The organism is Pediococcus parvulus, from assembly GCF_007990205.1.
In the GTDB taxonomy this organism is placed as follows: Bacteria; Bacillota; Bacilli; order Lactobacillales; family Lactobacillaceae; genus Pediococcus; species Pediococcus parvulus.
The window spans coordinates 1-40,856 of record NZ_BJWE01000014.1; the positions used below are offsets into that span (position 1 = coordinate 1).

41 protein-coding genes and 1 pseudogene are annotated in these 40,856 nt (G+C 38.7%); 39 read left to right on the top strand and 3 right to left on the bottom strand.

The genetic code is table 11. From position 1 onward, the window contains the following. The 7 genes and pseudogenes from PPA04_RS09645 to manA all read left to right on the top strand — a co-directional run. On the top strand, positions 1-342 hold a 342-nt coding region (locus tag PPA04_RS09645; RefSeq protein ID WP_222591702.1), incomplete at its 5' end, for a hypothetical protein. Positions 343-406: 64 nt separating this feature from the next. Continuing rightward, positions 407-997: pseudogene (locus tag PPA04_RS04345) on the top strand (ATP-binding cassette domain-containing protein); the annotation flags it as partial. A gap of 209 nt (positions 998-1,206) precedes the next feature. Then, positions 1,207-1,869: a TetR/AcrR family transcriptional regulator gene (locus PPA04_RS04350; RefSeq protein ID WP_057783756.1), complete on the top strand. Its 663-nt coding sequence runs from the start codon at positions 1,207-1,209 to the stop codon at positions 1,867-1,869. Continuing rightward, positions 1,870-3,612 (top strand): ABC transporter ATP-binding protein, encoded by a 1,743-nt coding sequence (locus PPA04_RS04355; protein ID WP_057783758.1) that lies wholly within the window; start codon positions 1,870-1,872, stop codon positions 3,610-3,612. Next, positions 3,605-5,488 (top strand): ABC transporter ATP-binding protein, encoded by a 1,884-nt coding sequence (locus PPA04_RS04360; RefSeq protein ID WP_057783760.1) that lies wholly within the window; start codon positions 3,605-3,607, stop codon positions 5,486-5,488. Before PPA04_RS04355 ends, PPA04_RS04360 begins: the two co-directional genes overlap by 8 nt. Positions 5,489-5,597: 109 nt before the next feature. After that, complete coding sequence (locus tag PPA04_RS04365; RefSeq protein WP_057783762.1) at positions 5,598-6,632, top strand: serine hydrolase domain-containing protein; 1,035 nt, start codon at positions 5,598-5,600, stop codon at positions 6,630-6,632. Between the two features lie 126 nt (positions 6,633-6,758). Then, the gene (gene manA, locus PPA04_RS04370; RefSeq protein WP_057783764.1) at positions 6,759-7,730 is read left to right on the top strand and encodes a mannose-6-phosphate isomerase, class I; all 972 of its coding nucleotides are present in this window, start codon (positions 6,759-6,761) and stop codon (positions 7,728-7,730) included. Between the two features lie 60 nt (positions 7,731-7,790). Here manA and PPA04_RS04375 read toward each other — a convergent pair whose 3' ends face one another. Both PPA04_RS04375 and PPA04_RS04380 read right to left on the bottom strand, forming a co-directional pair. Beyond that, on the bottom strand, positions 7,791-8,495 hold the full coding sequence (locus PPA04_RS04375; RefSeq protein WP_057783766.1) for a type 1 glutamine amidotransferase: 705 nt from the start codon (positions 8,493-8,495) through the stop codon (positions 7,791-7,793). Further along, positions 8,496-9,842 carry a Mur ligase family protein gene (locus PPA04_RS04380; protein ID WP_057783768.1) on the bottom strand — a complete coding sequence of 449 codons (1,347 nt, stop codon included), beginning with the start codon at positions 9,840-9,842 and terminating at the stop codon, positions 8,496-8,498. A 195-nt stretch (positions 9,843-10,037) separates the two neighbouring features. Between PPA04_RS04380 and PPA04_RS04385 the strand changes: the two genes are divergently transcribed. The 28 genes from PPA04_RS04385 to PPA04_RS04520 all read left to right on the top strand — a co-directional run bounded on the left by PPA04_RS04385 (position 10,038) and on the right by PPA04_RS04520 (position 34,700). Further along, on the top strand, positions 10,038-10,628 hold the full coding sequence (locus tag PPA04_RS04385) for a thymidine kinase (protein ID WP_057783770.1): 591 nt from the start codon (positions 10,038-10,040) through the stop codon (positions 10,626-10,628). Further along, entirely contained in the window at positions 10,628-11,710 is a 1,083-nt protein-coding gene (prfA, locus tag PPA04_RS04390) for a peptide chain release factor 1 (protein ID WP_057783772.1), read from the top strand. The genes PPA04_RS04385 and prfA overlap by 1 nt, the downstream gene beginning before the upstream one ends. Beyond that, positions 11,703-12,569, top strand: a complete 867-nt coding sequence (gene prmC / locus PPA04_RS04395; protein WP_057783774.1) for a peptide chain release factor N(5)-glutamine methyltransferase — start codon at positions 11,703-11,705, stop codon at positions 12,567-12,569. Before prfA ends, prmC begins: the two co-directional genes overlap by 8 nt. Before the next feature lies 1 nt (position 12,570). After that, positions 12,571-13,593 carry an L-threonylcarbamoyladenylate synthase gene (locus tag PPA04_RS04400; protein WP_057783776.1) on the top strand — a complete coding sequence of 341 codons (1,023 nt, stop codon included), beginning with the start codon at positions 12,571-12,573 and terminating at the stop codon, positions 13,591-13,593. An 11-nt stretch (positions 13,594-13,604) separates the two neighbouring features. After that, positions 13,605-14,843: a serine hydroxymethyltransferase gene (gene glyA, locus PPA04_RS04405; protein ID WP_057783777.1), complete on the top strand. Its 1,239-nt coding sequence runs from the start codon at positions 13,605-13,607 to the stop codon at positions 14,841-14,843. 72 nt (positions 14,844-14,915) lie between these two features. Continuing rightward, complete coding sequence (upp, locus tag PPA04_RS04410) at positions 14,916-15,545, top strand: uracil phosphoribosyltransferase (protein ID WP_057783779.1); 630 nt, start codon at positions 14,916-14,918, stop codon at positions 15,543-15,545. A 374-nt stretch (positions 15,546-15,919) separates the two neighbouring features. Next, positions 15,920-16,639 carry a F0F1 ATP synthase subunit A gene (gene atpB / locus PPA04_RS04415; RefSeq protein WP_057783780.1) on the top strand — a complete coding sequence of 240 codons (720 nt, stop codon included), beginning with the start codon at positions 15,920-15,922 and terminating at the stop codon, positions 16,637-16,639. Positions 16,640-16,665: 26 nt separating this feature from the next. Beyond that, a complete protein-coding gene (gene atpE, locus PPA04_RS04420; RefSeq protein ID WP_057783782.1) occupies positions 16,666-16,878 on the top strand; it encodes a F0F1 ATP synthase subunit C in 213 nt (70 codons plus the stop codon). Between the two features lie 51 nt (positions 16,879-16,929). Beyond that, a complete protein-coding gene (gene atpF / locus PPA04_RS04425) occupies positions 16,930-17,454 on the top strand; it encodes a F0F1 ATP synthase subunit B (RefSeq protein ID WP_057783785.1) in 525 nt (174 codons plus the stop codon). Then, positions 17,441-17,983, top strand: a complete 543-nt coding sequence (atpH, locus tag PPA04_RS04430; RefSeq protein WP_057783787.1) for an ATP synthase F1 subunit delta — start codon at positions 17,441-17,443, stop codon at positions 17,981-17,983. Before atpF ends, atpH begins: the two co-directional genes overlap by 14 nt. Before the next feature lie 25 nt (positions 17,984-18,008). Next, complete coding sequence (gene atpA, locus PPA04_RS04435; protein WP_057783789.1) at positions 18,009-19,541, top strand: F0F1 ATP synthase subunit alpha; 1,533 nt, start codon at positions 18,009-18,011, stop codon at positions 19,539-19,541. Between the two features lie 36 nt (positions 19,542-19,577). Further along, on the top strand, positions 19,578-20,525 hold the full coding sequence (locus PPA04_RS04440; RefSeq protein ID WP_057783791.1) for a F0F1 ATP synthase subunit gamma: 948 nt from the start codon (positions 19,578-19,580) through the stop codon (positions 20,523-20,525). Positions 20,526-20,551: 26 nt separating this feature from the next. Continuing rightward, a complete protein-coding gene (atpD, locus tag PPA04_RS04445; protein ID WP_057783826.1) occupies positions 20,552-21,964 on the top strand; it encodes a F0F1 ATP synthase subunit beta in 1,413 nt (470 codons plus the stop codon). Between the two features lie 13 nt (positions 21,965-21,977). Continuing rightward, a complete protein-coding gene (locus PPA04_RS04450; RefSeq protein ID WP_057783828.1) occupies positions 21,978-22,403 on the top strand; it encodes a F0F1 ATP synthase subunit epsilon in 426 nt (141 codons plus the stop codon). Between the two features lie 141 nt (positions 22,404-22,544). Then, complete coding sequence (locus tag PPA04_RS04455) at positions 22,545-22,778, top strand: DUF1146 family protein (protein ID WP_057783830.1); 234 nt, start codon at positions 22,545-22,547, stop codon at positions 22,776-22,778. 14 nt (positions 22,779-22,792) lie between these two features. After that, positions 22,793-24,082: a UDP-N-acetylglucosamine 1-carboxyvinyltransferase gene (murA, locus tag PPA04_RS04460; protein WP_057783832.1), complete on the top strand. Its 1,290-nt coding sequence runs from the start codon at positions 22,793-22,795 to the stop codon at positions 24,080-24,082. Between the two features lie 185 nt (positions 24,083-24,267). Next, positions 24,268-24,528: a membrane protein insertion efficiency factor YidD gene (gene yidD, locus PPA04_RS04465; protein WP_057783834.1), complete on the top strand. Its 261-nt coding sequence runs from the start codon at positions 24,268-24,270 to the stop codon at positions 24,526-24,528. 17 nt (positions 24,529-24,545) lie between these two features. Further along, a complete protein-coding gene (locus PPA04_RS04470; protein ID WP_057783836.1) occupies positions 24,546-24,764 on the top strand; it encodes a DUF2969 domain-containing protein in 219 nt (72 codons plus the stop codon). Between the two features lie 32 nt (positions 24,765-24,796). Then, entirely contained in the window at positions 24,797-25,999 is a 1,203-nt protein-coding gene (locus PPA04_RS04475) for an FtsW/RodA/SpoVE family cell cycle protein (protein ID WP_057783838.1), read from the top strand. A 363-nt stretch (positions 26,000-26,362) separates the two neighbouring features. Next, positions 26,363-27,400, top strand: a complete 1,038-nt coding sequence (locus tag PPA04_RS04480) for a methionine ABC transporter ATP-binding protein (RefSeq protein ID WP_057783840.1) — start codon at positions 26,363-26,365, stop codon at positions 27,398-27,400. Continuing rightward, positions 27,390-28,076 carry a methionine ABC transporter permease gene (locus tag PPA04_RS04485; RefSeq protein ID WP_057783842.1) on the top strand — a complete coding sequence of 229 codons (687 nt, stop codon included), beginning with the start codon at positions 27,390-27,392 and terminating at the stop codon, positions 28,074-28,076. The genes PPA04_RS04480 and PPA04_RS04485 overlap by 11 nt, the downstream gene beginning before the upstream one ends. A gap of 19 nt (positions 28,077-28,095) precedes the next feature. Beyond that, positions 28,096-28,929, top strand: a complete 834-nt coding sequence (locus PPA04_RS04490) for a MetQ/NlpA family ABC transporter substrate-binding protein (protein WP_057783843.1) — start codon at positions 28,096-28,098, stop codon at positions 28,927-28,929. Positions 28,930-29,045: 116 nt separating this feature from the next. Further along, positions 29,046-29,960, top strand: coding sequence for an L-lactate dehydrogenase (locus tag PPA04_RS04495; protein ID WP_057783846.1), 915 nt, complete (start codon positions 29,046-29,048; stop codon positions 29,958-29,960). Positions 29,961-30,106: 146 nt separating this feature from the next. Then, positions 30,107-30,889, top strand: coding sequence for an ABC transporter ATP-binding protein (locus tag PPA04_RS04500; RefSeq protein WP_057783848.1), 783 nt, complete (start codon positions 30,107-30,109; stop codon positions 30,887-30,889). Then, a complete protein-coding gene (locus tag PPA04_RS04505) occupies positions 30,879-32,678 on the top strand; it encodes an FtsX-like permease family protein (protein ID WP_057783850.1) in 1,800 nt (599 codons plus the stop codon). Before PPA04_RS04500 ends, PPA04_RS04505 begins: the two co-directional genes overlap by 11 nt. Positions 32,679-32,690: 12 nt before the next feature. Then, a complete protein-coding gene (locus PPA04_RS04510) occupies positions 32,691-33,068 on the top strand; it encodes a GntR family transcriptional regulator (RefSeq protein WP_057783852.1) in 378 nt (125 codons plus the stop codon). Continuing rightward, positions 33,058-33,924: an ATP-binding cassette domain-containing protein gene (locus tag PPA04_RS04515; protein ID WP_057783854.1), complete on the top strand. Its 867-nt coding sequence runs from the start codon at positions 33,058-33,060 to the stop codon at positions 33,922-33,924. Before PPA04_RS04510 ends, PPA04_RS04515 begins: the two co-directional genes overlap by 11 nt. After that, positions 33,921-34,700 carry a hypothetical protein gene (locus PPA04_RS04520; protein WP_057783856.1) on the top strand — a complete coding sequence of 260 codons (780 nt, stop codon included), beginning with the start codon at positions 33,921-33,923 and terminating at the stop codon, positions 34,698-34,700. Before PPA04_RS04515 ends, PPA04_RS04520 begins: the two co-directional genes overlap by 4 nt. Positions 34,701-34,750: 50 nt before the next feature. Here PPA04_RS04520 and PPA04_RS04525 read toward each other — a convergent pair whose 3' ends face one another. Next, positions 34,751-35,479: a DUF975 family protein gene (locus PPA04_RS04525; protein ID WP_057783859.1), complete on the bottom strand. Its 729-nt coding sequence runs from the start codon at positions 35,477-35,479 to the stop codon at positions 34,751-34,753. Between the two features lie 148 nt (positions 35,480-35,627). Between PPA04_RS04525 and PPA04_RS04530 the strand changes: the two genes are divergently transcribed. The 4 genes from PPA04_RS04530 to PPA04_RS04545 all read left to right on the top strand — a co-directional run bounded on the left by PPA04_RS04530 (position 35,628) and on the right by PPA04_RS04545 (position 40,818). Continuing rightward, the gene (locus PPA04_RS04530; protein ID WP_057783861.1) at positions 35,628-36,599 is read left to right on the top strand and encodes a DUF2785 domain-containing protein; all 972 of its coding nucleotides are present in this window, start codon (positions 35,628-35,630) and stop codon (positions 36,597-36,599) included. 12 nt (positions 36,600-36,611) lie between these two features. Then, a complete protein-coding gene (locus tag PPA04_RS04535; protein WP_198145847.1) occupies positions 36,612-37,649 on the top strand; it encodes a zinc-binding alcohol dehydrogenase family protein in 1,038 nt (345 codons plus the stop codon). An 85-nt stretch (positions 37,650-37,734) separates the two neighbouring features. Next, a complete protein-coding gene (locus tag PPA04_RS04540) occupies positions 37,735-38,847 on the top strand; it encodes a D-alanine--D-alanine ligase family protein (RefSeq protein WP_057783863.1) in 1,113 nt (370 codons plus the stop codon). A 204-nt stretch (positions 38,848-39,051) separates the two neighbouring features. Continuing rightward, on the top strand, positions 39,052-40,818 hold the full coding sequence (locus tag PPA04_RS04545; RefSeq protein WP_057783865.1) for a glycerophosphodiester phosphodiesterase: 1,767 nt from the start codon (positions 39,052-39,054) through the stop codon (positions 40,816-40,818). Positions 40,819-40,856: the final 38 nt, after the last annotated feature.

The following is a 40,856-nucleotide window of genomic DNA, read 5'->3' on the forward strand; positions in this document are numbered from 1 at the left end:
TCTTTTTCACTTTTATCAATGTTACTGACCAGCTTTTTAATCTGTAACTTATATATGTTAACTCAATTCTTATTAAATCTATATTTTTCAGATCGAGTGGGATATTTTCTTATACTTGTTTATGCAGGTCTTTCTTTAATGGTTGGCAAGAGTCTGTTTGTGAATGGCGGCTCAATAATTTTTCAGACACTGGTCTGGCCACAATTTATATGTCAACAACGATTAAGTATACTTCATGTGGATTTACTAATGTGGTATGTAATATTACTGATTTTTTTTGTGTTGATTGAAGGATTAATTTATTGGCGGCTAAGGCAAATTGATTGGTTACGGAGGGATTAAAATGAAAATTGAATTACGTCATTTTTCTAAAACTTAAAAAAAACGTTCTGTATTAACTGACGTTAACTATACTTTTAACGGGGGATCAATATACGGACTATACGGAATTAATGGGTCAGGTAAAACAATGTTATTAAGAGCGATGGCTGGTTTCATTCATGCAACTAGTGGTGAGGTATTGGTGAATGATAAAATTCTGCATAAAGACGTTGACTTTTCACCAGAAACGGGTATTCTTATCGAAAATATGAGTTTATTACCTCAATATTCAGCCTTTGAAAATTTGAAAATTTTAGGTAAAATTCAGCATGTCGCAAACGATGAAGATATTGAGAATGCTTTAAAGGCAGTTGGTTTAGAAGAGAACATTCACAAACCAATTGTGAAAGATTTTTCACTAGGAATGAGGCAAAAATTAAATATTGCACAAGCAGTTTTTGAAGATCAAAAAATTATTCTTTTAGATGAACCAACAAACGGCCTAGATACGGAGAGTGTTAGTAAATGTATTAAGTTGTTACGCAAACTGAGAGATGAAGGAAAACTTATTGTGGTTGCAACGCACGTGGCTGAAGATATGAAAAAACTTGCGGACACGCAGTTACACATTGTTGAAGGAAGGATTGAGTCAACTGAGCAAGTAACCGTTAAGTAAATTTATTTATAGAATTTTGTTTTTTATACAGAAAGACGCTACTAAGTATTTTTTAGTGGTGTTTTTTAATTTTGTGATTGAAAAGGTTAGGTTTTTGACAAAGAAATGACAAAAAAGTGAAAAATCGAGTCAATAAATTCGTCTTGCAAATGCATAGATTAAGCGTATAATCATCAATTATGACAGTGTGTCATTTTGAGGAGGAAGAAATGCCAAAAGCCACATTTTTTAATTTAAATGAAGCCAAAAGGGCTCGATTGATGCGGGCCGCGCAACATGAATTTTCACGTGCACCGTTACCTGAAGTATCGGTCAGTGCCATTGTTGCCGATGCCCAAATTCCACGCGGTAGCTTCTATCAGTACTTTGAAGATAAGGAAGATTTGTATTTCTATTATCTGGGTACATTAGTGAATAATATGGAACAGCATTTATTGAGCTTAATCAAAGAAACTAAGGGTGATCTGTTTGTTTCAATGACTCATTTCTTTGATTATGCGGTTGAAGAGGTTGTTGAAGGACCTAACGCTGATATTTTTAAAAACGATGTGGCAACCAATTTTCAACATGCACAGAACTCTAACCGGTTTGGTAAAGATCGGGCCAATTATCCATTTTTCAAAGCAATGCGGGATACGGAGGATGAAATTAGCCGCTCCGTTGATCGAACCAGTTTGAAGGTTACTAGTGATGCAGATTTAAAGGCATTACAAAGGCTTATTTTTATGGTGTTGGTACATACAATTGGGCATTACTTTCACTCTCAAAAGACAAATTCACCAGAAAGTCTTGAGGATATCAAAGCAGAATTTTCAATGACATTGAACTGGATTGCAAACGGCGCACTAAAATCAAAAAAGGAGCTTGGTTAAATGTTTAAATTATCACGACGATACTTAGCCTGGTGGGCAGTTGGTATTGGTACCTTATTCTTAATCGTACAGGTGATGTGTGATTTATGGTTACCAAATATTACATCAGACATCATTAATAACGGAGTTGCCAAAAGTGATATTTCGTATATCTGGAATTCAGGATACAAAATGTTGGCAATTTCTTTACTTGGCGTGCTGGCGTCAGGCGTAAATGTGTATTTTGCTGCTACGCAATCTCAACGCATGGGGAGTAAAATCCGTGATGCACTTTTCAAAAAGGTTTCTTTTTTGTCTAATCATGAATTTGAACAATTCGGGGATGCATCATTAATTACTCGAACTACTAATGACGTGATCCAAATCCAAAATGTGATGGTTATGATTTTACGGATGATGCTGCAATCACCAATTATGTTGATTGGCGCTGGTTTTATGGCTTATAGCAAACAACCAGAATTAACGGTTGTCTTTTTGGTTTCCTTGCCAGTTTTGGCAGTTTTTGTTGGGATCATTATGTTTTTTGCAGTCCCACTCTTTCAAGGAATGCAGAAAAAAATTGACCGAATTAACCTGGTTTTCCGAGAAGGATTAACCGGTGTGCGGGTTATTCGGGCGTTTAATCGGGATAAATTTGAACAGGATCGTTTTAGAGGGGCCAACAAAGATTACACGCAAACAGCGATTAAAGTTTTCACGATTGTTTCTTTTATGTTTCCAATTATGACTTTAATCATGAGTGGAACCAACATGGGAATCATCTGGTATGGTGCAAAATTGATTGCCAACCAAACGATGCAAGTTGGTAATTTGGTTGCCTTTATGACGTATGCTGCTCAGATCTTGATGAGTTTTATGATGCTTTCAATGGTTTTTGTTTTCATTCCTCGGGCTTCTGCTTCTGCAAAACGAATCAATGAAGTTATTGAAATGAAAAACAGCGTTAAAGATCCTGCTGAACCAGTTTCAGTTGATGCGACTGAAAAAACAGCTTCTTTAAAATTTGATCATGTCGATTTCCGTTATAAAGGGGCTGAAAAACTGGCTATTGATGGTGCAAATTTTGAAGCCCACGCTGGCCAGACAGTTGCCATTATTGGGGGAACTGGTTCAGGAAAGTCAACGTTGATTAGCTTAATTCCCCGGTTCTTTGATCCTGAAAAAGGAAAAGTTTTGATAAACGGAATTGATGTAAAAACCATGAGCCAAAAAGACGTGCATGCGCAGGTTTCACTTGCACAACAAAAATCAGTTTTGTTCCGGGGCACAATTCGTGAGAATATGAAATTTGGCAATCCGGACGCAACTGATGATCAAATTTGGCGTGCAATGGAAATTGCGCAAGCAACTGAATTTATTCATAAAGATGAAGATGGGTTAGACGCTTGGGTAGAACAAGGTGGGGACAACTTTTCAGGTGGTCAAAAACAACGATTAACCATTGCCCGAACTTTGGTCAAACAAGCACCAGTTTACGTTTTTGATGATTCATTTTCTGCACTAGATTTCAAAACGGATGCTGAATTACGGCATGCCTTACGTGAAGATGAACAAGTTCAAAAGAGTGTGGTTGTCATTGTGGCGCAACGAATTGCCACTGTTGCTGATGCCGATCTAATTTTAGTTATCGATGATGGCAAGCTTGTTGGTCAAGGTACGCATCAAGAATTAAAGGCCAATAATGAGACTTATCGGGAAATTATTGACTCACAAATCAAGAAGGGAGATCAAGTGAATGGCTAAAAATAGTGAAAAGCGACCACAACGAACTGGCGGTCATAGTGGTCATGGCATGGGTATGGGAATGCCTACTGAAAAGCCACAACATTTTTGGAAAACAACTTGGCGGTTATTACGATATCTCTCTCCTTGGATGGTGCTGGTTGTCCTGGTACTGATTTTAGCGGCGGTTTCGGTGATCTTACAAATCAGAGCACCTAAAATCTTAGGTGAAGCGACAACCCAAATTTTCGCTGGGGTAATGAAGGGTTCTGCGCAAATGAAAGCCGGTATCGGCCTTCATACGTTACCAATTAACTTCACAAAAATTGTGCATATTTTAACGACCGTCGGAATTTTGTATGGTTTGTCAGCTCTATTTAGTTTCGCGCAACAAGCCATCATGACTCAGGTTTCACAACGAGCCGTGTTCCAGATGCGAAAAGATTTCAAAGAAAAAATGCAACGGGTACCAGTTTCCTATTATGATACGCACTCAAACGGTGATGTTATGAGTCGGATGTCCAATGATATGGATAATATTTCTGGAACCTTACAACAAAGTTTGACGCAATTAGTGATTAGTGTCTTGCAGTTTGTTGGTGTTTTATACATGATGCTTACTATTAGTTGGAAACTAACTTTGATTGCTGTGTTGACCGTTCCTTTGAGCTTGATTGTGGTGGCGTTTGTTGCCCCAAAATCACAGAAGTTTTTTGCCGGTCAACAAAAACATTTAGGTTTATTGAATGATCAGATTGAAGAAACGTATTCGGGACATACAGTCATTAAGAGTTTTAATCATGAAGATAAAGCCATTCAAGATTTTAAAAAGGAAAATGACAAGTATTTAGGTTATGCATGGAAAGCCCAATTTGTATCAGGCTTGATTATGCCGTTGATGAACTTTATCAAAAACTTGGGTTATGTCTTTGTGGCTGTTGTGGGTGGAATTGAAGTTGCCCATGGTCAAATTACTTTAGGTAACGTTCAGGCATTCCTTCAATATACTCAGCAATTTTCACAACCGATTACCCAAATTGCCAACTTGACGAACACAATTCAAATGACGATTGCCTCTGCCGAGCGGGTTTTCGCTGTTTTAGATGAACCTGAAATGGGAGAAACACATGTAGAAATTCCAGATGTGAAGAATCCAGCAGCAGAAGTTATGTTTGATCATGTGGACTTCCGTTATGTTGAAGACACACCATTAATTCAAGACTTCAATTTGAATGTTAATTCTGGTGAAATGGTCGCAATTGTTGGTCCTACTGGTGCCGGGAAAACCACGATCATTAACTTACTTGAACGTTTTTATGATATTAAAGATGGTTCCATTAAATTAGATGGGGTTGATACCCGTAATTTAAGTCGAGCAGAGTTACGTTCACAGTTTGCAATGGTGCTTCAGGATACTTGGCTGTTTACCGGAACCATCCGCGAGAACATCAAGTATGGTCGTGAAGATGCCACAGATGAAGATATGGTTGAAGCCGCTAAGGCAGCCCATGCAGATACCTTTGTTCGTCAGCTTCCTCAAGGTTATGACACAATTTTGAATGAATCTGCAAGTAATATTTCGCAAGGTCAACGACAGTTGTTAACCATTGCCCGGGCCTTCTTGGCAGATCCCAAAGTATTGATTTTGGATGAAGCGACAAGTTCTGTTGATACCCGGACCGAAGTTCTGATTCAACATGCGATGAATAAATTGTTGAAGAACCGAACTAGTTTTGTGGTTGCTCATCGACTTTCTACGATTCGCAATGCACAAAATATTGTGGTGGTCAACCACGGTCAAATCGTTGAAACTGGGAACCATGATAGCTTGATGGAACAAAATGGGTTTTACGCTGATTTGTATAATAGCCAATTCTCTGGCAATGAAGTTATTTAAACCTTAAATTTAAAGATAAAAATACCATTATTCGTAGTTCGTCTCAGTCTAAAAGTGAGACAATTATTGAATGATGGTATTTTTAGATTAATGACTGGAGATTTCAAAAATGAGCGAACCCTACCAAAATACAGAAAAACAAATTAAAAAATTAGTTTCACAAAGGATCGTGCCTGGGATTTCCTATGCCATTATTGATCATGAACAAGTTATCAAAAAGGTAATGGGGGATTCAGAAGTTAAACCGAAACATTTTCAGCTGCAAGATGGGATGACCTACGATGTGGCATCGTTAACTAAGATTGTTGGCACAGAAATTTTGATTAGTCAACTAGTTGAAGAAGGGCAACTTTCATATGATCAGCAAGTGGTCAAAATTCTGCCCAATTTCTTTGACGCCCACGTTACCATTCGGCACTTATTGACACACACTTCTGGGATCACGGGTTATATTCCACATCGCAATGAATTAAGCACAAGAGAGCTATTACAAGCGTTATTTACACTTGAAATTGGGCCGGATTTTAATCAGAAGGTGGTTTATTCTGACTTAAATTATATTTTTCTCGGGTTGATTATTGAACATGTTTTGCATACGCCTGTCCAAGTGGCGATTACTGAGCGGGTATTGACGCCGTTGAAATTAACGCATTCTACATTTGCGCCGGATCCGTTAATTTGTGTGCCCACAGAATGGACAGCCAAAACGGGTTTGATTCGAGGCACAGTTCATGATCCTAAAGCGCAAATTTTAGGTGCTCATTGTGGATCGGCAGGTCTTTTTTCAACGCTGGGTGATTTAACAAAGTATGTTATCTGGCTCCTTCATCCGGAAACTAACCCTTCAGTTTTGAAGAAGCAAACGGTAAACCAGTTATTTGAAAATCAAACCGCTAATCCTGATTTAATCCGTTCTTTTGGCTGGGGATTAATTAAGCAAACTGATAACGGTGAGGATCATTGGGTGTTAAAGCATAGTGGTTTTACAGGAACCATGTTATTAGTTGATACGACTCGGCAACAAGCGCTAGTTTTTCTCTCTAATCGGGTCCATCCTACCGCTGACAATCAAATTTACTTTACTTACCGACAGGCTGTGATTGAGGCGTTTTTGAAGGATGGACAGGGTAGTGTAAAAGGTTAGTTAAACCGTGAGCTTGATTGGAAATGGACACAATTGAAAATTTGTATATACATTTCCAAAACATTACTGAAAGCGCTTCGGTTTTATGGTAAACTATTCTCTGTAGTAGCGAAAGGAGAGATCGTTTTGAGTGAACCATTATTTTTGGCTCCAGTATTTCATGAAAAAATCTGGGGTGGCAATAAATTAGCAACTGAATTTGGATATAAAATTCCTAGTGATCAAACTGGTGAGTGTTGGGCAATTTCGGCTCATCCACATGGTCCGGCAGAAGTGATTAATGGACCATACAAAGGCTTAACTTTGGATCAGGTTTGGGCACAACATCGTGAAGCGTTTGGCAATGCAAAGGGTGACGTTTTTCCTTTACTGACTAAAATCTTGGATGCTAACGATAATCTGTCCGTCCAAGTTCATCCAAATGATGCCTATGCAGCAGAACATGAACATGAATTGGGCAAAACAGAATGCTGGTACGTCATTTCTGCAGAACCTGGTGCCGAATTGTATTATGGGCATAATGCGAAGAATCATGAAGAATTAGCAGACTGGATTAATCATGGCGAATGGGATAAATTATTCCGCCGGGTTCCAGTTAAAGCAGGCGATTTCTATTATGTTCCAAGTGGCATGATTCATGCGTTAGGCAAGGGCATTATGGTACTTGAAACCCAACAGAGTAGTGATACCACTTATCGTTTGTACGATTTTGATCGTGTGGATAAAAAGACTGGCAAAAAGCGTGAACTACATTTGAAACAGTCAATTGACGTGATAACGGTCCCTCATGAAGATCCAAAACTCAACGTTGAAAAAACAACGGTTGGTGATGCAGAAGTTACAACTTATGTAAAGCCACCGGTTTCACCACATTTTTCTGTTTATCAATGGTTGCTAAAGAATGGTACCGCAACGTTTAAACGAGGAGCCGCTCCTTACACATTGGTTTCTGTTTTAAAAGGTGAAGGTCACATTGAAGTTGACGGAAAGAGTTATGATATCAAGAAGGGTGTTCATTTTATCTTGCCATATCAGGTTAAAGAGTGGACTTTAACTGGTGACTTACAGATCATTGCAAGCGAACCGGGCGAAGCATAAAACTAACTAAATAACGGCCAGCCATGAATTGTAAGAATTCGTGGTTGACCGTTATTTTGTTTAAAAAGTTTCTGGAATTTTTAAGGCTTTTTGTTGGCTTAAATCGGCATCTGGATATTTTCGTTCAAGGGCAGTGATTAACAGGTGTTTTGCTAAAGATCCGTTTCGCGTCAAGATTGGGCCATGGAAATAAGAACCATAGACGTTTTTGTAAATGACGCCTTCAGTTTTGTCTTTCCCATTATTTCCGTGACCACTTTCAACAACACCTAGTGGTTTTTCACCTTTTCCCAAGAAGGTCATGCCATTATGGTTTTCAAAACCATGATATTCTTCTTGCGTCTGTTTGTTTTTAATTAAAATGTTGCCAATGAAGCGGTTGTGATCCTGACTAAGGGTGTAATGATCTAAAGCCCCAATACCCGGAATCTTTTCGCCGTCCGCACCAATATAGTAATGGCCAAGGAGCTGATAACCGCCACAGATAGCTAACATTGGTCCACCATCGTTGATATATTTGGTTAGTTCTTCTTTTTTTGAAGGAATGTCTTTTGAAACGATTAATTGTTCGTAATCTTGACCGCCACCGAAAAAGACTAAATCAAAATTGGCTGCCTTAAAGTCGTCATCTAAACTGATGACTTTAACGGTTAGATCCGTGTCCATTTGTTTGGCGTAATATTTGAGTGCTAGTAAATTGCCATTATCACCATAGGTATTGAGGAGATTACCGTATAAGTGAGCAACGTTTAAGGAATATTTCAATTAAATTCCCTCCTTAATATAGCCATCGTCAGCTAGCTGTTTGCGTAATTGAAGCATAGCAGTGTAGGTTGCAAAAACATAAACCCGTTTTGTTGGCAAATCTTTTAATCGGTCGACCGCATCATGAAGATTAGGTTCAATCCATAAGTTATCGTCCGTTACACCGGCCACTTTCAAACGGAAGGTGATATCTTTGTACCGCTCGCCACCTGTCATGAATTGTTTAATATTCATCTTAGGAAGCTTTTCAAACTCGCCATCCCAAATCCAACTTGTGTCAATTCCGTCCGCATAATTGGCATTTAGTAACCCAACTAACGAAAAAGGTTGTGTTTCAGTGCCTACCATGTCGATCACTTGGTTTAACCCAACTGGATTTTTGACCAAGACGATGGTAATTTCTTTGTCGCCAACCTGAATTTGTTCTTGACGCCCAAAAACGCGTTCGTCTGGATCGTTTAATGCGGTGGCAATTTCATCATCTGTGACGCCCATGAATTTACCAACAGAATACGCAGCTAGTGCGTTATACACGTTGTAAAGGCCACCAATGTGTAAATTAAACGAAGTGCCATCGATAGTAAATGCTGAAGTTGCAGGGGTCAATTGATCAACACTAGTTAATTCGTATTTCAATGCGGGGCGTTTAAAGCCACAATTAGGACAGAAATATTTTCCTAAATTACTGTAAACGATAAAGTTATAGTGCAAGACATGCTGGCACACAGGGCACAAAATGCCGTCCGTATTTACATCAGCAGTAACGTCGTGGTCACTTTGATTGTTGAATCCATAATACTGAATGGGATTGGGCAGTTCTTTTGAATTAAAAATAGAAGCGTCGCCATTAGCAATGATCGTTGCTTCAGGTACCAGAGCAATGCCATCTAGAATTTTTTTATAAGTCGTGTAAATTTCACCGTAGCGATCCATCTGGTCACGGAAAATATTGGTCAACACAAACGCTACGGGCTTGATATACTTGGTCACCATAATGACGTTGGCTTCGTCAACCTCCAAAACGGCAATTTGACGGCCGTTTTTAGATCTTTTAGCGGTTAAAAATGTGGTCACAATGCCTTGTTCCATGTTGGAGCCACTTGGATTCGTTAAAACATGATCAAATTTTTGATTTAAAACTTTTACAGTAAGTGCCGTTGTTAAAGTTTTACCGTTAGTTCCGGTAATCACAATGACGTCGTAATTTTGTCCCAACACTTTTAAAATATCGGGATCAATTTTAGTTGTTAGTTTTCCGGGAAGCGAGCTTCCTCCGTTTCGAAATTTATGCAAAAACCAATAGGCTGATTTTCCAGTCGTAATGGCAAGTGAGCTTTTGAGTGACATAAGACTCCTCCATCAAATTGTTAAAAGGGTGTATTACCCTAAATCCTAAATGTTAATTTTAAGCCCTAGCGCGCAAAAAAGAAAGTTATCCGGAAAAAGAACCCTTCAAAGTGATTCTGGCTTATGATCAAAGATGAAATTTTTCTGGTTATCGGCTATACTAAATAGGAAGTAAATACAAAGGGAGAAACTACCTTGGCACAGTTATTCTTTCACTATGGCGCAATGAATAGTGGTAAATCGATTGAAATATTGAAGGTTGCTCATAATTATGAAGAGCAACATAAATCTGTTGTTTTGATGACCAGTGGAATTGATACACGAGAAAATGTTGGTGAAATTGCCAGCCGCATAGGTTTGCACCGCACTGCGGAACCAATTTTTGATGATACCGATGTTTATAAACGCGTTTTGGAGCTCAATCCAAACGCGGCTTGCGTATTAATTGACGAGGCTCAATTTTTAAAGAAGCATCACATTATTGAGCTTGCAAAAATCGTTGATGATTTAAATATCCCTGTAATGACATTTGGGCTTAAAAATGATTTTCGTAATGAATTATTTGAAGGTTCAAAATACTTATTAATTTATGCGGATAAAATCGAAGAGATGAAAACCATTTGTTGGTTCTGCAAACATAAAGCAATTATGAATTTACGTTTTGCAAACGGCAAACCAGTATATGAAGGAGAACAAGTTCAGATCGGTGGCAACGAGGCCTACTATCCAGTTTGCCGACGTCACTATGTGAACCCTCCTTTGGATGAAATGAGGAAAGATAGTTAATGAATGATTTTATTGATAAACTTCAGGCAGTTGAGGATCGCTATGATGAGTTAAATGAACTTTTAGCGGATCCCGATGTAATTTCTGATTCTCAGAAATTTACTGAGTTGTCTAAGGAAGAAGCAAGTATTCGCGAAACAGTCGCAAAGTTCCGAGAGTATAAAAAAGTGATTGCTCAAATTGCTGATGATGAAGAAATGCAACGTGAAAAACTAGATCCAGAAATGGATGAGTTAGTTAAATCTGAATTAAGTAGTTTGAGAAGTCAACGCGATGATATTGAAGAACAAATTAAAGTACTGATGTTACCAACGGACCCTAATGATGACAAAAATATCATTATGGAAATTCATGGTGCTGCTGGTGGGGATGAAGCTAGTTTATTTGCGGCGGATCTTTTCAACATGTATTCACGGTACGCTGAAAATCAAGGATGGAAAGTTCAAATTGTGGACGAGAACGCGACTGAAGTTGGTGGCTTTAAAGAAATTGTGTTGATGATTTCCGGTGATCGGGTCTATTCCAAACTCAAGTATGAAAATGGTGCTCATCGTGTCCAACGGGTGCCGGTGACAGAATCGGCGGGTCGAGTCCATACTTCAACTGCTACAGTGGGTGTTATGCCAGAAGCTGAAGATGTTGACATTGATATTGATCCAAAAGATATTCGAACCGATGTCTATCGGTCATCTGGTGCTGGTGGTCAGCATATTAACAAAACTTCATCAGCTGTGCGAATGACCCATTTACCAACTGGGATTGTGGTTGCCATGCAAGATGAACGTTCTCAGCAACAAAACCGAGTTAAAGCGATGCAAATTTTGAAAGCGCGGGTTTACGATTACTATCAAACGCGTGAACAAGATGCTTATGATGCTGAACGAAAGAGCGCGGTCGGAACGGGTGATCGTTCGGAACGAATTCGAACTTATAACTATCCACAAAACCGGGTCACAGATCACCGAATTGGGTTGAGTTTAAACAAACTGGATCGGATTATGAACGGTGAGTTAGATGAAATAATTGATGCTTTGATTTTAGATGATCAAGCAAAGAAGATGGAGCAACTTCGAAATGAGTAACCCCACCTATTTAGAGGCCCTTAAATGGGCTTTTTTGTATATCAAGCCCACTACTCAGGCTGGCATTGATGAAAGTGGGGCAAAGTTGCTCTTAGCCAACATGATGCATTGGAACAATACACAGTTAGTTTTACATTATCGAAATGTGATGACGCCGTCGACTTGGACTGCTTATCAAAAAAATGTGCGCCAGTATGCTGATGGAATTCCTGTTCAGTATCTGACGCAGCAAGCTACTTTTTACGGAAATAACTTATTTGTGGATTCTCGCGTCTTGATTCCCCGGTTTGAAACTGAAGAATTGGTTGAATGGGTATTAAATGACAATGATGAAACAAGGCATACGATTTTGGATATCGGCACCGGTTCAGGAGCCATTGCAATTGCACTAAAAAAACAGCGACCAAATTGGCAAGTGACGGGTTCTGATATTTCAGCGGATGCCATACAGGTGGCTCAGAAAAATGTAACCTTACAAAAGGTGGAAATCCCACTTATCCAAAGTGACTTGTTTGAAAATTTTGGTAACAAACGTTTTGACATCATTGTCTCTAATCCGCCGTATATTGCAGAGTCAGAAAAAAAGGCTATGGATCAAAGTGTGATTCAATACGAACCGCATCAAGCTTTGTTTGCAAAAGAACAGGGACTGGCCATTTACCGACAATTCAGTCAACAAGTCAGCGATCATCTAAATGAGAATGGCCGTTTATATTGCGAATTTGGATACCAACAAAAAGAAGAATTAGCGAATTTATTTACAGCGGCGGATCATAAGTATCAAGTGAATTTTAAAAAAGACGTTACAGGTCATGATCGAATGATGTGCGTAACGCTTGATGGTGAAGGGAAGTCATAATTTGGAAACGAAAATATATCATGCAGATACAATCAAGGAAGCAGCGAAAGAAATTCAGGCTGGGCAATTGGTGTCTTTTCCAACTGAAACCGTTTATGGCTTGGGGGCTGATGCGACGAATGAAGCAGCAGTCAAACAGGTGTATGTGGCAAAAGGACGACCGAGTGATAACCCGCTTATTGTTCATGTGGCGGATATTACGACCGTTGAAAAGTATGCGCAACCCTTGTCTGAAAAAACCCGTTTATTAATGAAGACATTTTGGCCAGGACCGTTGACCATTATTTTGAAACTCAAACCAGATGCGCTCTCAAAGAGTGTGACAGGCGGGTTGGAAACCGCGGCCTTCCGGAACCCACATAACGAAGCAACGCTCGACTTAATTCGTCAGGCTGGTGTGCCAATTGTGGGGCCTTCTGCAAATACTTCAGGAAAACCTAGTCCAACAGAGGCTAAACATGTGTATCATGATTTGCATGGCAAAATTGCGGGAATTCTGGATGATGGACCAACCCAAATTGGGGTGGAATCAACCGTTATTGATATGTCTGGTGAGGTGCCAAGTATTTTAAGACCTGGCGCGGTTAGTGAAGCGCAGTTAGCTAAAGTTATCGGTACTGTTCAATCTGATCATCATAAGGTCGGTAAAAATGAAGTTCCTAAAGCTCCAGGGATGAAATATAAACATTATGCGCCCAACGCACAAGTTTTGATTGTGGCTGATGACCAGTGGCCAGCCGCCATGAACTGGGCAGCCCAGCAAAATAGTCCGGTTGGGGTAATGACTACCGAACAGGTAAAAAAAGAGAATCTCATTCCAACAAATGCAGAATGGTTTTCATTAGGTGAAGATGTCCATTCAGCTAGTCACAATTTATTTGCTGGATTACGGCATTTTGATTTAGAAAGTTCGGTGACGTATATTTTGGCTCAAGAATTTGATAGAATAGGGCTAGGCGAGGCCTACATGAATCGTCTAGGAAAATCGGCAGGACAACAATACTTTCAAACACCTAATAAATAGGAGGCGTTTTAATGGATTACAAAAAAGAAGACCCTGAACTATGGGATGCAATTGCGGGTGAGCAAAATCGCCAACAGCATAATATTGAATTAATTGCATCTGAAAATATTGTATCGAAAGCAGTTCGTGAAGCACAGGGGACTGTTTTGACCAATAAGTACGCAGAAGGTTATCCGGGAAAACGTTACTATGGCGGTTGCCAATATATCGACCAAGTAGAGCAATTAGCAATTGATCGAGCCAAAAAATTATTCGGCGCTGAATATGCAAATGTGCAGCCGCACTCTGGTTCGCAGGCCAATGCGGCAGCGTATGCCGCATTTATCAAACCGGGAGACAAAATTCTGGGTATGGACTTAAACGCTGGTGGTCATTTGACTCACGGTGCGAAAGTTAGTTTTAGTGGAAAGTTTTATAAATCAGCTAGTTATGGTATTGATTTAAAAACAGAACGACTGAACTACGAAGACATTCGCAAGATTGCAATTGCCGAAAAACCACAGATTATTGTGGCGGGCGCTTCAGCGTATAGTCGTATTATTGATTGGCAAGCGTTTAGAGAAATTGCTGATGAAGTTGGTGCCTATTTAATGGTTGATATGGCACATATTGCCGGACTGGTGGCAACTGGCTTGCACCCATCACCAGTGGGCATTGCGGACGTGGTCACGACCACCACGCATAAAACGTTACGAGGCCCTCGTGGAGGAATGATTTTATCCCAAGAAAAGTATGCCAAAAAAATTAATTCTGCCGTCTTTCCAATGACGCAGGGCGGCCCATTAGAGCACGTTATCGCCGCTAAAGCAGTTGCCTTTGGCGAGGATTTACAACCAGAATTCAAAACGTACATGCAACAGGTCAAGGATAATGCCAATAAGATGGCAGAAACCTTTAACGAATCCGATTTGGTGCGCGTAGTTTCGGGTGGAACTGACAATCATTTGCTGACTCTTGATTTAACAAAAACCGAATTAAATGGTCAAGAAGTGCAAGATTTATTGGATTCCATTTTTATTACAACTAATAAGGAAGCAATTCCAAATGAAAAGCGAAGTCCGTTTAAAACGAGTGGGTTAAGAATTGGAACACCAGCAATTACGACTCGTGGATTCAGTGAAGATGATTGTGAACAAGTTGCTAAAATTATTTTATCAGCACTAGAAAATCATAATTCTGTTGAAAAATTAGCTGATTTAAAACAACAAGTCTTTGCATTAACAGCAAAACATCCAATTGATGTAAATTAATTGAATTACCCCTAGTTTTTTTGCGTCAAGTTAGCTACAATTGATAGAGATATTGAAGGGAGAGTGTGATTTATGGGTAAGTTCCAAGTTCTTGACCATCCGTTGATTCAGCACAAATTAACAATTATTAGAGATAAGAATTGTGGTACAAAGGTATTTAGAGAAGTTGTTAATGAAATCTCTGAGCTCATGGCTTACGAAGTTTCACGCGATATGCCATTAGAGGATGTTAAAGTTGAGACGCCAATTGGTTGGACAACCAAAAAAACACTTTCGGGTAAAAAAGTAGCTATCGTTCCGATTCTTCGGGCTGGATTAGGTATGGTTGATGGAATGCTTGAATTAATTCCTGCAGCTAAGGTTGGTCATATCGGTATGTACCGAGATGAAAAGACTTTAAAGCCAGTTGAATATTTTGTTAAATTACCAAGTGATATTAGCGAACGACAAATTTTTGTTGTCGATCCAATGTTAGCAACTGGTGGTTCAGCAATTATGGCAATGGATGCTTTGAAAAAGCGCGGCGCAAAAGATCTGCGATTAGTGTGTTTGGTAGCAGCTCCAGAGGGTGTAAAAGCCTTACAAGAAGCTCATCCTGATGTTGATATCTATACAGCAGCTTTGGATGAATCATTGAATGAAGATGGCTATATTGTTCCTGGACTAGGGGATGCTGGCGATCGTTTGTTTGGTACAAAGTAACTTGTAGGTTTAGCTAAATAGTTTTTCAAAAGAAGAGCAAAAAATGGGCATGTTGTTTTTATAAAACGGATGTCGATTTTTTTGCTTCTTTTTTAATATCTCCGATTATTTTTAAAAAGTGAAGGAGAACTGTTTAGGACTACCTAAACGGTAAGCGCTTTATTGAAAATGTTGATTTCACGGGCATGATGACTCCTTTTTAAAAGTGAAAAATATCCTCCTTTTTTTTGTGTTTTTCCCAAATTGGTGGTATTATTTCATTTGTATTTTGAATAGGCATTACGCTCTATTTTTATATAATTGTTGACGTTTTAGGGTAGTTGACCTGCAAATCTTCAATAATTCACTAAGGCTATGAAAAGAGGTGATCTTCTGTGAGTGGAGACTCTGTTTCTACTTTCCAATTTTTGGGGCTTACTTTTAATACGACCAATATTATTTCAGGATTGCTTGCGGCAATTATCGTAGTTGTAATAGTTTTCGCGTTTTCAAGAAATCTAAAATTAAAACCAACTGGAAAACAAAATGTTTTAGAGTGGTTAATTGATTTTACGAATAATATTGTTCGAGGCTCAGTGACAAATGGTGATGCACCGAACTTTGGTTTATATGCATTTACTTTGTTCTTATTCATTTTTGTATCTAACCAACTTGGGTTATTCCTACAGATTGGTTGGAATGGTGTAACGTATGTGCGGAGTCCAACTTCAGATCCAATTGTGACGCTGACATTCTCGTTGATGACGTTGATGTTGGCACATTTTTCTGGAGTCAAAAAGCTCGGATTCAAAAAGTACTTTAAGGAATCATATTTGACGCCGTTTAAGTTCTGGCTACCAATTAGTGTTTTTACCGAATTGATTGACTTCCTTACGTTAGGTTTACGTATTTACGGGGTTATCTTTTCAGGAGAAATGTTGCTGAAATTTATCGGAGAAATGGCCTTTTCTGGTGGTGTTGGTATGACAATTGTTGCCGTACCAATTGCATTTATTTGGCAAGGATTTTCATTATTCTTAGGTAGTATTCAAGCGTATGTTTTCGTCACTTTGACTTCAGTTTACATTTCTCAACAGATTCAGACTGAGGAATAATTAATATTTTAGGAGGATTTAAAACTATGGGAGCTATTGCAGCAGGAATTATTATGTTCGGAGCCGCTATCAGTGGTGGTATCGGTGATGCCCTTGTTATTTCAAAAACACTTGAAGGAATGGCACGCCAACCAGAATTATCTGGTCAATTAAGAACAACTATGTTTATTGGTGTTGGTCTTGTTGAAGCTATGCCTATTATCGCTTTCGTTGTGGCATTGTTAGTCATGAACAAGTAGTTTATTGTCACACAAGCAAACAAATAATAGGGTAGAAGGAGGTGTCAATAGATGCTCTCACATTTAATGTTGGGTGCTTCAAATTCGCTGTATCTTGGTGATATGTTGCTCTATGCCATCGTCTTTGTTATTCTCATGTGGGTAATTAAAGTTGTCGCATGGGGACCAGTTACTAAGATGATGAAGGAACGGGCAGATCGAATTTCTAACGATATCGATTCTGCAAAGAAATCACGCACAGATGCCGAAAAGTTAGCTGAACAACGAGAAGAAGCGTTGAAGAATTCTCATGCCGAAGCCTCCACGATTGTAAGCAACGCGAAGGATAATGGGACAAAACTGCGTGAACAAATCGTTGCAAGTGCCCAACAAGAAGCACAAACACTCAAGCAAAATGCTCAAAAGGACATTGAACAAGAGCGAAAAGATGCACTGAAGGGTGCTCAGAATGATGTGGCTAGTTTATCTATTGAAATTGCTTCTAAGATCATTCAAAAAGAATTGAACGCGCAGGATCAAAAACAGTTAATTGATTCTTACATTGAAGGGTTGGGGAAGCAAAATGAGTCTAGATAAGATGACAATTGCCAAACGATATTCAAAAGCCCTTTTTGATTTAGCTGTTGAAAAGAACCAACTTGAACCAGTTTATGAGGATTTACAACAGATTAAGCAAGTTTTTAGTGAAGTTTCGGATTTAGACCAAATTTTAGATGATGTTCGTTTAACTGATGAGCAAAAATCAACAATTATTGTGGATCTAAAGAAGGATGCGACTGTTTACGTCAAAAACTTGATTCAAATGGTTTATGATTATGGTCGGATAAGTAATATGGTGGACATTGTGGATCAGTTTACTGTTCTTTACAATGCTTACAACCACATTACTTATGCGGAATTGTCGACTGCGGTTGAAATCGATTCGGATCAAAAGAAACGATTAGCAGATGGATTTGCTAAAAGAATCGGAGCACAAAAAGTGATCATAAATAGCCGGCTTGATCCAAGTATTATTGGTGGGGCTGTGTTGAAATCAAATGGTTTAGTTTATGATGGCAGTATTAGTTCTAAAATGGCTAAGATCAAGCAAATGTTACTTAAATGAGATTTTGTAAAGAGGTGAAACTTTTATGAGCATTAAATCTGAGGAAATCAGTGCTCTAATTAAACAACAATTAGAAGGCTATCAAGACGAGCTTAATGTCGAAGAAACAGGTACCGTTACATATGTCGGTGATGGTATCGCCCGTGCTCATGGCTTAGATAATGCTCTTGCTGGTGAACTTCTAGAATTCTCTAACGGTGTTTACGGAATGGTTCAAAACCTTGAATCAAACGATGTCGGAATTGTTATTCTTGGTAACTATGATGATATTCGTGAAGGTGACACAGTTAAGAGAACTGGACGAATCATGGAAGTTCCAGTTGGAGAAGCCTTAATCGGACGGGTTGTCAATACACTTGGTCAACCAATCGATGGTAAAGGCGAAATTAAAACAGATCATACACGTCCAGTTGAACGTAAAGCTCCTGGCGTTATGGAACGACAATCAGTTAGTGAACCCCTTCAAACAGGGATTAAAGCGATTGATTCGTTGGTTCCAATTGGTCGTGGTCAACGTGAGTTAATCATTGGTGACCGTAAAACAGGTAAAACATCTTTAGCAATTGATACAATTTTGAATCAAAAGAATCAAAATATTATCTGTATCTATGTTGCAATTGGTCAAAAGGAATCAACTGTGCGTACCCAGGTTGATACGCTCGAAAAGTTTGGCGCAATGGACTACACAATTGTTTTGAGTGCCGGCCCATCAGAACCAGCCCCAATGCTTTACTTGGCACCATATGCCGGCGCAGCAATGGGTGAGGAATTTATGTTCAATGGTAAGCATGTTTTGATCGTGTATGATGATCTTTCAAAACAAGCTGATGCTTATCGTGAACTTTCCTTGATTTTGAGACGTCCGCCTGGTCGTGAAGCTTACCCTGGTGATATCTTCTATACGCATTCACGTTTACTAGAACGAGCAGCAAAATTGAATGACAAACTTGGTGCAGGTTCAATGACGGCTTTGCCATTCGTTGAAACCAAAGCGGGAGATATTGCCGCTTATATTCCAACCAATGTTATTTCAATTACTGATGGTCAAATTTTCTTGGATAGTGACCTATTCTATTCTGGTACTCGTCCTGCGATTGATGCGGGTTCTTCTGTATCCCGTGTTGGTGGAGATGCGCAGATCAAAGCTATGAAACGGGTAGCCGGAACATTGCGTTTGGACTTAGCATCTTATCGTGAATTGGAATCATTTGCACAATTTGGTTCTGATTTGGATGATGCCACTAAGGCGAAGTTAGCACGTGGAAGTCGAACTGTTGAAGTTTTGAAACAACCATTGCACAAACCACTTGCTGTTGAGCATCAAGTTTTAATTTTGTATGCGTTGACTCATGGTTTCTTAGATAAAATTGCTATTGATGATATTTTACGTTTCCAAGATGAACTAATCGAATATATCGATGGTTCACACGACGATTTGTTAGATGTTATCCGCAAAACGGGCGATTTACCAGATACTGACAAAATGGATGCTGCAATTCAAGAATTTGCAGATCAATTTCAACCAACAAAAGTAGAAGACGCAAGTGCTTCTAAATAAAACAATGCTTTAATTGACAGAAAGTGGTGAGAAAAAATGGCAGCTTCAGAACAAGACGTTCTCAGACGAATTGACTCCACTAAGAAGACCAGTCAAATTACCACTGCGATGCAAATGGTTTCGACCGCAAAACTGAATCAAATTCAAAAACATACTTTTGGGTATCGCGTTTATGCTGAAAAAGTTGAAAGTATTGTGGCTCACCTTGCAAAATCACATTTAATTAGTGAAAATGCAGCTGGAAGTGAAAAAAGCGATGACACTACTGAAAGTACAATTTCAGCAACAGATTTGCTCAAACAACGACCAGTCAAAAAAGTTGGGTTCTTGGTTATTACGTCTGATCGTGGTTTAGTTGGTAGCTATAATAGCTCGGTCCTCAAACAAACTGAGGATTTCATTCAATCCACAGGTCATTCAGCCGAAGATAGTGTTATTTTAGCTGTCGGCGGCACTGGCGCAGACTTTTATAAAGCACGCGATATGAACGTGGCTTATGAATTTCGTGGTGTGAGTGATGTTCCTACTTTTAACGAAGTACGGGAAATCGTTCAAACTGCAACGTCAATGTACTCTAATCAAGTTTTTGATGAGCTTTATGTTTGCTACAACCATTTTGTAAATCGCTTAACAAATAGATTTCATTCAATTAAAATGTTGCCAATTAGTGATGCTTTAGTGAAAAGTCAAGATGAGAAAAAAGAGCAGGGTAAAAAAGAATTAATGCCAGAATATGAGACAGAGCCTTCAGAGGCTGTGTTATTACAGGCTATTTTACCTCAGTATGCAGAAAGCCTTGTTTATGGTGCGATTCTGGATGCTAAGACTGCTGAGCATGCTTCAAGTTCGACAGCTATGCAAACTGCTTCTGACAATGCTAAAGATTTAATTTCATCGCTTCAATTGCAATATAACCGTGCACGACAAAGTGCGATTACCACTGAAATCACCGAAATTACCGGTGGTCAGGCTGCACAAGAATAAATTTAGATGGGAGGAATTAACTAATAATGAGTACTGGTAAAGTTGTCCAAGTTATCGGACCTGTTGTTGATGTTGAATTTCCTCTGGATGGTAATTTACCTGATATTAATAATGCTTTAAACGTCAAGAAACCAGACGGCAGTATTTTGGTTGCTGAAGTCGCTCTTGAACTTGGAGACGGCGTTGTGCGAACAATTGCTATGGATGGTACTGATGGTTTACAACGTGGATTGGAAGTTGAAGATACTGGTTCTTCAATCACAGTTCCAGTTGGTGATAAAACATTAGGTCGGGTTTTCAACGTCCTTGGAGAAACAATTGATAATGGTGAAAAATTTGGACCCGAAGTAAAACGTAATCCTATTCATCGGGATCCACCTAAGTATGATGACCTAAACCCTAGTATGGAAATTTTGGAAACAGGAATCAAAGTTATTGATTTGCTGGCTCCGTATATCCGTGGTGGTAAGGTTGGACTATTCGGTGGTGCCGGTGTTGGTAAAACTGTTTTAATTCAGGAATTAATTCATAATATTGCACAAGAACACAATGGTATTTCTGTATTTACGGGTGTTGGTGAACGAACTCGTGAAGGAAATGACTTGTATTTTGAAATGAAGGCATCGGGTGTTCTTGAAAAGACCGCCATGGTGTATGGTCAGATGAACGAGCCGCCTGGTGCGCGTATGCGGGTTGCTTTGACTGGTTTAACATTGGCGGAATATTTCCGTGATGTTGAAGGACAAGATGTGTTATTATTTATCGATAACATTTTCCGGTTCACACAAGCCGGTTCTGAAGTATCCGCATTGCTTGGTCGTATTCCTTCTGCCGTTGGTTATCAACCAACACTGGCTACTGAAATGGGTCAGTTGCAGGAACGAATTACTTCAACCAAGAAGGGATCAATTACTTCGATTCAGGCCGTTTATGTGCCTGCCGATGATTATACTGATCCCGCCCCTGCCACAACCTTCGCCCATTTGGATGCCACAACTAACTTGGAACGTAGCTTAACGCAACAAGGAATTTATCCCGCTGTTGATCCGTTGGCTTCTACTTCAAGTGCGTTGGATCCATCTGTCGTTGGTGAGGAACATTACAAAGTGGCAACAGATGTTCAGCATGTGTTGCAACGCTATCGTGAGTTGCAAGATATCATTTCTATTTTAGGAATGGATGAATTATCTGACGAAGAAAAAACGATTGTCGCTCGTGCTCGTCGAATCCAATTCTTCCTATCACAAAACTTCTCAGTTGCGGAACAGTTTACTGGTCAACCAGGTTCTTATGTTCCTGTTGAAGAAACAGTAAAAGGTTTCAAAGAAATTCTTGAAGGTAAGTACGATGATTTACCTGAGGATGCTTTCCGTCAGGTCGGAAATATTGATGAAGTTGTTGAAAAGGCGAAGAAGTTAACTAGTGCTGCAAGTAAATAAGGGGGAATTCTAATTGGCTGATAAATCAGTATTAACCGTTAGTATCGTGACTCCTGATGGTCAAGTTTATGACGGAACTTCCAGTATGCTGGTAGTAAAGACACAAGCTGGCCAGCTTGGAATTATGCCTAACCATGTCCCTATTATTGCGTCACTATCGATTGATGAAGTGCGAATCAAACATGATGATTCTGGTAAAAGAGAAGATGCAGTTGCGGTCAATGGTGGCTTTGTAGAGTTTTCGGACAATACAGCCACAATCGTTGCTGATACTGCAGAAAATGAATCTGATATTGATGTAAACCGTGCTGAGAATGCGCGTCAACGAGCTCAAGAAACGATTCGAAAAGCTCAAGATGCACATGACAACTCTGAGTTACGTCGTGCACAGATTTCATTACGTCGTGCAATTAATCGAATTAATGTTGCAAAACATTAATTCACATTTGAAGAGTTTCATAACCGTTTGGTTGTGGAGCTCTTTTTTTATGGTTATTAATTTATTAAAATGAGAGTTAAACGCGTATTTTTAGTATGGATATGATACTATTGTAATAAATCATAGATTGAAGAGGATTTTATGAATTTATTGGGAATTCAAGCTTTATTAACGTTAATTTGTTACTTCTTTTTTATTTTCATTTCTTTTTGGGCAATTCAGGGTATCCATTTGGAGCGTATTTTGCACGTTTCCGATCCAAACCAATTTAAAGCATTGATTGTTTTACTATCGATTGGTCTAGGGTACATGGGTGGCTCATTCTTTCTCGAATTAATTAATAATATTAGAAATTTAAGTTACTTACTAAAATAGTGGAGGTTTCGTTCGTGGATAAGATTATTGTTAAGGGCGGCAATCGACTCAAAGGTGTAGTCAAGATTGAAGGCGCCAAAAATGCTGTTCTGCCGATTTTGGCAGCAGGAATTTTAGCTAGTGAAGGTCGAGTTGAGTTAAGTAATGTACCAATTCTGTCTGATGTTTATACGATGAACAACGTGTTGCGATTTTTGAATGTGGATGTTGAGTTTGATGAAGCTCAGCATGAGATTCGGATGGACGCAACCAAAAAAGTTTCTACCGAAGCCCCATTTGAATACGTTTCAAAAATGCGAGCTTCAATCGTTGTAATGGGTCCGTTACTAGCAAGAACTGGGCATGCCAAGGTGGCAATGCCTGGCGGTTGTGCAATCGGCTCTCGGCCAGTTGATTTACATCTAAAAGGACTGGCAGCATTGGGAGCTCATATTACACAACATGATGGATACATAGAAGCTAGTGCAAGAAAATTAATCGGAACTAACATCTATTTAGATTTTCCAAGTGTCGGGGCAACTCAAAACATTATGATGGCGGCAACATTGGCGCATGGAAACACAATCATTGAAAATGCCGCTTGCGAGCCAGAAATTGTTGACTTGGCCATGATCTTAAATAAAATGGGCGCCCATGTTACTGGAGCAGGAACGGAAACAATCCGAATTATTGGTGTGCATCAATTGCACGGAACAAGCCATGCTGTTGTTCAAGATCGAATTGAAGCCGGCACTTTCATGGTGGCTGCTGCTGCTACCCAGGGGGATGTTTTAATTCAGGATGCAATTTCAGAGCACAACAAACCATTAATTTCTAAAATGCGTGAGATGGGTGTCCATATCTTTGAAAAAGATGAGGGGATTCGTATCGTTGGGCCTAAAAAACTATTGCCGGTTTCGATTAAAACATTACCGCATCCTGGGTTCCCAACGGATATGCAACCCCAAATGTCGGTATTGCAGTTATTGGCACAAGGCACAAGTACACTAACTGAAACTGTGTTTGAAAATCGGTTTATGCATTTAGAGGAATTACGTCGAATGAATGCCCAGTATAGAGTGGAAGGTTCTTCCGTCATTATGAATGGCCCAACTGATTTTAATGGTGCTGAAGTGGCTGCTACGGATTTGAGAGCTGGTGCGGCCTTGGTTATTGCAGGTTTAGTGGCAAAGGGGTATACACAGGTCACTAATTTGAAGTATTTAGATCGAGGTTACTATAACTTTCATGGTAAGTTGAGTGCTTTAGGTGCTCAAATTAAACGTGTCTCTGGTACGAATACAACTTTAACGGTCAAAAATTAATTTTTTGATAAAAAATAAAAAATCAATGACGGTCGATTAATAACGTGAGGTGGAAGGCGTTACTTAGTTGACCGTCGTTTCTATTCATTTTACAGGTTAATATCAGCTAGATTCGGGCTTTAGAGAGAATTTAGGGTGTGCTATAATAGGCTGTTAGATTGGATATTTTTGAGAGGTGGACACAATTGAAAAAATTCTTTTTGATGCTAGTACGTGGATATCAAAAGTTTATATCACCACTTTTTCCACCAAGTTGTCGGTATTATCCGACATGCTCTAATTATATGTTGGGAGCTCTTAAGAAGCACGGGGCATTGAAAGGTACCTTAATGGGGACTGCGCGTATTTTACGCTGTAATCCGTTTGTTAAGGGTGGTTATGATCCGGTGCCGGATTATTTTACTTTGAAACGTAATCCGCATCCTGATGAAAAAATATTAAATTAACCTGTATGGAGGAAATTATGTCTAAGAAACAGCAAAGTGTTAAGGTACAAATTGAAGAAAAAGAAGTTGATGGGCAAACGATTCAACAACTTTTTATTGCTAAAAATTTAATCGGCGAAATCACACCACAGGATAAAGAATTTGCGACTCATCTAATTGGGGGCGGAGACTTTACAGCTAAATCCACGGATGATGCTGTTGAATGGCTTTTGCAAGAATACAATCTTCATCAATAAAGCGCAGTTTAAGTTAAGGAAGGATCTTTAGTTTGAATAACGATTCACGAGTTAGAAGACGGGAAGGCGATTCTCGCATTGATTATGGAATAATTTTTTCGGTGTTAATGTTGGCCTTAATTGGACTTGCCTCGATTTATGTTGCTGCGGCACATGATACGGGCAGTGTAAGCGTGATCCATCAAGTAGCTTCGCAGTTAGTGTGGTATGTATTAGGGGTTGCTGCGGTTGTTGTCATCATGCAGTTTGATTCCGAACAACTTTGGAAGATAGCGCCGTATGCTTACTGGTTTGGTATTTTTTTACTAGTTGCAGTTTTGATATTTTACAGCAGAAGTTATGCAGCAAGTACCGGGGCTAAGAGTTGGTTTGCCTTTCGTGGATTCACTTTTCAGCCTTCAGAAGTTATGAAGCCGGCCTATATTTTGATGATGGCTAAAGTTTTGACGGATTTTAATGCCCAGCATAAGCGCCATACCATGCGATCTGATTGGCGTTTAATTGGCGAAATGATTTTATGGACGTTGCCAATTCCTGTTTTACTACTTTTGCAGCACGACTTCGGAACCATGTTAGTATTTATCGCTATTTTTGCTGGATTAGTCATTGTTTCAGGCGTAACTTGGCGAATTTTAGTACCTGCATTTGTCACGGCAACGGTTTTGGCTAGCAGTACATTGATGTTGGTAGTGAGTGATTGGGGACGTAGTCTTTTGTCTCACGTCGGATTTGAAAGCTATCAGTTTAGCCGAATTGATACCTGGCTAGACCCATCTTCTGATACGACAAATTCAGGTTATCAATTATGGCAGAGTATTAAAGCAATTGGGTCGGGACAACTATTCGGAAAAGGTTTCAATGTTTCGAATGTCTATGTGCCAGTCCGAGAGTCAGATATGATTTTCTCTGTGATCGGTGAAAACTTTGGTTTTATCGGCAGTGTGGTTTTAGTTCTGTTATACATGCTTTTGATGTATCAAATGATTCGTGTCACTTTTGATACGAAGAACGCTTTTTATGCTTATATTGCTACAGGGACAATCATGATGATTTTATTTCATGTTCTCGAAAATATCGGAATGAACATTGGTTTGTTGCCTTTAACTGGAATTCCGCTCCCATTTGTGAGTCAAGGGGGATCAGCCCTTATTGGAAATATGATAGGAATTGGGTTGATTATGTCTATGCGGTTTCACCACGATTCATACAGTACGCTTCAAAAAACAGATTTCTAATAAAAAACTCATATTTGTGGTTGACAGACACAATTTGAATGAGTATACTGCATTTAATAGCTAAACATTAAAACAAGATGAGTAAGTTGATTACTACTTTAAGAGAGTTCCTTTTGGTGAGATGGGACAGTAAGTGCAATCGAAGATGGTCTTGATAAAAGAGGTATTTGTGAGCGTTCTGCAAGCAAGTACTGGGTGCGCCCATTATAGCGTCCGAGTTGTTTGACTCGTTAAGGCTGACTTTGTGAAAAGTTAGTGAATTTGGGTGGTAACACGGAAGAGAAGTCTTTCGTCCTAGTTGATTTATTTCAACGGGATGAAAGACTTTTTTGTTTGGTTAAAAAGAAAGAGGAGGTTGATCGTTTGATAGAATTTAAGGATGTTTCGAAGACCTTCGCTACAGAAAAAGGTAACGTTACAGCAATTAAAGACGTGAACATGAAGATTGAAGACGGTGAAATATTTGGAATCGTTGGGTATTCTGGTGCTGGTAAGACGACTTTGATCAGAATGCTGAATGGTCTAGAAACTCCAACGACAGGTGTGGTTGAGGTGAATGGCACTAAGATCTCAGAGCTGGATCGCAATGCATTAAGAAAAAAGCGCCACAAAATTGGAATGATTTTTCAACATTTTAATCTATTGTGGTCTCGAACCGTTCGTAAGAATATTGAGTTTCCCCTTGAAATTGCCAAGATTTCAAAAGCCGATCGTCAAAAGAAGGCAGAAGAGTTAATCAAATTGGTTGGTTTGGAAGGTAAAGAAGATGCCTATCCTTCTGAATTATCCGGTGGTCAAAAACAACGAGTTGGTGTGGCGAGAGCTTTGGCAAACGATCCAGAAATTTTGCTTTCTGATGAGGCTACCAGTGCACTTGATCCACAGACTACCGATGAAGTATTGGACCTATTAATGGATATCAATAAGCGATTAGGAATTACGATTGTTTTAATTACTCATGAAATGCATGTGATTCGAAAGATTTGCGAGCATGTTGCCGTTTTGGATGGTGGTAAGATCATTGAGTCTGGTCAAGTTTTGGACGTTTTTAAGCATCCACAACAACCAATTACAAAACGATTTGTTTACTCAGAGGCTGCTCCGTCGCCGGAAGATACCAATGTGGTTGTAGAACAGTTGCTAAAGGAATATCCAAATGGCAAAATTATTCAATTGACCTTTCATGGTAATCAAGCCAATTTACCAATTGTTTCGGAAATTATTCATAAATTTCCTAAGATCCGAATCAGCATTATTGAAGGAAATATCCATCAAACCCATGAGGGCGCAATTGGTTCACTTTTCTTACAGTTGATTGGTGATGAAGGGGATATTAACGGGGCTTTAGACTATCTGAAGACTATGCGTGTCGAAACGGAGGTGATCGAACATGGGAGGTAGTACAGGTTACTTTGAATTTAACACAGTTGACTGGAATCAAATGTGGAGCGCAACTTGGGAGACCATTTGGATGACCATCGTTTCGATTGTAGCCGTTGCGATCTTGGGATACTTTATTGGATTATTATTGTTTGAAACCAGTGGAAGTACTAATTTAGTTGTCCGCATTATTAACTGGATTGTTGCGCTTTTTGTCAATGTGTTTCGATCTATTCCATTTATCATTTTAATCGTTTTGTTGTTGCCATTTACTAAGAATGTCGTGGGAACGATCATTGGCCCAGTTGCGGCGTTACCATCCTTAATTATTTCCGCAGCTCCGTTTTATGGTCGAATGGTTGAATTAGCGTTTCATGAAATTGATCGGGGTGTGCTTGAGGCTTCAAACGCAATGGGAGCCAGTCAATGGCAGATTATTACGAAGGTTTTATTACCAGAAAGTTTGCCAGCGTTGATTTCGGGAATTACGGTTACAACGATTTCTTTGATTGGTTATACAGCTATGGCCGGTGCAATTGGTGCCGGTGGGCTGGGAAATTTGGCCTATCAAGAAGGATTTGAGAGTAGTAATAATACGGTGACTTTAGTTGCCACAGTCATTATTGTGATCATTGTTTTTGCTTTCCAATTTCTCGGGGATTTCGCAACCCGAAAAGTTGATAAACGAGTACTTTAATTTGAGGAGGAGTTTGAATATGAAGAAGAATAAAATTTTTGGCTTTTTAGCAGTCGCAGCAACAGCACTTTTATTGGTGTCTTGTGGTAAGAAATCAAGCACCAGTTCCAAAACAACACCCATTACAGTTGGGGCATCTGCAGTGCCACATGCTCAAATTTTAAAACATGTCCAACCTGAGTTGAAAAAAGAAGGGGTTAATTTAAAGATTAAAGTCTTTCAAGATTACGTTCTTCCTAATAAAGCTTTAGCTAACGGTGATATTGATGCGAACTACTTCCAACACATTCCATTTTTGAATCAATGGAATAAGAAAAACAAAGGTAATTTAATTGATGCCGGTGCCGTTCACTTGGAACCAATTTCTGTATTCTCTAAGAAGTATAAAAATCTCAAAAATTTACCAAAGAATGCGACTGTTTTGGTAAGTAATAATGCACCAGATTATGGTCGAATTTTGACGATCTTTAAGGATGCCGGTTTGATTACGATCAAAAAGGGTGTGGATATCACAAGTGCAACGTTTAATGATATTGCAAGTAATCCAAAACATATTCAATTTAAACATAGTTATGAGCCGAAACTGATGCCTCAATTGTACAAAAACGGCGAAGGTGACGCGGTTGTGATTAATGCTAACTATGCGGTTCAATCTGGTTTGAATCCAATTACACAATCTGTGGCAATTGAAAAATCTAATTCACCATACAAAAATATCATTGCAATTCGTCCAAGTGAGAAGAACAACAAAGCCATCAAGAAATTGGTTAAAGCTCTTCAATCAAAGAGTACGCAATCTTGGATCAAGAAACATTACAAGGGTGCTATTTTACCTGTAAAACCAGTTAAATAATCGAATTTTGATATGTAAATGGCCGTTGAAGTTTTGAATTTCAATGGCTTTTTATGTATTGACCATCTTTCAGAAAATGGGTAGGATTAAGTTAATAACGAGAAAAGGGTGTTAAAATGAGAAAATTTGGAATTATTGGTTTAGGGAACGTTGGCCGTACAGTTGCATATACTTTGGTTACAAAGGGAATTGCTGATTCACTAGTACTTATTGATAAAGATCAGAAAAAGTCACGTGCTGAGCAGTTAGACCTGCAGGATGCCCAAGCACGATTGAATACAACTACCCAAATCACAACTCAAAATTACGACAATTTGAAGGATGTTGATATTTTATATATCTCAGCTGGAGATATCGCAGTTTCAACTAACAGTGGCGATCGTTTTGCAGAGTTCAAGATCACTTCAGCGGTTGTCAAAGAAATCGCCCCTAAAATTGTGGCATCTGGATTTAAGGGTGTGATTATCGACATTATGAATCCTTGTGATGCGGTTACCAGTTATTTGCAGAAGTTGACTGGGTTTTCAAAGCAAAGAGTGTTTGGAACGGGAACTTTCTTGGATACCGCGCGGATGCAACGTGTTGTTGGTGAAAAATTAAATGTAAATCCCCGCAGCGTAGAAGGTTATGTTTTGGGTGAGCATGGAAATAGCCAATTTGTGGCATGGTCAAGTGTTCGTGTAAAAGGTGAAGCTATTCAGGATTTACCTGAAGCTAAAGACTTCGATTTTGATCAATTAGCTGATGCCGCTAAACAAGGTGCTTGGGAAGTTGCTTCCGGTAAAGGATTTACTTCAGCTGCAATTGCGACTTGTGGTGTCAGTTTGGGACAAGCAGTTTTGTCGGATGCTCGTTTAGTTTGTCCGGTGTCTGGTTATAGTGAAAAATATAGTACTTACGTTGGTTTACCAGCGATTGTGGGCAAGAACGGAATTGAGTCTGTGGTTGACTTACCTTTGACAGACGAAGAAACTGTAAAGTTCGCTAAGTCTGCGGAAATGATTCATGATCGGGTAGCCAAGTTAAACTAATCTTTGAATTTTAAAGCTTTTAAACATTTACAGCCAAACAGGTTGAAAGTGTTTAAAAGCTTTTTTGTACTTGACAGAAAAATACTTTCCAAGTATAGTTAGTTACATAAGTAATTAACCAATTTACCGATATGGGGGAAGCAACTGTGAAAGAACAAACGGTTATTGATGTTCAAAGCGTGACAAAAGTGTATGGAAAGAAAAATGAAAAACAGTACACTGCTTTACAAAACGTCAATTTTAATGTAAAAAAAGGTGAATTCGTAGGCATTATGGGGGCTTCGGGTTCAGGAAAAACGACATTGCTGAATATTTTAGCAACGATGGATCAACCAACGGCAGGTAACGTCTTTATTGCAGGTCAAGATGTGACACAGTTGAAAGGAAATGCCGTTTCGGATTTTCGGGCTAAAAAGATTGGCTTTATTTTTCAGGATTTTAATCTCTTGGAAAGTTTATCGAATGCAGAAAATATTGGATTACCATTGACTTTGCAGGGCGTTAAAAAGCGGAAAACTAACGAACTTGTCCATCAAATTGCTAGTCAGTTGGGGATCAATCAGCTACTTGATAAATATCCGGTAGAAATATCTGGTGGTCAAAAGCAACGGGTTGCGGCCGCGAGGGGATTAATCTCACGACCACAAATTTTATTTGCCGATGAACCAACCGGAGCTTTGGATTCCCAAAATGCCCGAGAACTTTTGGAAACTTTGAAACAAGTTAATGATGAAGAACAAGTTTCTATATTAATGGTAACCCATGATCCGTTTTCAGCTAGTTACTGTGAACGCATTTTGTTCATTAAGGATGGCCAAATTGGTGAACAACTTGAAGCTGGCAGTCAAACGCGAACTGAGTTTTACCAAACAATTTTGAATAAACTTGGCACCTTTAATGATCAGGGGGAAGATGTCGATGTTATTTAAATTAGCCTTTATAAGTGTTAAGGATCGTTGGCGGGACTATTTGGTGCTTTTTTCTGGATTGATTATTTCAAGCGCAATTTTTTATATGTTTGAAGCAATCGCCACTAATCAAGCCTTCATCAAGGGAAATATTTCACTTGGGTTAGCGACGTTTGTTTTTCAATTTGGTTCTGTGCTCCTTGGAATTATTACCCTCGTTTATATCGTGTATGCTAATTCATTCCTAATGAATATGAGAGAACATGATTATGGTTTGTTCATCATGTTAGGCGGGAAAAAATCACGACTTGGTTTCTTAATTTTTTTAGAAACGTTATTGATTGGGGCAATTTCCACAGTCTTGGGTGTTGTAGTCGGTGTTGGGCTTACAAAAGGATTATCTCAATTATTAATGCACGAGTTGGGCGTTGAAGTTGCCCATTTTACTGCCTGGAATACCATGGCTTTGCTTGTGACTTTTGCGTTCTTTATTGTGATCTTTTTTATGGCTTCGTTAATTAATCAGCACAAGTTGCTACATCGACCGGTGTTAAAATTGCTCCATGCTGATACGGTGGCAGATAAACCAATCAAGTTAACGGCCTGGCGTTACGCTGAAGGTGGATTAGGTTTAGTTTTAATAGCCGGTGGTTACTGGGCAATGGCGGCTATTGAGACTTTGCAACTTCTCTCAATTCCAATTGCACTGGTCACAATCGTATTGGGCACGTATTTTTTGTATCATGCACTTTTTCAAATTTTGATTACGGGATTGAAACGCTCACGCTTGGCAGGTAAGGGCTTAAATAGCTTTACATTAGGCCAGTTAAACTTTCGCATTCGAGATTATACCAGAATTCTAGCCGTCGTAAGTATCCTTTTTGCCTTAGCCTTAGGAGCAATTACGGTTGGAATGGGCTATCATCGTTTAATCCCAAGTATGGCAAGCGGTAGTTCAGCTTATGACTTGGTTGTTTATAAGCAAACTGCGAAAACTAAACAATTAATTCAAAAATTAGATTTAATAAAGCAAGTGACTTATAAGCGAAAAATTGTTGGCACAACTGCCTATTTTGACCAAATGGAGTTTCAAGAAACACCTTTTCAAGTGAGTCGCGTTAAGGCTGATGCCGTTGTCTTCAAACTAGCTACTAGTGAGCAACTGAGGTCTAGTTCACGGGTGCAAGAGCAATTTTTGAGTCTGCAAGCAAATTACACTTTAAGACAGATCAGAGTTGTGTCTCACCGTAATTTTCTGAAAATTCAGGGTAAGCCATCACAATTAACTTTACTGAAGACAACCGGATTAGCTAAAAATGCAGGTGTGTTGAAACAAATTGCAGAAAATCAAACCAATCAATTTCCTGGCCACATGTCGATTCAACAGTTAGGCGGGGCTTATCCACTGTACCAAGTGGCCAATGTCATGTTTGGTGGATTAGAATTTGTGGGCTTCTTCTTAGGATTGGCGTTTTTGACAATGTTGGCAAGCTGTTTAATGTTTAAAATTTTATCGGGTGTCCAACCGGATAGACAGCGCTATTATATGTTAAACCGATTAGGAACGCGACAAAATTTAATTCGGCGTTCAATTCGCCGTGAATTAGGCGCACTGTTTTTGTTGCCAGGGATATTAGGAATTATTCACGTCCTGTTTGGCTTGAAGATGTTTGTTCCGTTGATGGGTGATCCGTATGTTCATTTACAGACCCCCTTTGTGATTTTCTTACTGTTGTATTTGGGGTATTATTTAATTACATTGTTTATTTATGAAAAATTAGTGGTTCCAAGTATAAACATGCAGTCTTGAGGTGGTGATCATATGCAATTTGATTTTAGTGGGCAAGAACCCATTTATTTACAGGTAGCTAATCAAATTGAAGAAGGAATTTTTACAGGTGCTTTTAAAGAAGAAACGCAGGTCCCCTCAACAACCGAAATGTCTCGTGAATTTCATATTAACCCCGCGACAGTTTTGAAGGGTATGAATATCCTTGTCACTGAAAAATTGGTGGAAAAACGGCGTGGTTTAGGAATGTTTGTGAAAAAAGGGGCCTATCAGTTAATACTGGAAAAACGGCAAAATGACTTTTTTGAGGATTATGTAAAAAAAATTGTGGCAGAAGCTAAAAATTTAAAGTTATCAGAAACGGAATTGATTCAACTTATCAAAAGGGGGTTTCAAACAAATGGGGATTAAGGTTACGGAAGTTGCCAAAAAATTTGGTCGGAAGCAAATTTTGCAAAATATCAGTCTGGAGATTGAGCCAAATCGAATATACGGTCTGCTGGGCAGAAACGGTGCTGGCAAAAGTACATTATTAAATATTATTACCGACCGCATTTTTGCAAATGGTGGTTCGGTGACCATTGATGGTATTCCAACACACGAGCATGATGAATTGTTAGGCAATATCTATTTGATGAGTGAGGTTAATCTTTATCCAAAAAGGGCCCGTTTACAAGATTTATTTAAATCTTCAAAGAATATGTATGGCGGTTTCAATGAGGCATACGCAAAACACTTGTGTGAGGCATTTGAGTTAAATCCGAAACAAAGATTTGGTCAACTTTCAACAGGTTATCGCACGATCTTTAAATTAATTATTGCCCTTTGTTTACCTGTTGATTACGTTTTTTTAGATGAACCTATTCTTGGTCTTGACGCTAATCATCGTGAGTTGTTTTATAAAGAACTTTTGGATACGTATAGTAGTCATCCCCGAACTTTTGTGATTTCTACTCATATGATTGAAGAGATTGCTAATATGATTGAGCATGTTTTTGTGATAGAAAACGGCAAAATCTTAGTTGATGATGATGTGGACCATATGTTGTCACAGGCATATGTGATCACTGGCCCTGGAGAAACCGTTGATCAGTACACAGTGGGATTAAACGTGATTGGAACGGAATCACTTGGAAATCTCAAAGGTAACTATGTGTTTGGCAACCTGAATGATGATCGAGAGATTCCGGATACAATTCAAATTTCACGAATGGATCTGCAAAAACTCTTCATTCATTTGACAAGTGGCGAGGGGGGATCTAAATGAAAACTAAAATGATTTTTAAAAATAAATTTGGATACTATTTAAAGGGTCTGGGGTACACTTATATTCTAACCTTTTTGTTTATTTTCCTGTTACCGATTGTTTTTGCGTTGCTATTCACGGGAAGCCTTGATGGTATTTCAATTCATAATTTATTGAAAAATAATTTATTACCATTTATTTCGATTCTGTTTTTAGTAATCTCATCATATCGAGTTTATGGACCATTTAAGTTTTATATCCAAAATGGTATTTCTCGTCGAACAGTTTGGAAAGCAACCATTTGGGTGACCGCGCTGCTTAGTTTATTGATGAGCGTAATCAATTATTGTTATTATTATGCGGTGATTTTACCAAACGTTGGAAATGTTGATAATACTTTTTATAACCAACTTTTTGGTCAGTTCCTGGGTTTTCATAGTTTTTGGAATATTCCAGCTCAAATTCTTTATGAATGGTTATTACTTTGGAGTTTTGCTGTTTTGGGTATGTTTTTTGGAAGTTTATCGGCACTCCTGAAGAAGCGAACCCGGCGCATGTTGTGGATTGCCATCCCCATTGGGCTTGTCGTGTTAGTTCGTTTTTTAATGCAGTTCCATACTGGCATGAATTTAGATTGGACGATGAATTTTATCAAATTTGTGGTCGGTTATACAGAAACAACTAACGAAGGGGAATGGAATCCATTCCACCCGGTTGGATTTATGGCGATTATGATTATTTTGGGTACGATCATTAATTACTGGATTCAACAACATATTGTCTTAAAAAATCAGTAAAAAATGAGATCGCAACAAAAACACAGTTTTTGTTGCGATCTCATTTTTGTTTATTGAATAGCAACGAGATGTTTATAAAATGCGGCATAGATCGCTTGAGAATATGGAACGTACCAGATAAATCCAATTCCGAAACTAAATAAGCAAAGAACATACCAGCCAATCATGCTTAATTTTAATAAGAAAAATTCAAATTTATGCCCCTGCATTAATTGGCGACTCATTGTGATACAGTCATTGTATTCAATGCGACCCGCATTGCCAGCGGCTAATTGATCTTTGTAAATCAGGTATGATTGGGAGTAGGCATAGTACTTAATAATTCCAGGAACAATGAGTAATAAAGTCCAAAAAAACAAATAAATGAACTGGAGTACAAAGATTGCCAAAGTTGGAATGAAATAGCGTTTGGTAAAAACTTGAAAAGCACTTTTCACAGGTGAAAACTCGCGATTAGGTTCGCGTAACCAGTCTAGGAATGTGTAACTAACCCCAACACTGATAAATGTAACTATGGCAGTTCGTAAAAAGCTCCAAACATTGGATGAACCGGAATTTGGTGACTCCTCATTAGCATAGCTTGTAACTTCATTATTGAGAAGGTGAGGATTCTTAATGAGCAAGTACAGTCCAAACAAAATACCTAGGGAAATGATAAATCCCACAATTGCTCTAAGGACAATTGGAACTACTGCGGTCATGGAAGCTTGACCCCAATGACCCTTAAAAACTTGTTTGACTTCTTTTTTTAATTCGCGACGGATTTGGTGATATGACATGACAGACTCCTCCTCTTTTTTTCTATTTTACCATGAACCTATGAATTGACAATGTGATGAAGTAATTTAAGATGAGGAGACTGGTTATTAGTACCTTAGGTTTGGAGACGTGGTAAAATTAAACTATTAATTACGAGGAGAAAAAGTTATGAAAGAAGTTGAAGAAGTACGCAGTAGACTACAAAATTTACGGATTAAATTACAAGGTGGTCAGATTTATCAGTCGTTACTTCCGGAAATTGATAAGATTATTATGTCGACAGATGTGTCGGCGCCAACAGAAGTTCACTTGCCTGATGATGACGATGGTATTCGGGACCTTATTCAGTCGCTTCGTGATCAGTTGAATGAGCACGAACTGGAAGAAGTTTCCGATAAGGATTTAATGCAGTTATTTCAACATATTGGCTCGCCTGATTTGATGATTCGTGATAAAGGCGTATATTTTCTATTTAGTGATATTTTGCAGCAACAAATCACCTCGAAAAAACAATTAAAAATGATTTTTGATCATTTGATTCAGGATGAAAGTTTGTTTGATCACATTCTGGAACCTCAAAATGACGGTGTGTTTAAGAGATCATTTAGTTTAATGTTTTTATCAACCTTGTTGTATATAGATCGGGCTGGATCACACTTTATAGATGATGAGAGTAAAAATACCCTTGTTGATCAATTGGTTACTTACATAGCCTTAGAAACAGATACACGGGGTTATTCTGGTAAGAAGGGCTGGGCACATGCCTATACGCATATTGGCAATGTTTTGGATGAATTAGCAGTTGATAATAGCTTGGTTAGAGCGGATAAATTACTTATGTTAGCTGTTTTATTAGCTCGGTACAAACGGCTTTCAACACCACTAATTTTTGGTGAGCCAGAGCGCATAGGTGGCTACATTGCGGATTTAACTAATCAAAACAAGCTTTACACCGACTTTTTGTTGTTAGCACTAAAAAATTGGCGTCATGAGTTAGTGTCGATTCAAACGACAGAAGATGAACAGATGTGGACGCGCCTGTACAACCGCCAGCGATTATTGCAAGCATTAGTCTTAAATCCAGAAATGCCAAAAGAAGTTAGTTCATATTTAAATGAGGAAAATGATTTTCGTTTTTAAGGAGATATTTTAATGAGTGAACAAATAAATGCAATCGGTTTTTACAAAGGTTTACCAATTGAAGATTCAAACAGTTTAATTAATTTAAAAATTGATCGTCCTAAGGCAAATGATTTTGATCTTTTGATTGAAGTTAAGTCCGTTTCCGTAAATCCGGTCGATACTAAGATTCGTCAAGGCCATCCTGAAACAAGTGTTCCAACTGTGCTTGGATTTGATGCCTATGGAACTGTTGTTGAATTGGGGCAGAAAGTGACTAACTTTAAAGTGGGGGATCATGTTTTTTATGCAGGAACCAATAATCGTTCTGGGAGTGACCAAGCTTTGCAGTTAGTGGATGCGCGAATTGTGGCCCATGCACCGCAAAATATTAGTGTGGAAGAAGCGGCAGCCATGCCTTTGACTAGTTTAACGGCTTGGGAATCTCTTTTTGAACGAATGCCATTAATTCCAAAAAAGGATGCTAATTTGGGAAAGCAGATTTTGATTATTAATGGTGCTGGGGGCGTTGGTTCAGTGGCAATTCAGCTGGCAAAGTGGGCAGGTTTAAAAGTTTTAACAACGGCCTCACGACCAGAGACGATTGAATGGGTTAAAAAAATGGGTGCGGATGTCGTTTTGGATTATCACAAATCGTTAGCTGACCAACTTAAAGCAGTTGGCATTCAGTCTGTAGGGTTTGCCTTGATTTTTCACTCAACTGATAATTATTTGCCAATTTTGGCAAAACTCGTGGCACCAGAAGGATTTATCACTTCCATTGTGGAAAATGAACGTCCTTTACCAATGGGACTTTTAAAATCTAAGAGTATTACTTTTGCTTGGGAGTTTATGTTTACAAAAAGTATTTATCAGACTGCAGATATGGCAACACAAGGAACAATCCTCGAAAAGATTGCCACACTTTTGGATGAAAAAGAGATTCGATCAACTTTAACTGTGACGCTTCCGGGAATTAACGCAGCGACTCTAAGACATGCTCATGAACTTGTTGAAACTAATAAAATGATTGGTAAAGTCGTGTTAACTGGCGATTTTGATGCCAAATAGTTTGGATATTAAAGTTTTTTTCTCTGCAAATTCATGGTACAATTTAGGTTCAATACAAAATCTAAGTGATAGGATGAGATTTTAAATGAGTACGGAAAAAAAGATTCACGTTGGTTTGCTATTTGGTGGTAATTCATCTGAACATGATGTTTCAAAGCGTTCTGCACATAATATTTTCGATGCAATGGATAAAGAGCGTTACGAAGTCAGTCTGTTCATGGTTACAAAAGATGGCTATTTGTTGAGTGATGCTTCATCAAGAAGAATTTTTGATGGCGAATCAGAAGATAAAGTTGTGGCAGATGCCATGAAATCGGTTGATAAGGGTAATCCATTGTCACCAATTTTGAACTTGAGTGAACAAAAAGATATCGATGTTTATTTCCCAATTATTCACGGTAATTTGGGTGAAGATGGGACGATTCAAGGCTTGCTACGGCTACTACAAAAGCCTTATGTCGGCAGTGGTATTCTTGCTTCAGCTGTTTCGTTTGACAAGGATACAACTAAACAGTTATTAACACATAATGGGATTCGTAACACAAAGTATGTGGTTGTGACACCCGAAAATCGTGGCGACTATTCCTATGATGTTTGTCGCGAATTACTAGGTGAGCTGATGTTCTTAAAACCCGCTAATCAAGGATCATCAGTGGGTATTCATAAAGCGACAAATGCTCAAGAGTTTGAAACTGGGCTGGATGATGCCTTTCGATATGATTTTAAAGTGTTGGTTGAACAATCAATTGAACAACCAGAAGAAGTGGAAGTTTCTATTTTAGGTAATCAAAGTCCCAAGGCTTCTAAAGTAGGACGAATTATCGTACCGAAATCTGATACATTCTATGATTATAATAATAAGTTTGTCGATGCCAGTGGGGTTCAATTTGAACTACCAGCTAGCATTTCTAGTGAGCTTTCTGATGAAGTTCAACAAATGGCACTGGATGCTTTCCGAGTACTTGGTTGCTGTGGCTTAGCTAGAATTGACTTTTTGGTTGATCATAACAAAGTTCCCTACCTAAGCGAAATTAATACGCTGCCTGGTTTTACAAACATTAGTTTGTATCCCCAACTTTGGGAAGTGTCTGGGATTAGCTATGAAAGGTTAATTGATCAACTCATTGATTTGGCATTTGAGGAATTTAATCGACGTTCTAAAATTCATTATGATTTCACACCGCTTGATGCAGAGTAACAATTTAAAGAAGTCAGAGAAAACTTTTTCTCTGGCTTTTTTAGTTAATGAAAATTGATAGCTAAAACGCAAAGGAAAAGACAAATTCTTCACTAACAAGATGAAGGAACGCGCGTTTTTCTTTTTCAGAGCATTTAGTTCATTTCTTGATAATGTTAAGATTAAAGCGAAAGCAATTTTCCAGCAACGGGGGTAGTGACTGTTATGAAACGCTTCATATTTCGCGATTTTTATCAACTTAAAAATTTAATTAATTACATGATTAAATCAGATGAAAATTTGTATTATGCCAGTTTGACGCTATTAGTTGGTGTTGTAACTAGCATCCTATTGGAGCATGCACTTTTTCTTTCAGAAAATCCGTTATTAATCCCATTAAAATTTATTTTTGCGGTTCTTATTATTTGGGGGATGTTTGTTGGCTTAATGGCAGCATCCCTAATGATTAGTGGGTTTCAGCAACGTAAGCCGGTTAACTTCGATCATTTGAAGGATTTGTTACAAAAGTTGTTTGAAAGAAATTGGATTATTAGTATTGCATATTTCTTTTTTTATGTGGTAATTACGATTCCACTAGGTGGATTTGGATTTGCAACCGTCATTCTGGCTCATATTCCAACAAGCGTTTCAATTCAAAACTTTGTTTTTGCTAATCGCTGGACGGTCGCACCTGTTTTTATTCTTTTGTATCTTATTTTTTGTTACATAGCTCTGCGAATGCTTTTAGCACTTCCAGCAATGATTAGTTATCAATGTTCACTGACTGAAGGAATTCGACTGAGTTGGCGCTTAACAAAAGGGCAGACAGGCAGGATGCTTATCCAGATTTTGATCATTGTTGTTCGTGTTTCCGTACCGTTTCTGCTAATTGGGAGCCTTATTCTAGAAGGTATATTTGCCTGGAACAGCTGGATGCATTCAGACTTACCATCAACTATTTTGATGGTTTTAGCGATTACATTTATTGAACTGTTGTTTGTTGGTTGGTTTTTAGTTTTTATGACTGGTTTTTTGTCACGATTGGGTGAGTGGGTTAGAGTCGTAAACATGCCACTAGCGAAAACACCGGTATTCAAAACAAGAGGATTAAATTATCATCAATGGGATTTGAAACAAATCAAGAAAATTGGGATTGCTTTATTGGGTCTGTTATTTTTGAGCACACCCACGTATGCCTTTTTTTCAATTCGGATGAATGAGAATCATTCAACTGACGTGCTAGTTATCTCACACCGTGGCGTAAGTGATCATAATGGTGTGCAAAATACGATTATGGCACTTAGAAAAACGGCTAAACTAAAACCCGATTATGTGGAAATGGATATTCGAGAAACTAAAGATCATCAGTTTGTGGTCATGCATGATAGTAATCTGTATCATTTGGCCAGAAAAAATAGGTCAGTTTCTGATCTAACCCTAAAAGAATTAACACATTTAACCATTCGAGAAAATGGCTATCAAACTAAAATTAGCAGTTTTTCCGATTACCTTAAAACTGCCCATCAGTTAAAACAGCCTTTGATTGTTGAGATCAAGGCAAGTAAAAATGACACAGCTAATCTGGTGACCCTATTTAATAAAAAGTATGGCCATAGCTTAGAAACACATCACGATATGGTTCATTCTTTGAATGCCACCTTTATGACCCAACTAAAAAAGCAACGGCCAAATTTAGTGACAGGGATTATTACGCCGTTTAACATTGCGCGAATGCCTAAAAATTCAACTGATTTTTATTCCCTTGAATTTCATACACTGAATCGCCAGTTTATTCAGCAGGCTTGGGCACAGCATAAAAAAGTCTATGCTTGGCCAGTGGACGGCATTGAACCGATGAAGCGAATGTTAGCGTTGCGAGTTGATGGGATGATTACAAACCATGTGCAGAGATTACAGAAAGTCATTCGCGAAAGAAATGCGGCGGATTTAAGTCGCTATGAAGTGATCAATAATTTAATTGAACTTTGGTAAAAATGCGAATCTTATTCTTGTTGCAGAAAGGAATGAGA

Coding starts and splice junctions, on each gene's coding strand:
- PPA04_RS04350 (WP_057783756.1), top strand. CDS start 1,207: ATGCCAAAAGCCACATTTTTTAATTTAAATGAAGCCAAAAGGGCTCGA.
- PPA04_RS04495 (WP_057783846.1), top strand. CDS start 29,046: ATGAGAAAATTTGGAATTATTGGTTTAGGGAACGTTGGCCGTACAGTT.
- PPA04_RS04525 (WP_057783859.1), bottom strand. CDS start 35,479: ATGTCATATCACCAAATCCGTCGCGAATTAAAAAAAGAAGTCAAACAA.
- PPA04_RS04540 (WP_057783863.1), top strand. CDS start 37,735: ATGAGTACGGAAAAAAAGATTCACGTTGGTTTGCTATTTGGTGGTAAT.
- PPA04_RS04490 (WP_057783843.1), top strand. CDS start 28,096: ATGAAGAAGAATAAAATTTTTGGCTTTTTAGCAGTCGCAGCAACAGCA.
- PPA04_RS04455 (WP_057783830.1), top strand. CDS start 22,545: ATGAATTTATTGGGAATTCAAGCTTTATTAACGTTAATTTGTTACTTC.
- atpA (WP_057783789.1), top strand. CDS start 18,009: ATGAGCATTAAATCTGAGGAAATCAGTGCTCTAATTAAACAACAATTA.
- PPA04_RS04530 (WP_057783861.1), top strand. CDS start 35,628: ATGAAAGAAGTTGAAGAAGTACGCAGTAGACTACAAAATTTACGGATT.
- PPA04_RS04505 (WP_057783850.1), top strand. CDS start 30,879: ATGTTATTTAAATTAGCCTTTATAAGTGTTAAGGATCGTTGGCGGGAC.
- prfA (WP_057783772.1), top strand. CDS start 10,628: ATGAATGATTTTATTGATAAACTTCAGGCAGTTGAGGATCGCTATGAT.
- PPA04_RS04535 (WP_198145847.1), top strand. CDS start 36,612: ATGAGTGAACAAATAAATGCAATCGGTTTTTACAAAGGTTTACCAATT.
- glyA (WP_057783777.1), top strand. CDS start 13,605: ATGGATTACAAAAAAGAAGACCCTGAACTATGGGATGCAATTGCGGGT.
- atpE (WP_057783782.1), top strand. CDS start 16,666: ATGGGAGCTATTGCAGCAGGAATTATTATGTTCGGAGCCGCTATCAGT.
- PPA04_RS04520 (WP_057783856.1), top strand. CDS start 33,921: ATGAAAACTAAAATGATTTTTAAAAATAAATTTGGATACTATTTAAAG.
- PPA04_RS04545 (WP_057783865.1), top strand. CDS start 39,052: ATGAAACGCTTCATATTTCGCGATTTTTATCAACTTAAAAATTTAATT.
- PPA04_RS04360 (WP_057783760.1), top strand. CDS start 3,605: ATGGCTAAAAATAGTGAAAAGCGACCACAACGAACTGGCGGTCATAGT.
- upp (WP_057783779.1), top strand. CDS start 14,916: ATGGGTAAGTTCCAAGTTCTTGACCATCCGTTGATTCAGCACAAATTA.
- PPA04_RS04355 (WP_057783758.1), top strand. CDS start 1,870: ATGTTTAAATTATCACGACGATACTTAGCCTGGTGGGCAGTTGGTATT.
- PPA04_RS04515 (WP_057783854.1), top strand. CDS start 33,058: ATGGGGATTAAGGTTACGGAAGTTGCCAAAAAATTTGGTCGGAAGCAA.
- PPA04_RS04380 (WP_057783768.1), bottom strand. CDS start 9,842: ATGTCACTCAAAAGCTCACTTGCCATTACGACTGGAAAATCAGCCTAT.
- PPA04_RS04470 (WP_057783836.1), top strand. CDS start 24,546: ATGTCTAAGAAACAGCAAAGTGTTAAGGTACAAATTGAAGAAAAAGAA.
- prmC (WP_057783774.1), top strand. CDS start 11,703: ATGAGTAACCCCACCTATTTAGAGGCCCTTAAATGGGCTTTTTTGTAT.
- atpD (WP_057783826.1), top strand. CDS start 20,552: ATGAGTACTGGTAAAGTTGTCCAAGTTATCGGACCTGTTGTTGATGTT.
- atpF (WP_057783785.1), top strand. CDS start 16,930: ATGCTCTCACATTTAATGTTGGGTGCTTCAAATTCGCTGTATCTTGGT.
- PPA04_RS04510 (WP_057783852.1), top strand. CDS start 32,691: ATGCAATTTGATTTTAGTGGGCAAGAACCCATTTATTTACAGGTAGCT.
- atpH (WP_057783787.1), top strand. CDS start 17,441: ATGAGTCTAGATAAGATGACAATTGCCAAACGATATTCAAAAGCCCTT.
- PPA04_RS04440 (WP_057783791.1), top strand. CDS start 19,578: ATGGCAGCTTCAGAACAAGACGTTCTCAGACGAATTGACTCCACTAAG.
- PPA04_RS04365 (WP_057783762.1), top strand. CDS start 5,598: ATGAGCGAACCCTACCAAAATACAGAAAAACAAATTAAAAAATTAGTT.
- PPA04_RS04485 (WP_057783842.1), top strand. CDS start 27,390: ATGGGAGGTAGTACAGGTTACTTTGAATTTAACACAGTTGACTGGAAT.